At 69.8% G+C, this 55,229-nt stretch carries 56 protein-coding genes and 3 pseudogenes (2 of these 59 only partly in view); 32 read left to right on the forward strand and 27 right to left on the reverse strand.

Annotated features, from left to right (window positions below):
• From ACFTZC_RS18525 to ACFTZC_RS18570, 10 genes and pseudogenes are all read left to right on the forward strand, one after another.
• Positions 1-162: the 3' end of a TetR family transcriptional regulator gene (locus tag ACFTZC_RS18525; RefSeq protein WP_382890913.1), read on the forward strand. 435 nt of this gene lie to the left of the window's left edge; only the last 162 of its 597 coding nucleotides appear in the window; the start codon falls outside the window, past its left edge; the stop codon is at positions 160-162.
• A 102-nt stretch (positions 163-264) separates the two neighbouring features.
• On the forward strand, positions 265-918 hold the full coding sequence (locus ACFTZC_RS18530; protein WP_382890915.1) for a TetR/AcrR family transcriptional regulator: 654 nt from the start codon (positions 265-267) through the stop codon (positions 916-918).
• A 648-nt stretch (positions 919-1,566) separates the two neighbouring features.
• Entirely contained in the window at positions 1,567-2,787 is a 1,221-nt protein-coding gene (locus tag ACFTZC_RS18535) for a cytochrome P450 (RefSeq protein ID WP_382890917.1), read from the forward strand.
• 62 nt (positions 2,788-2,849) lie between these two features.
• Positions 2,850-3,050 (forward strand): ferredoxin, encoded by a 201-nt coding sequence (locus ACFTZC_RS18540; protein ID WP_382890919.1) that lies wholly within the window; start codon positions 2,850-2,852, stop codon positions 3,048-3,050.
• Positions 3,047-4,264, forward strand: a complete 1,218-nt coding sequence (locus ACFTZC_RS18545; protein ID WP_382890921.1) for an NAD(P)/FAD-dependent oxidoreductase — start codon at positions 3,047-3,049, stop codon at positions 4,262-4,264. The genes ACFTZC_RS18540 and ACFTZC_RS18545 overlap by 4 nt, the downstream gene beginning before the upstream one ends.
• 118 nt (positions 4,265-4,382) lie before the next feature.
• Positions 4,383-4,577 (forward strand): ferredoxin, encoded by a 195-nt coding sequence (locus tag ACFTZC_RS18550; RefSeq protein ID WP_382890923.1) that lies wholly within the window; start codon positions 4,383-4,385, stop codon positions 4,575-4,577.
• A gap of 157 nt (positions 4,578-4,734) precedes the next feature.
• A pseudogene (locus tag ACFTZC_RS18555) lies at positions 4,735-5,831 on the forward strand (molybdopterin-dependent oxidoreductase); the annotation flags it as partial.
• Positions 5,832-5,879: 48 nt separating this feature from the next.
• Positions 5,880-6,128 carry a hypothetical protein gene (locus ACFTZC_RS18560; RefSeq protein ID WP_382890925.1) on the forward strand — a complete coding sequence of 83 codons (249 nt, stop codon included), beginning with the start codon at positions 5,880-5,882 and terminating at the stop codon, positions 6,126-6,128.
• Entirely contained in the window at positions 6,125-6,889 is a 765-nt protein-coding gene (locus ACFTZC_RS18565) for an alpha/beta fold hydrolase (RefSeq protein WP_382890927.1), read from the forward strand. Before ACFTZC_RS18560 ends, ACFTZC_RS18565 begins: the two co-directional genes overlap by 4 nt.
• Before the next feature lie 327 nt (positions 6,890-7,216).
• Entirely contained in the window at positions 7,217-7,711 is a 495-nt protein-coding gene (locus ACFTZC_RS18570; protein ID WP_382890929.1) for a hypothetical protein, read from the forward strand.
• 154 nt (positions 7,712-7,865) lie between these two features.
• Here ACFTZC_RS18570 and ACFTZC_RS18575 read toward each other — a convergent pair whose 3' ends face one another.
• Positions 7,866-9,113 carry a pyridoxal phosphate-dependent aminotransferase gene (locus tag ACFTZC_RS18575; RefSeq protein ID WP_382890931.1) on the reverse strand — a complete coding sequence of 416 codons (1,248 nt, stop codon included), beginning with the start codon at positions 9,111-9,113 and terminating at the stop codon, positions 7,866-7,868.
• A 133-nt stretch (positions 9,114-9,246) separates the two neighbouring features.
• On the opposite strand from ACFTZC_RS18575, the gene ACFTZC_RS18580 reads away from it, so the two are divergent.
• Positions 9,247-10,188, forward strand: coding sequence for a LysR family transcriptional regulator (locus tag ACFTZC_RS18580; protein ID WP_382890933.1), 942 nt, complete (start codon positions 9,247-9,249; stop codon positions 10,186-10,188).
• A 76-nt stretch (positions 10,189-10,264) separates the two neighbouring features.
• Here ACFTZC_RS18580 and ACFTZC_RS18585 read toward each other — a convergent pair whose 3' ends face one another.
• Positions 10,265-10,876 (reverse strand): TetR/AcrR family transcriptional regulator, encoded by a 612-nt coding sequence (locus ACFTZC_RS18585; RefSeq protein WP_382890935.1) that lies wholly within the window; start codon positions 10,874-10,876, stop codon positions 10,265-10,267.
• 285 nt (positions 10,877-11,161) lie between these two features.
• On the opposite strand from ACFTZC_RS18585, the gene ACFTZC_RS18590 reads away from it, so the two are divergent.
• Both ACFTZC_RS18590 and ACFTZC_RS18595 read left to right on the forward strand, forming a co-directional pair.
• Positions 11,162-11,737, forward strand: coding sequence for a hypothetical protein (locus tag ACFTZC_RS18590; RefSeq protein ID WP_382890937.1), 576 nt, complete (start codon positions 11,162-11,164; stop codon positions 11,735-11,737).
• A 168-nt stretch (positions 11,738-11,905) separates the two neighbouring features.
• The gene (locus ACFTZC_RS18595; protein ID WP_382891062.1) at positions 11,906-12,127 is read left to right on the forward strand and encodes a transposase; all 222 of its coding nucleotides are present in this window, start codon (positions 11,906-11,908) and stop codon (positions 12,125-12,127) included.
• Positions 12,128-12,134: 7 nt separating this feature from the next.
• Here the strand turns inward: ACFTZC_RS18595 and ACFTZC_RS18600 are convergent, their stop codons facing one another.
• The 3 genes from ACFTZC_RS18600 to ACFTZC_RS18610 all read right to left on the reverse strand — a co-directional run bounded on the left by ACFTZC_RS18600 (position 12,135) and on the right by ACFTZC_RS18610 (position 14,594).
• The gene (locus ACFTZC_RS18600; protein ID WP_382890939.1) at positions 12,135-12,326 is read right to left on the reverse strand and encodes a hypothetical protein; all 192 of its coding nucleotides are present in this window, start codon (positions 12,324-12,326) and stop codon (positions 12,135-12,137) included.
• A 211-nt stretch (positions 12,327-12,537) separates the two neighbouring features.
• Positions 12,538-13,239 (reverse strand): response regulator, encoded by a 702-nt coding sequence (locus ACFTZC_RS18605; RefSeq protein ID WP_382890941.1) that lies wholly within the window; start codon positions 13,237-13,239, stop codon positions 12,538-12,540.
• Positions 13,236-14,594, reverse strand: a complete 1,359-nt coding sequence (locus ACFTZC_RS18610; RefSeq protein ID WP_382890943.1) for a sensor histidine kinase — start codon at positions 14,592-14,594, stop codon at positions 13,236-13,238. Before ACFTZC_RS18610 ends, ACFTZC_RS18605 begins: the two co-directional genes overlap by 4 nt.
• Before the next feature lie 166 nt (positions 14,595-14,760).
• Between ACFTZC_RS18610 and ACFTZC_RS18615 the strand changes: the two genes are divergently transcribed.
• Both ACFTZC_RS18615 and ACFTZC_RS18620 read left to right on the forward strand, forming a co-directional pair.
• Entirely contained in the window at positions 14,761-15,468 is a 708-nt protein-coding gene (locus ACFTZC_RS18615) for an ABC transporter ATP-binding protein (protein WP_382891065.1), read from the forward strand.
• Positions 15,465-17,807, forward strand: coding sequence for an ABC transporter permease (locus tag ACFTZC_RS18620; protein WP_382890945.1), 2,343 nt, complete (start codon positions 15,465-15,467; stop codon positions 17,805-17,807). The genes ACFTZC_RS18615 and ACFTZC_RS18620 overlap by 4 nt, the downstream gene beginning before the upstream one ends.
• 320 nt (positions 17,808-18,127) lie before the next feature.
• Here ACFTZC_RS18620 and ACFTZC_RS18625 read toward each other — a convergent pair whose 3' ends face one another.
• Both ACFTZC_RS18625 and ACFTZC_RS18630 read right to left on the reverse strand, forming a co-directional pair.
• The gene (locus ACFTZC_RS18625; RefSeq protein ID WP_382890947.1) at positions 18,128-19,288 is read right to left on the reverse strand and encodes a glycoside hydrolase family 30 beta sandwich domain-containing protein; all 1,161 of its coding nucleotides are present in this window, start codon (positions 19,286-19,288) and stop codon (positions 18,128-18,130) included.
• 487 nt (positions 19,289-19,775) lie between these two features.
• The gene (locus ACFTZC_RS18630) at positions 19,776-20,483 is read right to left on the reverse strand and encodes an ArsR/SmtB family transcription factor (RefSeq protein ID WP_382890949.1); all 708 of its coding nucleotides are present in this window, start codon (positions 20,481-20,483) and stop codon (positions 19,776-19,778) included.
• Between the two features lie 65 nt (positions 20,484-20,548).
• Here ACFTZC_RS18630 and ACFTZC_RS18635 point away from each other — a divergent pair, with 65 nt between their 5' ends.
• From ACFTZC_RS18635 to ACFTZC_RS18645, 3 genes are all read left to right on the forward strand, one after another.
• Positions 20,549-21,007 carry an OsmC family protein gene (locus ACFTZC_RS18635; protein ID WP_382890951.1) on the forward strand — a complete coding sequence of 153 codons (459 nt, stop codon included), beginning with the start codon at positions 20,549-20,551 and terminating at the stop codon, positions 21,005-21,007.
• Entirely contained in the window at positions 21,004-21,231 is a 228-nt protein-coding gene (locus ACFTZC_RS18640) for a hypothetical protein (RefSeq protein ID WP_382890953.1), read from the forward strand. The genes ACFTZC_RS18635 and ACFTZC_RS18640 overlap by 4 nt, the downstream gene beginning before the upstream one ends.
• Positions 21,232-21,372: 141 nt before the next feature.
• Positions 21,373-21,810 carry a pyridoxamine 5'-phosphate oxidase family protein gene (locus ACFTZC_RS18645; RefSeq protein WP_382890955.1) on the forward strand — a complete coding sequence of 146 codons (438 nt, stop codon included), beginning with the start codon at positions 21,373-21,375 and terminating at the stop codon, positions 21,808-21,810.
• A gap of 356 nt (positions 21,811-22,166) precedes the next feature.
• Here the strand turns inward: ACFTZC_RS18645 and ACFTZC_RS18650 are convergent, their stop codons facing one another.
• From ACFTZC_RS18650 to ACFTZC_RS18685, 8 genes are read right to left on the reverse strand one after another with little or no spacing between them, the layout of a single operon-like run.
• The gene (locus ACFTZC_RS18650; RefSeq protein WP_382890957.1) at positions 22,167-22,985 is read right to left on the reverse strand and encodes an alpha/beta fold hydrolase; all 819 of its coding nucleotides are present in this window, start codon (positions 22,983-22,985) and stop codon (positions 22,167-22,169) included.
• A 17-nt stretch (positions 22,986-23,002) separates the two neighbouring features.
• Positions 23,003-24,208 (reverse strand): thiolase family protein, encoded by a 1,206-nt coding sequence (locus tag ACFTZC_RS18655; RefSeq protein WP_382890959.1) that lies wholly within the window; start codon positions 24,206-24,208, stop codon positions 23,003-23,005.
• Positions 24,205-24,849, reverse strand: coding sequence for a CoA transferase subunit B (locus ACFTZC_RS18660; RefSeq protein WP_382890961.1), 645 nt, complete (start codon positions 24,847-24,849; stop codon positions 24,205-24,207). The genes ACFTZC_RS18655 and ACFTZC_RS18660 overlap by 4 nt, the downstream gene beginning before the upstream one ends.
• Positions 24,850-24,851: 2 nt before the next feature.
• Entirely contained in the window at positions 24,852-25,631 is a 780-nt protein-coding gene (locus tag ACFTZC_RS18665) for a CoA transferase subunit A (RefSeq protein WP_382891067.1), read from the reverse strand.
• A complete protein-coding gene (locus ACFTZC_RS18670; protein WP_382890963.1) occupies positions 25,631-25,930 on the reverse strand; it encodes a muconolactone Delta-isomerase in 300 nt (99 codons plus the stop codon). The genes ACFTZC_RS18665 and ACFTZC_RS18670 overlap by 1 nt, the downstream gene beginning before the upstream one ends.
• A gap of 6 nt (positions 25,931-25,936) precedes the next feature.
• Positions 25,937-26,791 (reverse strand): catechol 1,2-dioxygenase, encoded by an 855-nt coding sequence (gene catA, locus ACFTZC_RS18675; RefSeq protein ID WP_382890965.1) that lies wholly within the window; start codon positions 26,789-26,791, stop codon positions 25,937-25,939.
• A gap of 46 nt (positions 26,792-26,837) precedes the next feature.
• On the reverse strand, positions 26,838-27,941 hold the full coding sequence (locus ACFTZC_RS18680) for a mandelate racemase/muconate lactonizing enzyme family protein (RefSeq protein ID WP_382890967.1): 1,104 nt from the start codon (positions 27,939-27,941) through the stop codon (positions 26,838-26,840).
• A complete protein-coding gene (locus ACFTZC_RS18685) occupies positions 27,938-28,870 on the reverse strand; it encodes a LysR substrate-binding domain-containing protein (RefSeq protein WP_382890969.1) in 933 nt (310 codons plus the stop codon). The genes ACFTZC_RS18680 and ACFTZC_RS18685 overlap by 4 nt, the downstream gene beginning before the upstream one ends.
• A gap of 458 nt (positions 28,871-29,328) precedes the next feature.
• On the opposite strand from ACFTZC_RS18685, the gene ACFTZC_RS18690 reads away from it, so the two are divergent.
• The gene (locus ACFTZC_RS18690; RefSeq protein WP_382890971.1) at positions 29,329-29,664 is read left to right on the forward strand and encodes a hypothetical protein; all 336 of its coding nucleotides are present in this window, start codon (positions 29,329-29,331) and stop codon (positions 29,662-29,664) included.
• 21 nt (positions 29,665-29,685) lie between these two features.
• Here the strand turns inward: ACFTZC_RS18690 and ACFTZC_RS18695 are convergent, their stop codons facing one another.
• Entirely contained in the window at positions 29,686-30,426 is a 741-nt protein-coding gene (locus ACFTZC_RS18695; RefSeq protein WP_382890973.1) for a nitroreductase, read from the reverse strand.
• A gap of 101 nt (positions 30,427-30,527) precedes the next feature.
• Here ACFTZC_RS18695 and ACFTZC_RS18700 point away from each other — a divergent pair, with 101 nt between their 5' ends.
• The gene (locus tag ACFTZC_RS18700; protein WP_382890975.1) at positions 30,528-31,121 is read left to right on the forward strand and encodes a TetR/AcrR family transcriptional regulator; all 594 of its coding nucleotides are present in this window, start codon (positions 30,528-30,530) and stop codon (positions 31,119-31,121) included.
• A gap of 178 nt (positions 31,122-31,299) precedes the next feature.
• Here the strand turns inward: ACFTZC_RS18700 and ACFTZC_RS18705 are convergent, their stop codons facing one another.
• From ACFTZC_RS18705 to ACFTZC_RS18715, 3 genes are all read right to left on the reverse strand, one after another.
• Positions 31,300-31,683: a hypothetical protein gene (locus tag ACFTZC_RS18705; RefSeq protein ID WP_382890977.1), complete on the reverse strand. Its 384-nt coding sequence runs from the start codon at positions 31,681-31,683 to the stop codon at positions 31,300-31,302.
• Positions 31,680-31,886, reverse strand: a complete 207-nt coding sequence (locus ACFTZC_RS18710) for a hypothetical protein (protein WP_382890979.1) — start codon at positions 31,884-31,886, stop codon at positions 31,680-31,682. The genes ACFTZC_RS18705 and ACFTZC_RS18710 overlap by 4 nt, the downstream gene beginning before the upstream one ends.
• 613 nt (positions 31,887-32,499) lie before the next feature.
• On the reverse strand, positions 32,500-32,883 hold the full coding sequence (locus ACFTZC_RS18715; RefSeq protein WP_382890981.1) for a nuclear transport factor 2 family protein: 384 nt from the start codon (positions 32,881-32,883) through the stop codon (positions 32,500-32,502).
• Between the two features lie 675 nt (positions 32,884-33,558).
• Here ACFTZC_RS18715 and ACFTZC_RS18720 point away from each other — a divergent pair.
• Entirely contained in the window at positions 33,559-34,161 is a 603-nt protein-coding gene (locus ACFTZC_RS18720) for a YdcF family protein (RefSeq protein ID WP_382890983.1), read from the forward strand.
• Between the two features lie 82 nt (positions 34,162-34,243).
• Entirely contained in the window at positions 34,244-34,891 is a 648-nt protein-coding gene (locus tag ACFTZC_RS18725; protein ID WP_382890985.1) for a histidine phosphatase family protein, read from the forward strand.
• Between the two features lie 12 nt (positions 34,892-34,903).
• Here ACFTZC_RS18725 and ACFTZC_RS18730 read toward each other — a convergent pair whose 3' ends face one another.
• Positions 34,904-35,269 carry a DoxX family protein gene (locus tag ACFTZC_RS18730; protein WP_382890987.1) on the reverse strand — a complete coding sequence of 122 codons (366 nt, stop codon included), beginning with the start codon at positions 35,267-35,269 and terminating at the stop codon, positions 34,904-34,906.
• 60 nt (positions 35,270-35,329) lie between these two features.
• Here ACFTZC_RS18730 and ACFTZC_RS18735 point away from each other — a divergent pair.
• Positions 35,330-35,788: pseudogene (locus ACFTZC_RS18735) on the forward strand (LysR family transcriptional regulator); the annotation flags it as partial.
• Positions 35,789-35,815: 27 nt separating this feature from the next.
• On the opposite strand, the gene ACFTZC_RS18740 reads toward ACFTZC_RS18735, so the two are convergent.
• Positions 35,816-36,949, reverse strand: a complete 1,134-nt coding sequence (locus ACFTZC_RS18740) for an IS30 family transposase (protein WP_382891068.1) — start codon at positions 36,947-36,949, stop codon at positions 35,816-35,818.
• A gap of 351 nt (positions 36,950-37,300) precedes the next feature.
• Positions 37,301-37,888 carry a TetR/AcrR family transcriptional regulator gene (locus ACFTZC_RS18745; RefSeq protein WP_382890989.1) on the reverse strand — a complete coding sequence of 196 codons (588 nt, stop codon included), beginning with the start codon at positions 37,886-37,888 and terminating at the stop codon, positions 37,301-37,303.
• Positions 37,889-37,990: 102 nt separating this feature from the next.
• Between ACFTZC_RS18745 and ACFTZC_RS18750 the strand changes: the two genes are divergently transcribed.
• Entirely contained in the window at positions 37,991-38,572 is a 582-nt protein-coding gene (locus tag ACFTZC_RS18750; protein ID WP_382890991.1) for an RBBP9/YdeN family alpha/beta hydrolase, read from the forward strand.
• Positions 38,573-38,596: 24 nt separating this feature from the next.
• Positions 38,597-39,315, forward strand: a pseudogene (locus tag ACFTZC_RS18755) (type 1 glutamine amidotransferase domain-containing protein).
• 514 nt (positions 39,316-39,829) lie between these two features.
• Here the strand turns inward: ACFTZC_RS18755 and ACFTZC_RS18760 are convergent.
• Complete coding sequence (locus ACFTZC_RS18760) at positions 39,830-41,161, reverse strand: Rid family hydrolase (RefSeq protein WP_382890993.1); 1,332 nt, start codon at positions 41,159-41,161, stop codon at positions 39,830-39,832.
• A gap of 139 nt (positions 41,162-41,300) precedes the next feature.
• Between ACFTZC_RS18760 and ACFTZC_RS18765 the strand changes: the two genes are divergently transcribed.
• The 3 genes from ACFTZC_RS18765 (at position 41,301) to ACFTZC_RS18775 (ending at position 45,418) form a co-directional block, all read left to right on the forward strand.
• Entirely contained in the window at positions 41,301-42,491 is a 1,191-nt protein-coding gene (locus ACFTZC_RS18765) for a M20 family metallopeptidase (protein ID WP_382890995.1), read from the forward strand.
• A complete protein-coding gene (locus ACFTZC_RS18770; protein ID WP_382890997.1) occupies positions 42,484-43,881 on the forward strand; it encodes an alanine racemase in 1,398 nt (465 codons plus the stop codon). Before ACFTZC_RS18765 ends, ACFTZC_RS18770 begins: the two co-directional genes overlap by 8 nt.
• A gap of 106 nt (positions 43,882-43,987) precedes the next feature.
• Entirely contained in the window at positions 43,988-45,418 is a 1,431-nt protein-coding gene (locus tag ACFTZC_RS18775; RefSeq protein ID WP_382890999.1) for an MFS transporter, read from the forward strand.
• A 142-nt stretch (positions 45,419-45,560) separates the two neighbouring features.
• Here the strand turns inward: ACFTZC_RS18775 and ACFTZC_RS18780 are convergent, their stop codons facing one another.
• A complete protein-coding gene (locus ACFTZC_RS18780; protein ID WP_382891001.1) occupies positions 45,561-45,875 on the reverse strand; it encodes a hypothetical protein in 315 nt (104 codons plus the stop codon).
• A 537-nt stretch (positions 45,876-46,412) separates the two neighbouring features.
• Here ACFTZC_RS18780 and tap point away from each other — a divergent pair.
• Both tap and tpg read left to right on the forward strand, forming a co-directional pair.
• Complete coding sequence (gene tap, locus ACFTZC_RS18785; protein WP_382891003.1) at positions 46,413-48,659, forward strand: telomere-associated protein Tap; 2,247 nt, start codon at positions 46,413-46,415, stop codon at positions 48,657-48,659.
• Between the two features lie 12 nt (positions 48,660-48,671).
• Complete coding sequence (tpg, locus tag ACFTZC_RS18790; protein WP_382891006.1) at positions 48,672-49,229, forward strand: telomere-protecting terminal protein Tpg; 558 nt, start codon at positions 48,672-48,674, stop codon at positions 49,227-49,229.
• Between the two features lie 104 nt (positions 49,230-49,333).
• On the opposite strand, the gene ACFTZC_RS18795 is transcribed toward tpg, so the two are convergent.
• Complete coding sequence (locus ACFTZC_RS18795) at positions 49,334-49,951, reverse strand: TetR/AcrR family transcriptional regulator (RefSeq protein WP_382891008.1); 618 nt, start codon at positions 49,949-49,951, stop codon at positions 49,334-49,336.
• A gap of 255 nt (positions 49,952-50,206) precedes the next feature.
• Between ACFTZC_RS18795 and ACFTZC_RS18800 the strand changes: the two genes are divergently transcribed.
• Positions 50,207-52,429 (forward strand): MMPL family transporter, encoded by a 2,223-nt coding sequence (locus ACFTZC_RS18800; RefSeq protein ID WP_382891010.1) that lies wholly within the window; start codon positions 50,207-50,209, stop codon positions 52,427-52,429.
• A gap of 341 nt (positions 52,430-52,770) precedes the next feature.
• On the opposite strand, the gene ACFTZC_RS18805 is transcribed toward ACFTZC_RS18800, so the two are convergent.
• Positions 52,771-53,676, reverse strand: a complete 906-nt coding sequence (locus tag ACFTZC_RS18805) for an oxidoreductase (protein ID WP_382891012.1) — start codon at positions 53,674-53,676, stop codon at positions 52,771-52,773.
• Positions 53,677-53,806: 130 nt separating this feature from the next.
• Between ACFTZC_RS18805 and ACFTZC_RS18810 the strand changes: the two genes are divergently transcribed.
• A complete protein-coding gene (locus tag ACFTZC_RS18810; protein ID WP_382891014.1) occupies positions 53,807-54,706 on the forward strand; it encodes a helix-turn-helix transcriptional regulator in 900 nt (299 codons plus the stop codon).
• Positions 54,707-55,117: 411 nt separating this feature from the next.
• On the opposite strand, the gene ACFTZC_RS18815 is transcribed toward ACFTZC_RS18810, so the two are convergent.
• Positions 55,118-55,229, reverse strand: partial view of a hypothetical protein gene (locus ACFTZC_RS18815; protein WP_382891016.1) — the end only. It continues 128 nt past the right edge of the window; the window shows 112 of its 240 coding nt (coding positions 129-240); its start codon lies off the right edge, out of view; the stop codon is at positions 55,118-55,120.

Consider the following 55,229-nt stretch of genomic DNA (forward strand, 5'->3'; position numbering starts at 1 on the left):
GACGCGGACGAGCCCCTCGACCCCGACGAGCTGACGGGCCGCCTGCTGCACCTCTTGACGGCCTTGACTCGCGGCCGCCTCGTCCGGTATCGGTCGGCGGAGGCCGCGTTGGGTGAACCTGAACACGCGGCCCCGAGTATCCGCCGACGGAAAACTATGTGATCACGTCGGCGGCATTTGCCCCAGCCGGCTGAGGTGAGGGCCGGCGGCAGCCTGTGGGACCGGCGTCGCGGAGCTGCGTGAGGTCCCTGTGAGGTGATGATGATGGCGGACAGAACGAGACAGGTCGAGCGGGTGGCTGCGACGCGAGAGGCGTTGCTGAGTGCGGCAGAGCGACTGTTTGCCGAAAGCGGGGTGTACGCGGTGGCCAACCGTCAGATCAGCGAGGCTGCAGGGCAGGGCAACAACGCCGCGGTCAATTACCACTTCGGTACCAAGGCCGACCTGGTCCGCGCGATCGTGCACAGCCATGCCGAGCGGATCGAGGGAATCCGGGCGCGGATGCTGGCCGACATCGGCGACTCCGTCGCTCTGCGGGACTGGGTGGCCTGCGCGGTCCGTCCGACCACCGAGCACCTGGAGGCTCTGGGCAACCCGAGTTGGTACGCGCGGTTCATTGCTCAGGTCACGGCCGACCCCGCGCTCTACGCGATTACGGCCGAGGAAGTCTCCGCCGTCGCTCCGTCGACGCGGGCGGTGCAGGAGGGCCTGATCCGGTGCCTGCCGGACCTGCCCGCGGAGGTGTACGCGGAACGCGCGGCTATGACGCGCCACCTGATCACGCAGATGTCCGTCGACAGGGAGCGCGCCCTCGTGGACAATGCCTCTACCCCTCGTGCGACCTGGCGCGAGGCCGCCACCGGCCTCATCGACGCGATCGTCGCGTTGTGGGAGGCGCCGTTCACGCCTGAGCCGTGACGTGACCGGATACCGGCCCGAACCGCCGTACGGGTGATCAGGAGTGGGGGCTTTCACGGGGACCGGTGTGCCGTGGGGGTGCGGGCGTGCCGTCCGGTGAGGAGGCGCGCGTACGATCCGGCGCGCCGGCGGTGTGGGCGGCTGCGGCGGACGGGATCCGCGCGAGTGATGGCCTGTTCGGCCACGGCTCGGGGGGACGGGCCTCCAGGGCGGAGGGGCGCTCCTCGTGATCGACTAAATCACCCGCTTGACTTTTTTAAATCGTCGGGTTTACTTGTTTGTGGAGAGGCGACGCGGCCACGTCGCAGCAGGTGGGCGTCCAGGAGCGCGGGAGATGGTGGCGGTGCCGGTCAGGACGCGGCGACCGCACCGGATCGACCGCTCGGCCGGTGTGTGCCGGCCCCTCGGTCGGAGGGGCCGTCCGGTCGCGCGGACGTATGTCGAACGTGAGGGGCCACTCGCTGAGTGGGCCCCTCCCTGCCGCCGGCCTGGATGATCTCCCTGCAAGTGACCATAAGTAACCGTCTGACCGTGAACAGCCCCCAGAGGCACTTCCGCGCAACCAGACCAACCCGGATGACGGTTGCGCCGTTCCCCCCCCGCTGCCCGAAGGCCCCGACGAAGGGCAGCGACAGAAAGGACAGCGCCATGACCAGCGCACAGAACGTGAAACCGGCAGCAATCCCCGACTTCCCGATGGCCAAGGAGGCGCGCTGCCCGTTCGACCCGGCCCCTGGCCTCTACACCCAGAGGGAAGAGGGCCCGCTGACCCGGGTCCGGCTGTGGGACGGCAGCACCCCGTGGCTGGTCACCGGCTACGCCGAGCAGCGGGCAGCGCTGGCGGACCCGCGGGTCAGCGCCGATATCAACAGCCCCGGCTACCCCCTGACGATGCCGCTGCCTTTCGGAGGCACCAGGCGCAGCTTCATCGGCATGGACGACCCGGAGCACGCCCGGTTCCGTCGGATGGTCACCGCGCCGTTTGCCGTCAAGCGGGTCGAGGCCATGCGTCCGGCCGTGCAGAAGATCGTGGACGAGCTGATCGACGACATGCTCGCAGGCCCGGCGCGGGTGGACCTGGTGGAAGCGTTCGCCCTGCCGGTGCCCTCGCTGGTGATCTCCGAACTGCTCGGTGTGCCGTATGAGGACCACGCGTTCTTCCAGGAGAACAGCAAGACGATCATTCAGCGGACCTCCACGCCCGAACAGCGGCAGGCGGCCAACATGGCGCTGACCGACTATCTGGACGACCTGGTCGGTGAGAAACTCGCCGCTCCCGGTGACGACTTGCTGTCCGGACTGACCGAGCGTGTCAAGGCGGAGGAGCTGACCCGGCAGGAGGCGGCCCGCATGGGCACACTGCTGCTGATCGCCGGGCATGAAACCACCGCCAACATGATCACCCTGGGCACGCTGGCCCTCCTGGAGAACCCCGGCCAGATGGCCGCCCTCCGCGACACCGGCGATCCCAAGCTCGTCGCCTCGGCCGTGGAGGAACTGCTGCGCTACCTGAACATCGTCCACAACGGGCGGCTTCGCGCCGTGCTGGAAGACATCGAGATCGGCGGCCAGATCATCCGCGCCGGCGAGGGCCTGATCATGCCCAACGAGATCGCCAACCGCGATCCCCACATGTTCCCCAACCCGGACGATCTGGATATTACCCGCGACGCCCGCCGCCATATGGCCTTCGGCTTCGGCGTCCATCAGTGCCTGGGCCAGCCACTGGCCCGTCTGGAACTCCAGGTCGTCTACAGCACCCTCTACCGGCGGATCCCCACCCTGAAACTGGCCACCAGCCTCGACCGGATCCGGTTCAAGTACGAGGGCCTCGTCTACGGCGTCCATGAGCTCCCCGTGACCTGGTAATCCCGCACACCACTCACGGCCTCTTCTCAATCCAGCCAATGAACCGTCTAAGGAGTTCAGCGATGAAGGTCACTGTGGAAGAAGACAAGTGCTGTGCTGCCGGCACCTGCGTAGTGATCGCACCTGAGGTGTTCGATCAGCGTGAGGACGACGGCATCGTGATCCTGCTCGACGCGCACCCCTCCGAGGATCAGCACGCCGCGGTGCGCGAATGCGTCAGCGTGTGCCCCGCGGGCGCGATTCACGTGAGCGAGGACGCATGAACACCCCCTCCAGCGTTCTCGTGGTCGGAGCCTCCGCGGCCGGACTCTCCACGGCAGAAGCCCTGCGACGCAAGGGATATCAAGGCAGTCTGACCATGCTGGGCGCCGAGCCGCACCTGCCCTACGACCGGCCGCCGCTGTCCAAGCAGGTCCTTTCCGGTGCGTGGGAGCCGGACCGGGCCCTCCTGCGCCAGCCTGCCGCGCTGTCCTCCTTGGACGCCGAGTTCGTCGTCAACGATCCGGCGGCCGGCCTTGATCCGCAGGAGCGCACCATCCGAACCGCTTCGGGTCGTGTACTACGGGCCGACACGATTGTCGTGGCGACAGGTGTCCAGCCCCGCACATTCCCCGGCCAGGACAGCCTCGCCGGGGTCCATGTCCTGCGCACTCTCGACGACGCACTGGCCCTGCGGTCCGATCTGGTGACCTCCTCACGCCTCGTGGTGGTGGGAGATGGCGTGCTCGGTACGGAAATCGCTGCCACCGCACGGAGCACAGGCCTGTCGGTCACCTTGGTCGGGCCCCAGAGGGCCCCTCTGGCGAGCCAGTTCGGTCCCGTGGTGGCGAAGCAACTCGCTGAACTGCACACCGACCGCGGAGTCGATCTGCGGCTCGGTGTCGCAGTCGACGGGCTGGCCCAACGGGACGGACGCGTCACGGGAGTACGGCTGGCCACCGGCGAAGTGCTGCCCGCCGATGTGGTCGTGGTGGCGTTCGGTTCCGTCCCCGCGACAGACTGGCTCGCGGGCAGCGGCCTCAAGGTCGACAACGGAGTGGTGTGCGACTCCCGGTGCCGTGCCGCGGACGGCATCTACGCGGTCGGAGACGTGGCCCGCTGGTACCACGACGACCTCCACACCCTGCTGCGCCTGGAAAACCGCACCAACGCCACCGAGCAGGCCGGCCATGTGGCGGCTGACATCCTCGGCGAGAGTCGGCCCTACACCCCGGTCCCCTACTTCTGGACCGACCAGTTCGACAGCAAGATCCAGGTGCATGGCGTGCTGTCGGCCGACGCCGAAGTGACCGTCGTGGACGGAGACATGACGCAGGGCCGATTCGTCGCGCTCTACCAACGGGAGGACGCCATCACCGGCGTGCTCGGCTGGAACATGCCGAAGCAGACCCGCCTGCGCCGCCAGGAGGTCCTCGACGCCTTTCGGGAACTCCGGAAAGCGGACACGCCCGGGACACTGACGGAATTGATCGCCTAGCGCTCCTCGTTCGGATCAGGCTGGGCTCGCGTGCCCGTGGTGACATCAGCCGTTGACGCGGCGGGCGCGCTCCCTGATCCGGCTCTCCCGGGCCACCCGACAACTTGCGGAGAATCCGATGAAGGTGACTGTCGATCAGGACAAGTGTGTCGCATCCGGCCAGTGCGTCGTGACCGCCGCACAGGTCTTCGACCAACGAAATGCGGACGGCATCGTGGTTCTGCTCAGCGACAACCCGCCTGCCGAGCAGGCCGACGACGTACGGCAGGCGGCAGCAGTCTGCCCTGCGTTGGCCATCACGATCGAGGAATGAGAGATCCGGGACGCACCGGCTGGTACCGGGAGGTCCGTGCTGGGCCCTGCGCATCCGTAACTCTTCGCCGCGGGACGGACGTTCGGGCGAGATCGACACCGGTGACCGGTTCGCCATTCCGTCGGCGATCCCATCGTGAAACATTGCGAAACGGGGGGACGAGGCGCTGGAAATTGCCGCGGCGGCCCATGTCCACACCCTTCAGGAACATGGTCCTGACCGGATCGCGGGGTTCTCCCCGATCCCGGCGATGTCGATGGCCTCGCGCGCGGTCGGCACGCGTTTCATGTCGCTGATCGGCGCGCCGATGCTGTCGTTCTACGACTGGTACGCGGACCTGCCGATCGCCTCGCCGCAGGTCTTCGGCGACCAGACGGACGTACCCGAGTCCCGGGACTGGTGGGACGCGGCCTATCTGATGCTGTGGGGTTCGAACGTGCCGGTGACCCGGACGCCGGACGCGCACTGGATGGCGGAGGCGCGTTGCCACGGGGCCAGCGGCAGGTGCCGTACTTCACCGACCACGTGAAGCAGTTCACCGACCTGCCGTTCCTCGTCGCTCTGGAGGAGAAGGAAGCCGGCACGTATACGCCCGGAGCCTTCGCGCGCGCCGAGGACCTGGACCTGGAGAGGGGCGCGGGGGCCCGGCCCGGCGCCGGATGCCGGTCCTCATGGATGCGGAGACCTGGGGCCCGCAGTGCCCAACGGGACGCTCGGCGACCGGTGGGACAAGGAGCGGGAGGGGCGGTGGAATCTCGATCTCGCCGGTCTGGAACCGGCGCTGACGCTCCACCGGCATCCCGAGGCCACTACAGCCGTGCTGCTGCTGCCCCGCTTCGACGAGGAAGGCGCGGTGCTGCGCCGCGAGGTTCCTGCCGTGCGGGTGGGCGGGCTCTGGTGACGACGGTCTTCGACCGCGCAGTACGGGGTGGGACGTGCACGGCCGGGCGGTGAACGGCCCGCCGCGTGATCGTGATGGGAGCGGGGACGAACCATTGGTTCCACTCCGACACGATCTACCGCTCGTTCCTCTCCCTGCTGTTGCCGACCGGCTGCCAGGGCGTCAACGGCGGCGGCCGGGCCCACTACGTGGGGCAGGAGAAGGAGCGCCCGTATGCGGGATGGCAACAGATGGCCACGGCCTCGGACTGGGCGCGCCCGTCGCGGCAGATGGCCGGCACACCGTACTGGTATCTCCACACCGATCAGTGGCGTTACGCGAAGTTCACCGCTGACGCCCTCGCCTCTCCGACCGCAGGGATCGGCCGCGAGACCGTCATGGGTTAAGGGGGAAACAGGCCCATGATCATGAACCTCCCAGCCGGAAAACTTTCCCCTGGCACCCAACACGCCCAGTTGAACCAGGTCATGAAGATCAACGAGAACGGCCTCTGCATAAGGGGGCAGGAGTTCATCCTCGCCGAGTCGGCCCGTTCGTACGAGCCTGACCGGGCGAGCGGAGCCCCAGGATGGTTCGCCGGGTTGACGGGTGAGGCAGTGGAGGTACTTTCGGGCGGGGCGGGGAGCCGCTGTGTAGGGTTTTTCGGATGACGCTCTCTCATGATGTGGCCGGAGACGGTTCTGCCCTGGTGCTCCTGCATTCCGGGGTGTGTGACCGGCAGATGTGGGATGCCCAGTGGCTGCCCTTGATCGATGCCGGCTACCGGCTGGTGCGCTGTGATTTTCGCGGATTCGGTGAGACTCCTGTGCCGGACCGACCCCACAACGACGCGGAGGATGTGCTGGCCCTCCTGAACAGTCTGGGCATGGCGCAAGCGGCACTGGTGGGGTCCTCATACGGCGGGCACGTCGCTTTGGAGTTCGCCGCGCGGTGGCCGGAACGCGTCAGCGCCCTTGCGCTGATCTGCTCAGCCCTCCCCGGGCATGAACCTTCTGCCGAACTGAACGCGCTCGGTAAGGACGAGGACGCGCTGATCGAAGCGGGCGACATCGTGGGCGCGACGGAACTGATGGTCGAAACCTGGCTCGGTCCGGAGGCCGACGAGACCGCCCGCGAAGCGGTACGCCGCATGCAACGGCACGCCTTCGAGCTGCAAATGGCCGCTGCTGAGGACTTCGAGCCGATAGAGGCTGAGATTGACCTGGCGGCGATCCAGGCTCCCTGCCTTGCCGTGTCGGGCGCGCATGACCTGGCGGACTTCCGGCAGATCGCTGCCCGGCTGCCGGATCTGCTCGCGAAAGCCGACCACGTCGAACTGCCTTGGGCAGGTCATCTGCCCAGCCTGGAGCGGCCATCGGCCGTTACCGATCTACTGATCGGATTTCTCAAGGACAGAGTCCCTGCCAGTTGATTCTGCTCGCAGGGTGTCCTGTTACGCGGCGTTGAGGGAGGGCGCGTACTCGTAGCTTCGGAATCGTCATCCGAACCCACCGAGAGACCACCCCGCACACGAAGGACGCCGCGTCGAACTCGTCGTCCCCGTACCGCAGGCCCAGGACTCTCGCCACCGCGACGGTCCGCAGGTTCATGCACACGGAGACTCATCCTCTCAACGCAGCGCGGCGGTTCCAGTTCACCGGCGGCCCTGGCCCCGTCCGTACGAGCAGTTTCGTCGGGGCGGGGGAGGTGTGTCCGGGTGCCGTGAAGGCGAAGAGGACGGCTGTGCATACTGCTGGGCATGACGTCCCCGCTCGCCGCCCGCATACATCTGTTGATCACTTTCGTTCTGGTGACGTGCGCGGCGGTCGGCGGAGCCTGCTTCGGTCTCCTCCTCGGCGGCCGGGCCGCGGCCTTGGTCACCGCGGGCGCAGCCGGCCTCGGTGCGGGGATCGGCTCGTTCCTCGCCCGCCGCCAGGTCCTGGGCTTCTTCCAGCCCGAGACCGCCCAGGCCGACGGGTACGCGGAAGGGATCGCCGACGCCGTGCTCGTGAGCATCGCGACGTACCAGGCCGCGGTCTTCCCGCTCACCCATGACGGGGTGAGCGAAGAGGAGCGGGACGCCCGCCGAGCCGTTGCCTACCGGGCTGCCGCGTACGACGGCCTGCCTCTGGCCGTACGGGTTTCGGCGGCCGAAGCCCTGGAAGCCGTCGACCAGGGCCGTGACGCCGACCGGGCCCACGCCGCGATGAAGGCACTGTCCCTTACCGTCTACGAGCACCGCGGCGGCCACTGAATCAGCACACCCGTGTGTTCACGTCCGGCAGCACCTCCTGGCACCATCGCGGTCAACATGGTCGGGACGGAGCATGTGCACTATGAGAACAGCATTTTCGACCTGATCCGGAGGCAGTCAGCGATCACTTGGCCCACCTGTGATGGTGGCGGTATCAGCCGGCGGTGAGTTCGCCCAGTGCGGCACCGAGGCGTGTCAGGGCGGGGGCGATCCAGGGCAGGCTCTGTGGTTTTTCCGCGGTCAGCGCCGTGTGGCGTTGTTGCGGGGTGGTGCCGTACAGGAGGCTGGTGGCGAGCCGGAGGGTCAGGGCGGTGTCGGGTTCGCCGAACGCGCTGCCGGGGAGGGTGGCGATGCCGTGCCGGTCGAGCAGGGCGGTGGCCAGGTCGGTGCCGCTGGTGATCCCCTGGACGCGCAGAACCTCACGCGCGGGGGCGAAGTCGGGGTAGAGGTAGAAGCCGGCCTGGGGAGGGCGGCACTGTGCTCCTGCCGTGAGCAGTCGGGTGTGCACCTCGGTGGCGATGCGGGCGTGCAGACGGCGGGCCGCGGCGATGTGCGCCGTGACCTCCGGCGGGTCGGTCAGGGCGTGGGCGGCCACGGCCTGCATGGGTGCGGCCAGGCTGGACCAGATCTCGCTGGCGACCCCGGTCAGTTCCTGCTGCAGGTGCTGTCCCCAGCGGCCCGCCGGGGTGCGGGCGAAGCCGATCCGCCACCCGCCCAGGGCCAGGGACTTGCTCAGCCCGGTGGTGACGACGGTGCGCTCGGCCAGGTGGTGCGCCGGGCTGCGGGCGGTGCCGCGGTGGCTCAGTTCGGCGTAGATCTCGTCGCTGATGACCGCGAGGCCGTGTCGGTCGGCGATCGCGCAGACCGCCTCGACCTGCTCGGCGGGGGCGACGGTGCCGGTCGGGTTGTCCGGGACGGTGAGGACCAGTACGCCCGGCCGGGCCCCGTTCGCAGCGGCTTGCCGCAGGGCCTGTTCCAGCAGCTCGGGGTCGGGAATGCCGCCGGCCTCGGCCGGGATGGGTACGGAGATGACGCGACGGCCGAGCAGGGCGGCCTGGGCCGCGTAGGAGACCCACGAGGGGCAGGGCAGCACCACGTCACCGCCGATCGCGGCCAGCAGGGCGAAGAGCAGAGGCTTGCTGCCCGGGGCGAAGAGGATCTGGCCCGGTTCGGTGGACAGCCCGCGTCCGGTGAACCAGCCCGCGGCGGCGGCCCGGGCCTGTGGTGAGCCGGCAACCGGGCCGTACCCGTTGCGCAGGTGGGCGTCGGCGAGTACCTCGGCCAGGCCCGGGGCGACCGGCAACCCGGCCTCCCCGAATCCCAGATGGAGCACGTCATGCCCGGCTTCAAGGCGGGCGTGAACGGCCTCGTCGATGGCGAGCGTGGCGGAGTGGGTCGTCATGGGGAACCGTCCTGTTCGGTACCGGGCTCCGGTGTCGTGGTGCGGCGGCGTTCTGCCGGGCACACGCCCAGCGTGCCCGAGGCGTAGCATCAGCAACAGCGCGCAAACGTGTGGGAGGCTTTAAGGAGAGCTGATGCTGGACCTGCGGCGGCTGGAAATTCTGCACCGCTTCGCTGCCCGGGGCACCATCACTGCCACGGCCGCCGACCTGGGGTATTCGCCGTCGGCGATCTCCCAGCAACTGGCCGCTCTGGAACGGGAGGCCGGTGTCGCGTTGATCGAGCGCACCGCCCGGCGTGCGAGCCTGACCGACGCGGGACGCGAACTGGCCGAGCACGCCGCACGCATCCTCGCTGCCGCGGAAACCGCTCACAGCCGCATGCGCGCCCGCATCGGCACCGTCAGCGGCCGGGTGACCGTCAGCTGTATCCACGCTTTGGCCCCCGCTCTCGCTCCCCACCTGGCCGCGCTGCAACGCGCGCACCCCGAGTTGAACGTCGTCGCTCACGAGACCGGCTCGACCACCGCCGCCGCAGCCGTTCTGGACCGCCGCTACGACCTCGCCGTCATCGACGACTGGTCCGCGCACCCACCGGTCGAGGGCACCGGTCTGTCCGTCCACCGTCTACGCCGCGAGGACATCGTCCTGGCCATCCCCGCGGACCACCCACCGGCCGAGCAGCCCGGCCCGGCCACCGCCGCACGGCTGCGGCAGATCGTCCACCACCAGACCTGGCTGTGCGCCCCCGTCGGGCAACTCTCCCGAGCCGCGGGCGACCGGTATCTGACCGGTATCAACGCCACACCCCCACGGCGCTGGGAATTCGAAGGACTCCACATCCTGGCCGCACTCGTCGCCACCGGTGCCGGCGTGGCCCTCCTGCCCGCCGGCCTCGCCCAGGAGCAAGCGGGCGTCACCGGGCTACAACTGGCTCCCCGCATGCAGCGCACCATCCTGGCGCTCACCCGTACCACCACCCAGGAAGACCCCGCCATCACCGCCTGCCTCCACGCCGCCCAGCAGGCCCTCGGCAGCCGGCACCGAGCGGGAACGAACTCGCGCGGCGCAGTATGAGGTTCTGAACGCCGCCGGTGCACGCGGCGCCGCCGGCAGCAGTTCCTCGCGGGGTACCGGCCCGGCCGGCCCCCGGTCACCGTTCCGCGGAAGCGGCCGACGGGGCAGCGGCGTGCGCTCGCAGGATTCCTTCGATGCCGTACAGGAAGGTCTCCGAGACCAGGTCAGGGTCGTCGAGGCAGCCGGCGGACATGGCACCGTCCCGGAGCATGACGAGGTGTCGGCCTTCCGTGTCGGCCGGTGCCGCGCCGGCCTGCGCCAGCAACTCCGTGACGGTGTCCAGGAACCACTGCCGGTGGGCCAGTACGGTGCGGTGGACCGGGTGGGCCGGGTCGGGGTATTCGGCCACCGCGTTGAGAAAGGCGCAGCCGCGGAATCCCGGGGACCGGATGCCCTCGACGATGGAGCGGCCGACTGCCCGGATCCGGTCGGCCGCCGGGCCGCCGCTCGCCAGGGCGGCCGTGACCTGGTCGCGGATGCCCTGGTCGGCCTGGCCGAGATAGGCGAGGACGAGGTCTTCCTTGCCCGAGAAGTGCCGGTACATGGTGGCCCGGGTGACCTGGGCCTCCGCGATGATCCGGTCGATGCCGACGGCGTGGATGCCCTCCGCGTAGAAGATTCGGGTCGCGGTGGCGAGCAGTCGCGCTCGCGCGGCGGACGTGCTGCCGCCTTCTGTGCTCCGACTCATGGTGGTCAGCCTATCAATCCGACGAGGGAGAACGTTCGGTCTTGACAGCGGGGGAGCCGGTCCTCTTATGTATGGGAAGACAGAACGTTCTACCTCGTCGATCGGGGGTGCTCGTGCGGCTCCCCGCCGCGTGAGCCCTGCCCGGGTACGGCGCCGATCACTGCGGCCGGCTCCGTGACACCGCGCCAGGCCGGCGCGGGGCACCCGCACGGTCGAGGAGGCGGACGCAAGCACCCGATGCCTGAGCCGGTTCACCTTCCTTCGCGCCCTCCGAAAGGCACTTCCATGGACACCCTTGTCGGCGCCACCCCCACCAGCACCTCCGCGGCCCTGCGCAGGCTGTACTTCCTGCGCTTCGCGTTCGCCACCGTGTGGGCGGCCCTGCTGTTCGCCACCGCCGCTACCCTCGGCCCGACGAGTGTGGCGCTGCTGGTGCTCTATCCCCTGTTCGACGTGGGGTGCGCGGTCGTCGACATCCGGTCGGCCCGGGCGGACGACGGCCCGGTCCGCGGCCTGTACGCGAACATCGCGCTCAGTGCCCTCGCCGGCGTCGGCCTGGCCGTCGCCGCCACCTCCGGTATTCCGGCCGTCCTGCGCGTCTGGGGGGCCTGGGCCGTCACGGCGGGCCTCGTTCAACTCGTCGTCGGCGCCGGCCGCCGCCGGCTGGGCGGCCAGTGGGCGATGATCGCCAGCGGCGCCATCTCCACCGTCGCCGGCGCCTCGTTCATCGTGCAGGCGGGCACGGGCGACGCCTCCCTGCGCAGCCTTGCCGGCTATGCCTTCCTCGGCGGGGTCTTCTTCCTCGTCTCAGCCCTTCGCCTGAAGCATGCAGGCAAGGGACTCCGGGCGCCCTCGGTGTGACGGAAGCCGGGCGGAGGGAGGCGGAGTGGAGTGGGCAGCCCCCGGCGGGGATGAGGCGACCGCGGAAGCCGCACTCAGCGGTTCTCGGAGTTCGCCGGTACCTGCGGCAAGACGTAACCGGCGATCGTCCGGCTCCGGGAGAAGGCGTGGGAGGAGTTCACCCCGTTCCTGCGGTTCCATACGGAGATCCACCGGATCGTCTGCACGGCCAACGCGATCGAGTCCGTCAACGGGAGGATCCGGCGGGCAGTCAAGGCACGCGGCCACTTTCCGAACGAGACCGCGGCCTTGAAGTATGTCCACATGGACATCAGGAGGCTGCCCAGCCTCGTGGCGGGCAGGGGGACGGTCCGCAGCCAGGTCCGCCCTGGCCGCGTCGCGCGCGTGTGAGTGCCGGTCAGGTGAGCGCGCGCACTACCAGCCGCACCGCCGCCATGACGCCTCGTCCGATCCACCCGAGCAGTCCTGTCTCCACCGCGAACTCGGCGGCGTCCACGGCCGTCTCGGCCCGGTCCGACCCGTGGCGGCACCGGGGGCAGGACCGAGGCCAACGACGCTTCCGCGCACCGCACTTCTTGCATATCGCCATGGCTTCATTCTCACCCTCTCGCCACACCACCCGGACCACGTGGGACACGCGACCACCCGGGCGGCGACCCCGGTGCGGGACGACGACGAGAGGTCGCGGTGAGTGGGCCGGGCGCAGCTTCTCCTCCGGTGTCCTGGGGGAGACCGGGCTCGGGCCGCCCACCGCTGAACCGGGTGTGTCCGCCCCTCGTACGGACCGGGTCGGCCTCGGTCTACGTCTGCCCGGTGGACTGCTCGGCGGCCTCGCCGGCGCCGACGCTGACCAGGCCTGTCTCGTAGGCGACGATGACGGCCTGGACCCGGTCACGGAGTCCGAGCTTGGCGAGGATGCGGGCGACGTGCGTCTTGACGGTCGCCTCGGCCAGGTGAAGCCGGGTGGCGAGTTCGGCGTTGCTCAGTCCTCGGGCCAGCAGGCCGAGGACCTCCAGTTCGCGTGGCGTGAGCGAGGCGAGGTCGCGGTGGCGGGCGGCGGTGTCGCCGCCGCGTTCGGTGAACCGCTCTACGAGGCGGCGGGTGATGGCGGGCGCGAGGAGTGCGTCGCCGGTACGGACCGCGCGGACGGCCGCGGTCAGTTGCTCAGGAGTGACGTCCTTGAGGAGGAAGCCGCTGGCGCCGGCGGACAGCGCCGCATAGACGTACCGGTCGAGGTCGAAGGTGGTCAGGATGACGACGCGGGGTTGGTCGGCGGGGGTTCCGGTGAGGATGCGGCGGGTGGCCTCCAGGCCGTCCATCTCGGGCATCCGGACATCCATCAGGACCACGTCGGGCCGGGTGCGGCGGACCGCCTCGACCGCCTCGGTCCCGTTGGTCGCCTCGGCGACGACGTCGATGCCGTCGGCGCCGAGGATCATCCGGAATCCGGTGCGGACCAGGGTCTGGTCGTCGGCGAGGAGCACCCGTAGCGGCTCGGTCACGGTGTCTCCAAGGGGATGAGGGCCTCCACACGGTAGCCGCCGGTCAGGCGTCGGCCGCTGTTCAGGGTTCCGTCGTGGACGGCGAGACGCTCGCGCAGACCGATCAGGCCCCGGCCGCTTCCAGGGGGCCCGCCCGGGTGTCCACCGGTGTCGGTGACTTCCACCCGGAGCCGTTCCGGAGCGTATTCGACGGTCACGGCGGCGGTGGCGCCGGACGCGTGCTTCACGGTGTTGGTCAGGGCTTCCTGGACCACGCGGTAGGCCGCGAGTTCGAGGCCGGGTGGGAGGGGACGGGGCGGGCCGGTCACGGTCAGGTCGACGGGCAGCCCGGTGTCCCGCACGCGTCCGACCAGCGTTTCCAGCTGTTCCAGGCCGGGTTGCGGGGCCGGCACCGCCGCCGTGTCGGCCAGGTCCGCACTTCCGTCCGTTCCCTCGCCCTCGTCGGCCATGGTGAGCAGTCCCATGACGTGGCGCAGCTCGGTCATGGCCGCCCGCCCGGCCGCCTCGACGGCGAGCAGCGCCTCGCCGGCCTCCTCGGGGGAGGTTTTCATGATCTTGCGGGCGGCGCCCGCTTGGATGATCATCACACTGACGTTGTGGGTGACGACGTCGTGCAGTTCGCGGGCGATCCTGGCCCGCTCGTGCTCGACCGCCCGGCGCAGCGCCTCGGCCTGTTCGCGTTCCAGTGCGGAGAGCCGGGTGCGGCCCTCGTCGGTCCGGAGTTTCCAGGTACGCAGGCCGACGGCGGCCACGGCCATCGGGACCAGGATCAGCAGGGCGATGTATTCGTTGGGCACGATCGGGGTGACCGAGTTCCCCGCGGTGCCGACCAGGACGACCGACACCGGCAGCGCCGCCAAGGTCGCCACCCGGTACGGGCTGTACACGGCGGCGCTGTAGACGGCGATCACGAACGCGTAGAAGGTCAGTCGCAGGACGCTCTGCGGTGTCGCCAGCGTCGCGGCCGTCACGACGCACAGCATGGCGAGCGGGTAGCGGCGGCGCAGCGCCAGGGCACTCGAAGCGATGACCGCGAGGGTCACCATGAAGGCCAGGCCGCCGGGGCCGGCCGGGCGCGGCATGACATGTTCCACGCCGGGTGCGATCTCACGTACCACGACGACATCGGCGTTGTCGACGCCGTAGTAGACGGTGGTGATTCCGAGCACCAGTGCCACCAGCGCGTCGAACTGCCAGGCGCGCCGGGTCGGCCGTAGCGGTGGACCGCTCGGAAGCCTGGCGTCGCGCACCGTCCGGCAGGCGGCTTCCCGCAGCCGCTCCAGCGTCGTACGTACATCCGTCACCGGTTCATTGTCGCCGCCGCGCGGCCCCGCGGAGTCCGTCCCGGTGGTCATTCCCGCCGCACCGGATACCTCACCCGACTACATCGCAGGGATGACGTTTCCGGGGCTCAGCCCAGCGCGGTATCGCAAGGGGTCCGGGCGGGCGACGCGGGCGGGCCGGGCCCGCTCCTAGCGTTCACGCAGCCAACCGCCCATATCCCAGGAGCCTTTCATGACCATGACCACGCCCGTGATCGAACTGTGCGAGGTGAGCCGCCGGTACGACGACGGCCCGCCCGCTCTGCACGAGGCGTCGCTGACCGTCCGGCCCGGCGAGGCCGTCGCGATCCTCGGCCCTTCCGGCAGCGGCAAGTCCACGCTGCTCAATCTGATCGCGGGCCTGGACCGGCCCGATACGGGGACCGTCACCGTGGACGGGGTGCGGGTGGACCAACTGGGCGAAGCCGGATCGGCGCTCTACCGGCGGTCGAGGATCGGCATGGTCTTCCAGTTCTTCAACCTGCTCGACGACCTGACCGTCAGCGACAACGTCGTCCTGCCCGCGCGCCTCGCGGGCGTGACACGTGGCGCGGCGGCACGGCGGGCGGCGGAACTCCTCGAACTGCTGGGCATCGACCGGCACGCCCACGCCTACCCGGGGCGACTGTCCGGCGGCGAGCGGCAACGCGTCGCGGTGGCCCGGGCGTTGATGAACCGGCCGGCGCTGCTCCTGGCCGACGAGCCGACCGGGGCCCTGGACACGGCCGCCGGACAGGACGTCAGCAGGCTGCTCACCGCTCTCAACGCCGAGGGCCAGACCCTCGTCGTGGTCACCCACGACCTGGCTCTGGCGCGGTCCTGCACGGACCGTACGGTCCGGATCGCCGACGGCCGGATCACCGAGGACGTCCGGTCGCGGGCGGTCACCCCGGAGGCCCTCCGATGAGCGCGCTCGGCACGGTGATGCTCTCGGGGGCGGGACGACGCCGGGTGCAGACGCTGGTGATCGGGCTCGCCACCATGATGGCGGTGGCCGCCTCCGTCCTCGGCGGATCGCTGCTCGTGGTGTCGGGCGCGCCCTTCGGCGACGCCTTCGCCGGGCAGCACGGCGCGCATCTGTCCGTGCAGTTCGACGCGGGCAGGGTGAGTGCCGGGCAGCTGTCGAGGTCCGGGGACGCGGCAGGGGTGAGCGCCGCGGCCGGGCCGTTCCGTACGGCGACGGTCACCCCCCGGTCGGACGCGGCGGGCCCCGGGTGGCCGGTGACCGTGGTGGGCCGGGGCGATCCCGGCCGGGACGTGGACGAGGTGGCACTGCTCGACGGACGGTGGCCCGCGCGCTCCGGCGAGATCGTGCTGTCCGCCGACTCCTCGCTCTTCCCTACCATGGGTATGAGGATCACCTTCTCCGACCTGCCCGGCGGTCCGGCACTGACGGTTGTCGGTGTGGCCCGCTCGGTCACGCGGACCGCTGACGCCTGGGTGGTTCCGTCCCAGATGCCGGCGCTCACCGCGCCCGGCAGCGGCGGCTACCAGATGCTCTACCGCTTCACCGACGCGGGCACCGCCGCGCAGATCACCGCGGGCGGCACGGCCGTACGGGAATCCCTGCCACCGGGCGCGGCCGTCGGCGAACAGTCATGGCTCACCGTCAAGAAGAGCGCCGAGCGCGACACCGCGCTGTACGTCCCGTTCCTCATCGCGTTCGGCGTCCTGGGCCTGGTCATGTCGGTGCTCATCGTCGGCAACGTCGTCGCGTCGGCCGTGGGTACGGGAACGCGGCGCATCGGCATCCTCAAAGCCGTCGGTTTCACCCCGGCCCAGGTCGTGCGGGCCCACGTGGGCCAGGCGTTGATCCCTGCCGCCGCCGGCACGGTCCTCGGTGTCCTCGCCGGCCACCTGCTCGCCGTCCCCGTACTGGCCGAGACCGAGGAGGTCTACGACACCGCGCCCCTGGCCATCGCCCCCTGGGTCGACCTGACGGTGATCGCCGGGGTGCTCGGCGTGGTGGCGGCGACCGCGTGGGCGAGTGCCTGGCGGGCCGGGCGGCTGCGTACGGTCGACGCGCTCGCCGTCGGGCGTACCGCCGCGGCGGGGCGCGGCCGACGGGCGGCCCGGCTGGCCGGACGGCTGCCGTTGCCGCAGCCGGTCGCCCTGGGCCTGGCCCGGCCCTTCGCGCGGCCCGCCCGCGCGCTGGCCATGGGCACGGCGATCCTGTTCGGCGCCATCGCCGTCACGCTCACCGTGGGGATGGGCGCCTCGCTCGGCCAGGTGGTGAAGGCCAGGGCCCACAACGCCGCCGATGTCGTCGTGCCCGCGCCCCCGCCGGACTTCGGGCGCCCCGGCCCCGAGAAGCATCCCAGGGCCGATCCCGCCGCGGTCGCCGCGGCCGTCGAGGCCACCGCCGGAACCGGAAAGCACTACAGCGCCGCGAGGGTACGGGCGAGCGTGTTCGGCCTGACCGGCACCGTCGACGTGGTCGCCTTCACCGGTGACGCCTCCTGGGGCGGCTACACGATGGTCTCGGGCCGCTGGATCGACAGGTCCGGCGAGGCCGTGGTCCCCACCCCCTTCCTTGCCGCAACCGGCACCCGCATCGGCGACACCGTCACCCTGACCGGCCTGGCCGGGCCGGTCCCGGTCCGGATCGTCGGAGAGGTCCTCGACCCGCGCTACGACGGCATGCAGGTCTTCACCGACGCCGCGAACCTCACGGCCGCCCATCCCGATCCGACGGAGACGAGCCATCACATCGCGGTCGCGTCGGGCACCGACGTGACCGGGTACGTCGACACCCTGAACCGGAGTCTTGCGCCACTGGGCGCCACCGCCCGGGCCGGCGGGCTCGACGCCGGCAGCGGCGTGGTCGCCACGCTCAACGCGCTGTCCGCGATCCTCACACTCGTGCTCGTCGCCGTCGCCGCGCTCGGCGTGCTCAACGGCGTGCTGCTCGACACCCGCGAGCGCGTCCGGGAGATCGGTGTCCACAAGGCGCTCGGCATGACCCCCCGGCAGACCGTCGTGATGGTCCTCACCTCGGTACTCATGACCGGACTGGCCGCGGGCGCCCTGGGCGTGCCGCTCGGTGTGGCCCTGCACGGCTGGGTCATTCCCGCGATGGGCGAGAGTGTGGGGCTCCGCTTCCCCGGTTCCGTCATCGACGTCTACCACGGAGCCGAACTCTTCCCGCTCGTACTCGGCGGCCTGCTCATCGCCACCCTGGGCGCGCTCCTGCCCGCCGGCTGGGCAGCGAGGGCCCGAACCGCCACGGCCCTGCGCACCGAATAGGAGGCCACGCCCCCGGCTCGTGTCACCGGTGCCCGACGCGAGGGGCGGCGGGGGCGGTGGGCCGGTTCCCTCCGACCGGCGCGGGGCGCGGGAGTTCCGGATCTCCCGGCTCCGCGACGGGGCGCCGGCTCCCGCTCAGGACGGGGACCGGCCCGGCACCGGAGCCCGGGCGACCGGCGTTCCGGGCGTGCCACCGGGCGCCGCGCCGAGCAGCACCGGAACGACAGCCGCCGGATCCGGCGGCCGCGCTTCCAGTCGGTCACCGACCTGCTTCGATGAGCCCTTTGATCAGGACGGATGAGGAAACCACGACGGGAGTGCTAAGCGGTCACGAAGGTGGTCACGCTTCGAGCGGGAAGCCGGCCTGTGAAGGAACCGTTGGACATGCTGATCCTGCCCTGAGGGGCGAGGTTGCTGGTTGCGTCCGTCAGCCAGGACGACACGCCGGACGAGCTGTTGTTCCGCAGGGTGAACGGCTGACTCAGCGGTGACGTGCCCTTGTTGATGGCGACGATGACGATCTGGGAGCCGCCGCCCTTGAACACCGAGGTGTAGACGTTCGACTGCGGATTCGAGGTCGCCTCGATCCGTACATGTCCGGGGCGGACGAACTTCGAGAAGTGGGCCATGTTGGCGCCACGTTTGCTGATGCGACCGTCCTCCCGCATGGGGCCGTAGCCTCGGCGGATGTACCACCACACGTATGCCTGGAACTCGGCGTCCACCAGGGCGCGGTGAATGTGTTCTCCCACGTCGAGCGCCTGGGGCCAGAGGTCGGCCGAGTCGCTGCTGTTGGGATGGTAGACCTCGGTCATCCAGAGTTCCTTGCCTCCACCTTGTTGCTTGAAGAGGGGGTAGGGGAAGTTCTGGTACTGCGTGCCGTAGAGGTGGGCCCCGAGGATGTCCAGGTTGGCGAGTGCTTGGGGGTTGTTGAGGATCGGGTCCGAGAAGCTCTTCACGTACTGGAAGGACTCCGGGGCGATCACTCTGGTGCTGATCGAGCCTGCGTTCTCGCGCAGGAAGCGGATCATCTCGGCAGGAGTCCACCATGTCCAGTCGTGCGCATAGTCGGGCTCGTTCTGCACCGAGATGGCATAAAGGTTCACGCCGTTGTTCCTCATGAACCCGACGAAGTCGTTCAGGTGCTGCGCGTAGGCGCCGTACATGTCGTACCGGAGCCGCCTCGCGTCGGTCTGACTGCCGCGGACGAAGGTCTCGACCAGCTGGGCAGGGGGATTCCACGGCGACGCGATGACGGTCGCACCGAGCTCGGCGGCCCGCCGCGCCGTCGCCACCTCGCGGCTCCAGTTCGCCCGGTCCTCGTGGACGGGAATCCTCAGCACGGAGAAGCCCAACTGCCCCTCGCCGTTGCCGAATGCCGTGTCCCTCTGGGCCGGCGTCAGGTCGCTGATCCAGACCGTGTGGTTCATTCCGCCGAAGCCGCGAATCGTCTGCCGCACGGCCGCCGGGTCGACGACCACATCGGCGGCCGCCGCGGAAGGCACCCCGGAGGCCGCCGCGGCCGACGTCGCGGTCACAAGAGCCGGCAGGGCTCCCAACGTGGCCAGAACAGACCGCCGACTCGGAGACCCCGGCCCACGGGGCGTGGATTCATCTCGGCGTAACGTCATTCCTCCTCCTTCTGAACGTCGTCGTTGATCTGCGTGCCCCGGCAATGACACGAGGAAAGGGAAATGTCGAGTGGGAGCGCTCCCATGGTTGGGTATGCGAAAAGATCCCTCTTCATCGCTGGCTCCTGAGCAAATGATTCCGGGGAGTTCTGCCGGTGGTCATGGCGGTGAGAGGAACGTAGGAGTAGCCCTTTGCGCCGTCAAGCCCCCGCGTGGCCCTTGTCGCCTGACAGCACACGCTCGGCTTTCGGGCGGGGAGGCCGTCGCAGATCACGCGAACCGCCGGTCCGGGCTCGGTCCGGCGGTCGGGAATCGGTGAGCGCGCGGTGGCGCCCGCTCACCGTGCCGGTCCGACCTGGTCGGCCAGGTCGATTCCCCAGGCCTCTCGCACGAGATCGCGACCGCTCTCGGTTACGTTCAGGCCCCGCCCGGAGCGGTGCCGTACCACCCACCCGGCCTCAAGGAACCGTCTGCCGACTGCGGCACCCAGGGACCCGGCCAAGTGCGCCCGTCGTTCCGTCCAGTCCAGGCACGCCCGGGTGGTGGCGCGGCGGGCCTGGATCGCGCCATCAACGTCCACCCCGACCCCACGCAACCCGTCGGCGCCGGCGTCGGTGAGGGGGAGCGACTCACGGTCGGCGAGCCATCCCTGGCGTGTCCAGGCATCCGTCAGCGCGATGCCGAGCCGCCCGGCGATGTGGTCGTAGCAGAACCGCGCTGCGGCCAAGTGCCGCATCTGACGACTCCGTCGATACCCCGAGACGGGCGTCGGCACGGAAAGGACGCCGAGCGCTTCCAGGGCCGCGGCGACCTGCGGGTCGGCGAGCGAGTAGAAGCGGTACCGCCCGCGCACCTCGCGCGTCACCAGGCCGGCATCGACGAGCACCGCCAGATGCTCGGACGCGGTCGAGGCGCTCACCCCGGCCCCCTGGGCCAGCTCACCGGCCGGCCGTCCGGTGCCGTCCATGAGCAGGTTGAGGAATGCCGAGCGCGCGGGTGCGGAAAGCGCTTTGCCCACGGTAGTGAAGTCCCGGTCTCTACTCATGGAAGGGACGATACGACGACGACGCTTCGGCGAATGCCGAAGTTTCCCGGACCTACGGTTCGATCATGAGCACACACGCCTACCACGCCAGCCTGCACTGGGACGGCTCCACCGCCGCCGGGGTCCGCGCCTACTCGCGCGACCACACCGTCGTCGCCGCGCCCGCCACCACGCAGGTCGACCTGAGCGCGGACGCCGCCTTCCGCGGCAACCCTGACCGAATCAACCCCGAACAACTCGTGGTCATGGCCGCCTCGTCCTGCCAGATGCTGTCCTTCCTCGGCGCCGCCGCCCGCGCCGGAGTGGATGTCCTTGCCTACGACGACGAGGCCACCAGCCACCTCGACCTCACGGCCAAGCCGACTCGCTTGGCCACGATCCGCCTGCGCGTGACCGTCAAGATTGCCACCGGGACCGACGAGACCAAGGTCCAAGAGCTCGCCGTGCGGGCCCACCACGAGTGCTACGTAGCCAACAGCCTGTCAGTTCCCGTCGAGGTCACCACCACCGTGGTGACCTCGTGAGCGCCCGCCCGCAAGACCTTGAGGTCCACTTGCCGAACGGGCCCGGCGCGCTGGCCGACCTCGGCCAGGCGCTCGGCAGCTCCGGGGTGAGCCTGGCAGGCGGTGGCGTGTTCACCCACGACGGGCAGGCCGTCGCGCACTACCTTGTCGACGACGGCCCGCTGCCCTGGCCGCTGTCACCGCCGCGGGGCTCGGCCACGCCGTCGTGCGCGACATCGCCATGACCCAGCTGGATCAGGAGACACCCGGACAACTCGGCGTGCTTGCCCGCATGCTCGGCGGCGCCGGTGCCGATGTCCTGGTCCAGTACACCTAGGCCGAAGGTCGGGGTGTTCGGCGGTGCTCGGAAGAACGAGCATGGAGATGTGACGCCTCCTCCCTTTGACATTGATGTCTTCCTCAGCCAGCCGCTCACCGCGCACATCGCTACCGAGGGACCGAGCGTGCGGCCTGTGTGGTTTCTGTGGGAGGAGGGCGCCTTCTGGGTTCTGACCGGGCCGTGGACCAAGCTGTTTCATCGGGTGAGCACGGATCCGCAGATCGGTCTTGTGGTGGACGTATGTGACATCGCTACGGGGCTTGTCCGCCAGGTCATTGCCCGTGGCCGCGCCGAACTCGTTCCCTTCGACGTCCCGCGTGGTCGCCGCAAGTTGGTCCGTTATCTGGGCACGGATGAGTCCCGCTGGGATTCACGCTTCGTCCGCTACCTGCATGACGATCCTGATCAGCGCGGCACGGTGTGGCTGCGGCTGACCCCCTCGTCCCTGACAGCCCACGATCTGAGCTATGCGGCCGCTCGCTGAGCATCGTTCACGGTTCGGATGAGGATGGTGCGGGTCCTGTTCCGGTGCCACTCGTGGTGTGGGCCCCGACTGTCTGCTCCCGGCCGTACGATCACGGCGCGTGCCGTCGGGCTGCCCGTCGTGACCGTACCCGGGCACCGGGAAGACAGCGGGTTGCCGCTCGGATTGCAACTCGTCGGCCACCCGGAGCGTCCGGAGGCACTGTTCGCACTCTGCCACGCGATCGAAGTGGCCGCGCGCACGGCAGGAGGAATCGTATGAAGGCTCCTGCCGGTCCCACGGGGGCACTTCGTGGCGGGTGCGGTCGGCGGGGGAGCGGGGATGACACCGTACTGTCCCCACGCAGCGTAAGGGGATCAGCCGGGCGGGTGGATCCGGATGCGGTTCTCCCCCTCAGCCGCGGGCACGTGTGCGATGAGCGCCTCTTGCAGGTCCCTGGGCCGCTCGACCGCGAGGTGCCCGCAGGCGATGGTCTTGAGTACGGTGTCCGGAATGCCCTCGGCCAGTTCTTGAGCATGCTCAAGGGGGGTGGCCGCGTCGATGGTGCCGCCGACGACGAGGGTGGGGGCGCTGATGACCGGGAGCTGGGGGCGCAGGTCGTAGCCGGCGAGTGCGTCACAGCACGCCGCGTACCCCACCGGATCGGTGTCGGCCAGGTTGCCGAGCAGCCTGCGGCCGAAGGGGGTGTCGGCGAAGCCGGCCGAGCCGAACCAGCGGCTCGGGCTGGTCTCCAACAGCGCGGCGGTCCCCTTGTCCCGTACCATCTCGGCCCTCTGGTACCAGGGCTCCGCGGCGCCGAAGTGCGCGGAGGAGCAGACCAGGGCCAGGGAGGCGACCCGGCCCGGATGACTGATCGCCAGCTGGGCTCCGAGGGCTCCGCCCAGGGAGATGCCCGCGTAGTGGAACCGGTCCCAGCCGTGTTGGTCGGCGAGGGCCAGGACCAACGACGCGAGATCCCCGATCGTCGTGCGTCCGGGCTCAGGGGCGGGCAGGATGTCGGACGTGGAACCGCCATGCCCGGGCAGGTCGAAGCGGAGCACCCGGAAGCGGCGTACCAGGAAAGACATCTGAGGTTCCCAGACCGCTCCGGAGGTACCGAGGGACGGGCCGAGGATCAGGGGCGGCGCGTCCACCGGTCCGACGACACGGTGATGCAACAGTGGGGAAGTGGGCACAACGGCTCCTGAAGCGTCTACTGGCGTTCGAGAACGAGGGCGAGGCCCTGACCGACGCCGATGCAGAGGGTGGCGACGCCGGTTCCGCCGCCCGTGTGGGCGAGCTGGTGGGCGACCGTGCCGGCGAGGCGGGCACCGGAGGCGCCCAGTGGGTGGCCGAGGGCGATGGCCCCGCCCCGCGGGTTGAGGATCCGCGGGTCGAACTCGGGCCACTCGGCGACACAGCCGAGCACCTGGGCGGCGAAGGCCTCGTTCAGCTCCAGGACCGACAGGTCGCCGAATCCCTTGCCGGCCTTGGCGAGGGCCCGGTTGACCGCCTCCACGGGGGCGAGCCCGAAGTACTGCGGGTCAAGGGCGGAGACACCGGTGGCGGAGATCCGGGCGAGGGGTTCACGGCCGGTCGCCTTCAGCCCCTTCTCGTCGGTCAGCAGCAAGGCGGCGGCTCCGTCGCTGAGCGGGGACGCGTTGCCCGCGGTGACGGTGCCGGTCTCCCCGCGGAACGACGGCTTGAGTCGTGACATCGCCTCCGGAGACGCGTCGGGCCGTACGGATTCGTCAGAGCAGAAGACCTTCGGGCCGCCCCGGCGCTGTGGGATGCTCACCGGCACGAGCTCGGCGTCGAACAGGCCGGCCTGCTGGGCACGTGCGGCCTTCTGGTGGCTGTGCAGGGCGAACTCGTCCTGCCGCTCCCGGCTGATCCTGTGCTTCTCGGCGATCAGCTCGGCCGACTCACCCAGCGGGACGGTCCACCGCGGCTCCATCCTCGGGTTGACCATGCGCCAGCCCAGCGTGGTGGAGTACAGCTCGGCGTGCCCGGCCGGGAACGGCTTGTCGGACTTGGGCAGGACGTACGGCGCCCGGGTCATCGACTCGACACCACCGGCCACGGTGATGGAGGCGTCGCCGACCGCGATGGCGCGGGCCGCCTGGATGACGGCCTCCAGCCCGGAGGCGCACAGCCGGTTGACGGTCACACCCGGCACACCGGTGGGCAGGCCGGCCAGCAGCGCGGCCATGCGGCCGACGTTGCGGTTCTCCTCGCCGGCGCCGTTGGCGTTGCCGACGTACACGTCCTCGATCCGGGACGGGTCCAGGTCGGGCGTACGGCCGACGAGTTCACGGATGGCGTGCGCGGCCAGGTCGTCCGGGCGGACCGACGCGAGGGCCCCGTTGTAGCGGCCGATCGGGGTGCGGACCGCGTCGACGAGGTAGACGGTGTTCACAGCAGCCCCTCCGCGACGGTGAGTTCGGCGTCGGTCGTGGCGATGATCTCGTCGACGCTCACGCCGGGCGCGGTCTCGGTCAGTGCCAGACCGTCGCGTGTCACGTCCAGCACGCCCAGATCAGTGATGACCCGGTTCACACACGCCTTGCCAGTGAGCGGCAGCGCGCACTCGGTGAGGATCTTCGGGGAGCCGTCCTTGGCGGTGTGGGTCATCACGACGATGACCGTGCGGGCGCCGTGGACCAGGTCCATCGCCCCGCCGATGCCGGTGATCAGCTTGCCGGGGATGGCCCAGTTGGCCAGGTCACCGGTCTGCGACACCTGCATCGCGCCGAGCACGGCGACGTCGATATGACCGCCCCGGATCATGGCGAAGGACAGCGCCGAGTCGAAGAAGGAGGCCCCCGCCAGGACCGTGACGGTCTCCTTGCCGGCGTTGATCAGGTCCGGGTCGACCTGGTCCTCGTTCGGGTAGGGGCCCGTGCCCAGGATGCCGTTCTCCGACTCCAGGATCACCTCCACGCCGTCCGGCAGGTAGTTCGGGATCAGCGTCGGAAGGCCGATGCCGAGATTGACGTACTGCCCGTCCTGAAGCTCGCGTGCGGCCCGCGCGGCCATCTCTTCCCGCGTCCACGCCACGACTAGCTCACCCTCCGCCGGGTCCCGGGCGCGGAAACCGTGCGCCGTTCGATCTGCTTGTCCGCGGCTTGTTCGGGGGTGAGCGCCACGACCCGCTGCACGAAGATCCCCGGCAGATGCACCGCGTCCGGACCGATCTCGCCGGGCTCGACGAGTTCCTCCACCTCGGCGATCGTCACCCGGCCGGCCATCGCGGCCGGCGGGTTGAAGTTCCGGGAGGATCTGTTGAACACCAGATTTCCGTGCCGGTCGCCTTTCATGGCCCGCACCAGCGCGAAGTCCGTGCGGATCCCGCGCTCCAGCACGTACTCGGTGCCGTCGAACTCCCGCACCTCCTTCGGCGGGGATGCCAGCGCGACCCCACCGGAGCCGTCGTAGCGCCAGGGCAGCCCGCCCTCGGCGACCTGGGTACCCACCCCGGCCGGCGTGTAGAACGCGGGGATGCCCGCCCCGCCGGCTCGCAGCCGCTCGGCCAGTGTGCCCTGCGGGATCAACTCGACCTCCAGTTCGCCGGCCAGATACTGCCGGGCGAACTCCTTGTTCGCGCCTATGTAGGAGCCGGTCACCCGCGCGATCCGTCCGGCCGACAGCAGCACGGCCAGCCCCGACTCCATCGCCCCGCAGTTGTTCGAGACGACCGACAGACCGGACACACCGCGCTCGAAGAGAGCCTGGATCAGCGCGGTCGGCACACCGCTCAACCCGAAACCACCCACCGCGAGCGACGCGCCGTCACCCGCGTCGGCCACCGCCTCCAGCGCCGTGGGGACCACCTTGTCCATCACGCCACACTTTCCGTTGCAGCGGCCAGATCGGACGGGTGCTGGGCCAGCGGCGTGATGTCGATCGTCAGGTACGGGAACAGTGGAAGATTCCACAGGATGCGATGAAGTGCTTCATTGTCGGCAACGTCGAAAACACTGACGTTGGCGTACTGCCCGGCACACCGCCAGATGTGCACCCATTCCCCCGACTTCTGCAATTCCCGGCAGTACCTCTTCTCCCGCGCCACCAGGTCGGCGCGGACCCCGGGGTCGAGGTCAGGCGGTATCTCCACGTCCATGCGTACGAAGAACAGCACCGCGCATCACGCCTTGTCGAGGGCGAGGTCGTAACGGACCTCTCGGCCACTGCCGTCCACCACCGGGGCGGGATCGAGGACGAGTTCGGGCTTCACCGCGGAGGCGATGTCGTCGGCGACGTACCTGCCGCCCTTGAAGTACAGCTGGGTGGTGATGAGTTGGTGACCGGGCGCCGACACCTTGAGGTGCAGGTGGGCCGGCCGCCACGCGTGCCACCCTGCCGCGGAGATGAGGGTGCCGCAGGCGCCGTCCGTCGGTATCTGATACGGCGCCGGCTCGATGGTGCGGATCCGGAAGCGGCCGGTCCCGTCGACGGTGACCGTGCCCCTGAGGTTCCACTCGGGCAGGCCGGGCGCGAACTGCGAGTAATAGCCGTCGCTGTCCGCGTGCCAGATCTCCACCTTCGCGTCGGTCAGCGGCGTACCGTCCACACTTGTCACCTGCCCCTGGAACAGAAGCGGTGTGCCCTGCTCGCCCTGGCGCATGGGCAGGGTCGCATCGGCGGGCAGGGCCGGCGAGCCGGGGACGTAGTACGGCCCTTCGATCGTTCCCTTGCTGCCCTTACGCTGCTCGTTGGCCACCTCCTCGACGACATGCTCCAGCCACACGTCGAGGAACAGCGGCCACTCGCCGTCCTCGCCGACCCTGATCAGCCACGACTTGAGCGCGTCGTACTCGGCGTAGCTCACCTGGTGGCGGCGGATGATGTCGTGGGCGGCCGCGAGGAGTTCGGAGACGAGGGTATCGACGCGCTCGGTGCCGACCTCGGCAGTCCCCGCGTGCTGCTTGCTGCGGAACCGCTCGGTGGCTGCCGCCCCTGAGGCTGCGGCGGTGGCCTGTTCGGTGGTGATCTCGGTCATGATGATCCCGTCCCTTGGATGTGTTCCTGAGTGGGGCGACACGGTGTCAGCGGTCCTGGCGGTATCGCGTCAGCTTGTCGGGGTCGATGTGGATGCCGAGGCCGGCACCCTCGCGGATGCGCAGTGTGCCGGCCTCGATGGTCAGCGGCTCGGCGAGAAGGTCGTCGGCCATGTCGAGGAAGTTGGACAGTTCGCCCGCGTACCGCGCCGTGGTGCGGTGGGCCGCGCCGAAGGCGACCGAGCACAAAGTGCCGAGCTGTCCGTCGATCTGATTACCCATCACCACCTCGACACCCAGCCCTTCGCACTCGTGCAGCACCCGCTGGGATCCGGTGAAGCCGGTGCGCGCGGTTTTGATGCTGATGGCGGTGGCGGATCCACCCAGGAGTTCACGCGTCACTTCGGCGGCCCTGGTCGCGCTCTCATCGGCGATGAAGGGCACCGCGGTCTGCGCCACCAGCCAACGCCGGCCCAGCACATCGTCGGCCGGGCAGAGTTCCTCGGCGAAGGTCAGGCCGACGTCCGCCAACTCCCTCAGGGCCCGGGCGGACTCCGAGGCCGTCCAGCCCCGGTTGCCGTCGATGTAGAGCTCGGCGTCCGGGCCGAGGGCATCGCGCAGGGCTCGGCAGGCTTCGACATCCTGCGTGTAGGGGCGGCGCCCCACCTTCACCTTGAACGTGGTGATCCCGTAGGTGTCCCGGACGCGCTCCGCCTCGGCGACCATCGCCTCGGCCGACGCGAACCCGACCATGTGACTCACTCGCATGCGGTCGGCGTAACCACCCAGCAACCCGGACACCGACATCCCGGCCGCCTGGCCCAGGATGTCCCACAGCGCCATGTCGATCGCGGCCTTCGCGGTCGGGTTGCCCACGGTCCGGTCGAGCCGCTCGTGCACCGTTTCTCGTTCCAGCGCGGACAGCCCCAGGATCTGCGGCGTGAAGATCTTGCCGATCACCGCCACGATGGACTCCTGGGTCTCGCCGTACGTGTACGGGCGCGGTGGCGCCTCGGCCGTGCCGATCAGGCCGTCCGCGGTGTGGACCCGCACCAGTACGTGCTCGGCGGTGTGCACCTCCCCACTGGCGAATCTCAGTGGCTTCCGATACGGAATCGCGAAAGGAATGGTCTCCACCGCGGTGACCTTCACAGCACGTGCCCCGCTCTCTTGTCGTTCTCCGGCCCGGCGGCCGGCAGGAACACGCCGTTTCGTTCGAGTACGTCCAGCAGGCGCTTCAGCAGTGGTGAGTCGTCGTCCGCCCGCCAGGCCAGCGCCAAGGGAACGGCGAGCGCGTCCTCGATGTCCTTGTGCACGACGCCCTCGCGAGGTGCGGAGCGGATCGAGTCGGGCAGCACGGCGATACCGAGGCCGGCGGCGACGAGGGCGAGGGCCGCGGAGGTCTCGGTGACCTCGTAGGCGGGGTTCGGGTAGAAGCCGGAGGCGAGACAACTGCGGACGACGGCATCGTTGACGACGGAGCCGAGCGTCGCGTCGTACAGGATGAAGTCCTCGTGCCGCAGTTGTCCGATGTGGACGGTCTCTGCCCCCGCCAGCCAGTGCTCCTCGGGGGCAGCGACGACGAGCGGCTCCTCCGCGACAAGGCGATGAGCGATGCCCTCCTGCCTGATCGGAGGACGCAGTACACCGATGTCCAACCGACGCTCGATCAGCCCCAACTCCTGGGCAGGGGTGAGCATTTCGGTGTGCACCTCCATCATCGCGTGTGGCAGTTCGCGTTTCACCAGCCGGGCGAGTGCGGGCAGTTGACGGTACGAGGCGGAGCCCGTCAGACCCACCCGGAGCACCCCCTCCACTCCCTGCGTAAAGCGCGCGACCCTGGCGACCGCCTCGTCGACGGCCCGGAGGATGCGCTCCACGTCGGTGCGGAAGACCTCGCCCGCACCGGTCAGGGCGACCTGACGGGTGGTGCGGGTGAAGAGTTCCACCCCCAGCTCCGCCTCCAGCCGACGGATCGCCTGGGAGAGCGGCGGCTGGGCCATGTGGAGGGCTTCCGCCGCCTTTCCGAAATGCCGCGTTTCGGCGACGGCCTCGAAGTACCGAAGATGCCTGAGTTCCATGGGCCTGCCCCAATCCTTTCGGGGCCTCGAATGCACCTCAGCATAAGAAGCGGATCCGGTACCCACAAATATCTTGTTGCCCTCTATTAAGACTCCCGGGATATCAATACCCCAAGTCAAGGGCTGAGTGGCAGGGGCAGCGAGCCTTGTCGGCTCGGCGACTCAGTAGCGGCCGACCACTCGGGCCCACCGCCACCGACGCCGCCACCGACGCCGACGCCGACGCGGAAACGCTGTAGGGCATGCCGTGAGCTGCTCCTCTGGGACCCCGCCGATCCGGCAGCAACCAGCCGTCGTCACCGGTTCAGCCCCCGAACTTCGCCCCGGAGAGGGACCTCTGAAGACGGCCGACAACGCGACGGCTGGACAGCCACCGGCCGAGTCCGCATTCCCTGCTGATCACTGCGGGCCACCGCCACGACAGCCCGCAGTCCCGGCCCGTCCTCGAACGCATCGGCGTGCCTCGCACCGGCCCCGGGCGCCCGCGCGCCACGCCGGACAGGATCCGTGCCGACAAAGCCTGTGGATCCCGCGCGAACCGCTCCTACCTGCGCAGGCGCAGGATCGGGTGCACCATCCTGGAGAAGGCCGGCCAGATCGGCAACCGCGAGAAGCTTGGGTCCCGGGGCGGTCGGCCGCCGGCCTTCGACAAGGATGACTTCAAGGAACGCCACGCGGTGGAGTGCGGGATCAACCGGCTGCAACGGCACCGCGCAGTGGCCACGAGATACGGCGAACTCGCCGTCCGATACGAGGCGGCCGTGCTGGTTGCAATCCTCAACGAGTGGCTGTGACCAGCACTTTCGCGACCGGTTCTAGGCGTGGAATGTGGTGGTTGCCTCCAGAGCCGCCCGGCCGGTCGCGACCCGGTTTATCGGCGCGTTGTCGTCGGCGTAGCCGAAAGAGATCCCCACGAGCAGCTTCCCCTCGTCCACTCCAAGTTGGTCGCGGACGGTGTCGGCGTAGAAGCTGAGCAGGCCCTGCGGGCAACTGGCCACGCCGTAGGCGGTCATGGCCAGCAGCAGCGTCTGCAGGTAGGCGCCGGCGTCGGCGGCCAGTCGCGGCCCGCCGTCGCCGGTGACGAACAGGAACGCGGCATGGGGCGCCCCGTAGAAGCCCAGGCTCTCCGCGTCGTAGGCCGCGCGGGCCGGTTGGTCCTCGGGGCCGATGCTCAGCGCTCCGTACAGATCGGCGCCGAAGGCGGCCCGCCGCTCCTGGTGGACGGGGGCGTACATGTCCTCGGAGTACGGGTAGTCGGCCGTGACGCGTCGCTCGGCGTGGGCCGTTCGCAGGGCGTCGGCCAGACGGTCTCGCCGTACGCCGCCGACCACCTCGACCCGCCATGGTTGCGCGTTGGAGTTGGACGGCGCGGCGCCGGCCAGGGAGAAGATCCCGCGCAGAGTGTCCTGGGGCACCGGGTCGGGACGGAAGGCGCGGGTCGCGTGGCGCCCGCGGATCAGCTGCTCGGCGTACTCCCACGTTCGTGTCCCGCCCGCCCGTGTTCCGCCGGCGGGCGCCTCGCTCGTGCGCGTCCGGGTGAAGACCGGTCCGCTCATGGAACTCTCCTCAGGCCCATCGAGGTAAACGGGATCGTTTACCTGCAATCGCACTATAGCCAGCCACCCCTCTGAAGTAAACGAGAACGTATACTTGCGTCATGAGCACGGTGACGACGGCGTCTCGACGGCAGGGACGCGGAGGACGGGAGCGCATCCTGGCCGCCGCAGCCGGACTGTTCGCAGCCCAGGGGATCAACGCGACTGGCATGGAGCAGATCGCGGAGCGGGCGCCGGTGTCCAAGCGCACCCTTTACGCGCACTTCAGGACCAAGGACGAGCTGGTCCTCGCCCACCTCAAGGACCTCGCCTCGACGGGGGGCACACTGGAGGGCGCGCTGACACGCAAGGACATCCCCCCCAGGGAGCGAATCCTCGCACTGTTCGACCCACCCCCAGCCGGCACGGATCCGGTGCGCGGATGCCCGTTCATCGACGCCGCCGTGGAGTTCCCTGACCCGCAGAACGCGGTCCACTCCTACGCCCGCGAACGGAAACTGCTGATGGTGCGCCTGGTGGCCGACCTGGTAGCGGAACTGGGTTGCCGCGAGCCTTCCGTCCTCGCCGAGCAGCTCGTGACCCTCGCGGACGGCGCCGCCAGCCGCGCCATGGTGCTGGGCGACTCGAACTACGGCCGGTACGCGCGGACTGCGGCGGAGATCCTCCTGGACAACGCGCTGTCGACCACGATCTGACCGGCCTAGCCGGGTTGCCCGGTATGCCTAGGCCCTGATGCGAAGATCCCGTCGCTCGTCAGAGAGAAAGGCAGGCGGGAATTCACAACAGGCCTTAGGCCTCCCACACCGTCCGCTTCGAAAGATGCTGATACTGGGCACCCGGAAGTGCGACGAAAGCAGTAGCGGCTTACCGGTGTCACGCGGTGCGCCAGGACTCCAGGTGCTGCGCGACGGTACGCAGGTCGGCCTCCTGGGCGCGGACTGACCGGGCGAGCTCGTACAGGTCGTCGTCCTCGGCCTTGAGTGGCCGGCCGGAGACGTGCATGTACTGGCTGGCGCAGGACCAGCCGATGACCAGGTTGTAGTCGGCGAACGGGCGCAGCAGTAGCGCGGTGTGCAGGAACGTGGCGGCCCGAGAAGCGGTCTCCTCGTAGTACAGGACGCCGCGCTCCCGCTCGAACTGGTGCCGGTCGGCCATGAACCCCAGGGCGCCCCAGTCCGCGATGGGCACGTTGAGCGGGGCAATCGCTGACTGGATCTGCAGGACCCAGCCGACGTCGACACGGATGATCGAGCTCACCGCTGTCCCTCGGGGAAGCGGGCCTGCACGCCGGGCAGGACGCGGGTGGCTTCGGCGACCGCCCCCTCCACGAACGCCAGCCGGTCGGCTTCCTCCACCGTCACGTCATGCACATGCTGCTTCAGGCTCCGGCCCGCCAGGGTCGCCCGGGCACGCAGCCGCGCCATCTCGTCTTCGCTGAATTCCACATTGAGTGCAGGCATAGCACTACGGTACCGGCACAGGTGCCTGCGACGGTACCTCCATGTTGATCTGATGGGCCAGGCTGTGCAGGAGCGGCCCCGACCCAGTGGTGCTCGCGGCCCTGGACCGCCCCGGGCCGGTTTCTGGGCGGCCCTGCTGAACCTGCCCGGTGCGATCGTGCGCGTTGCTGACCGGCCACCCCGACCTGCTCGGCGACCCCACGGACGCCTGCCGCGAGCTTGGCCACCGGCCCGGGGCTGCACTGCGGCGGCCTGCGGCCCGCTCACGACGCTCGCCCTCTACGCACCGCAGCCCCCCCGGCCCCGGCGACACTGCGCCGGACCCGGCCGCCCGTGCCACCGCGGACGCCGTGACCGTATGGGTGGTGGCAGTCCTGGACGCCGGCCTGCCGCCCGACGCCCTACTCCTAGCCGCGCACCTGCTCACCCGCCCCCGCACACGTCTCTCCCGAGGATCGCGCTGTTCGCCGCCGCTCGGCCCGGCCCTGTCCGCCGGCCGCTCCGGAGTGGAGGGCAGTGTCAGGAAACTCGTCCGCGGGCACCCGCGCCGTTGATCAGCCCGCCGTGAGCACGGCGCGCTTGACGACGCGGGTCCGGCAGGCCGCTTCGGCGGTCAGGCTCCCGTCGGCGCGGGCTGCGGAGCCGGGACCGGAGCCAGGTAGAACCGTGACCGGGAGATCAGTCCGTCCCGGGCCCACATGATGGCGGGCCCGCCCAGCACAGTGGTCGCGCCGTCCGGTCCGGTACCCACATACTCGAACTCCGCCCAGAATTCCGGGCCCGCGGTGGCACGGCGCAGCACCCGGCCCTGTATGTCGGGGAGGCGGCTGAAGATCGCGGTCCAGTTGGCGAGCACCTGCTCGTTGCCGGTGAACCCCTCCGAGGGGCGGTGCGGCACCTCGGCTCGGTAGTCCGTGGTGAAGCAGTCCGCGACCTTCTGAGGGTCATGTGAGTTGATCGCCTCTACGAGGCGCTCGACCGGATCCTGTGTACTCATCGTGCTCATCTCCATGTTGTCCAGCGTCGAGTTGGGTTCCCTCGACGTCTTCCGGTCGTCGGGCACCCGTACGACGCGGGGTTACGAGACCGGAGATCAGATCGCGGCGGCTGGAGCCCGTCCGAAGCGGGGGCCTTGAAAAGCCTGTGTGCGATCTCGGACTACGATCGCCTCCGGGTGATTCCACTCGCGTCGGTAGTTGTTGCCTACTCGGCAGGCCGAGGAAGCCGGACGACCCTGGGCGGCGGTGCTGACCGCCACCGCCGAATTGATCAGGAGATCCCGTACCCTGCCAGTCCTGTTCGGCCGCGGCCGGCTCGACCTGGACTCGGACACCTCCCTCCCGCAGTTCGTCCACGCGGTGACGGGCAGCGATCTTCTGCCGTTCCCGCAATCCGACAATTGGCGACATCCGCGACCTTCCCGAGAACGGGCTGACACGCCGCCACGCCCACGGAAACGCCGGACTCGTGCCTGACCAGCGGAAACGCGGCAATCACGTTCGGAAAGGCAACAGCTTCCAAGGCGCGCTACACGGATTACGTCTGCCCTCGGCAGGATGTGTTTCCCGCACCTTGCGGCTCCGAAGGGCCTAAGAACTCCTCGCAGAATGCGCCGTTCGTAGCGTGGCTGGTACCTGCGCTGCCCGATAGCGAGCTGTCCTAGAGTCGCCGCATGCGACTGGTGATTACAGGAGTGGCGATAGCTGGGGCGGCAGCCCTGGTTTGGGGCGAGTGGTTGAACTGGCGCTGGTCTCGCGCTCTCGTGGGGAACAGCGGTGGAGCTGCCGAGGCTGTGGTCGTGCTGGGATACCGGAACCCCCAAGCGACGGCAAACTTCATCAACCGCTGGCGAGTCCGTGCTGGAATTCGCTCGATCACCGCTGACAGTGCGCGTGGCACTCGCGTGATCTTCAGCGGTGGTGCGACCAGCAGCGGCGCTGCGGAGGCCCAGTTGATGGCTGACTACGCGAAGTCGGTGCTGGAGTTCGGCGGCACCGTGCTCCTCGAAGACCAGAGCAGAACGACATGGGAGAACATCACGAACGTGATCCCACTGCTTGAAGACGTCGATCGAATCAAGATCGCCTCCCAATCAGCACATGCGCTCAAGGCCCGTGCGTATTTGCGGCGGCAGCGCCCTGATCTTGCCGAGAAGCTCGTGCGCGCGGATGACTACCGCACTGGCGAGTGGATGATCGCCAAACCGCTGCTGGCTCTGTACGGACTTTGGATGCTCCGTGGTCTCAAAGCTGACGAACGGAAGGCGTCTCTGTAGACAGCTGATGGTTCCGAACCCGCTCCTCCATAGTTGCTGCCTGCAACCAGGCAGGATGCCACCTACAGGAGGGCACGCGCTCATGCGCACTCTTTACGTCGTCACCCATCCGGAGGCGACGCACCATGTCGAGGGAACCGTCGGTGGATGGCATGACTCGCAACTGACGTCCGCCGGCGTGCGTGCCGCGTTCTCCATCGCCCAGGCGCTGCGGGCCCAGATCCCGGACAGCACCGAGGTGGAGCTGCTCTCCTCGGATCTGCAGCGCACCCTGCGGACGGCGGACGAGGTGACCGAACTGTTCGGAGTGGAGCCGGTCCTGGACCGCAGGCTGCGGGAGAAGTCCTACGGCGAAGCGGAGGGGAGGCCGCAGGAGTGGCTCGACCAGCGTTTCGTCCAACCGCCGGCTGTCGAAGAACGGATGGACCACGACGAGGGCGTGCAGGGCGCGGAAACCAAGGCGGCCTGGGCGCAGCGCATCTACGCAGCCATGCACGAAATCCTGCGGAACCCTTGCGAACACCAGATCATCGTGACGTACGGCGGCTCCCTGACGTGCGTCGTGGCGCCCTGGATCAGGATGCCGATCGAGTCAGTCGGCTATGCCGGCTTCCGGGCGCCCTCCGGCAGCATCACCATGCTGCGCGAAGCGGACACTGCTCAACTTTCGCTGCGAGAGGTCATTTGTGACCTGTCGCAACGAAGGGTGAGTGTTCTCATCGAACATTGAGTGGTGCCGCCGTCAGGAGGACAGGGTCAAGGCCAGCGAGGCGACGGCGGTGGCGAAGTAGAAACCGGGAAACGCGAGGTTGTAGAGCACGCGGGCGCGCAGATGGAAGGCGAGCGCGCCCAGGTAGAGCAGGACGAGACCGCAGGCCGCCGCGGCGCCGAGGGGGCGCAGCGCGGCGTCGAAGAGGCCGAGGAGGAGGCCTGCCGCACCAGCCAGTTTGAGGGCGGCCAGCCCAGGCAGCCAGGATCGGGGGACACCCACCTCCGCCGCGTTCGCCAGCACGAAGCGCGCCCCGGCGAGGTCGGCGGCGGCGCTACCGACGTTGACGGCGGCGGTGAGCAGGGTGACGACGAGGAGTGCGAGCTGGGTACCGGTCATGCCTTCAGGGTCCGCGGGCGCTTCGGCACCGTCCAATACCTGCTTCTATAACCTGGCGGCATGGATGTGGACACGCGCCTGCTTCGGTACTTCGCCGCAGTGGCGGAGGAGGGCAGCCTGATCGGGGCGGCGCAGAGGCTGTTCGTCTCGCAGCCCGCGCTGACCAAGCAGATCCGGCGCCTGGAGGACGATCTCGGGGTACGGCTCTTCGCACGTTCACGGTCGGGGATGGCGCTGACCGAGGCTGGTCGTGAGCTCGCCTCGCGGGTGCCCGCACTGCTGGACGGCTGGGACGAGGCGGTGCAGGCAACCGGCCGGGCGGCGCGGGTGCTGCGCCTGGGCTTCCTGGACGCGGGCGCGGTGGGTGCCGTCCCCGAGGTTATCGCCGAGTTCCGTCAGGCGCAGCCGGAGTGGCGGGTGGAACTGCGGCAGTTCGACTGGTCGGAACCGAGCGTCGGCCTGGCCCGGGGTGAGGTGGATGCGGCAGTGGTGCGTTTGCCGTTTCCGGGGCAGGAGGCGGATTCCAGTAACGGTCGCAACACCTGGTCACTCAACTGTTGCGATGAGCCTACTGAAGTGGAGGGCTGGAGTCTGCCAACCGAGGGTCTTGCGGGGGCGGTCGTTCAGTTCGATGGCGACGGCGGTCAGGTCGGCGGCGGAGTGGATCGACAGGTCGGTGCCCTTCGGGAAGTACTCGCGAAGCAGGCCGTTCGTGTTCTCGTTCGTCGGCCGCTGCCAGGGGCTGCCGGGATCACAAAAGAAGACGGGGATGCTGGTCACGCGGGTGAACTCGTCGTGACGGCCCATCTCACTGCCTTGATCCCAGGTCAGCGTGCGGGCCAGGCTGGGCGGAAGGCCCTGGAAGGTACGCACGAGCGCGTCCCGGACGTGTTCGGCACTACGGCCGTCAGGAAGGTGGACGAGCTTGACGTAACGGGTGGTGCGGTCGACCAGCGTGCCGATCGCGGACCGGTTGTCCTTGCCCACAATCAAGTCTCCCTCCCAGTGACCAGGGATCATCCGGCCGTCAGCCTCGGGTGGCCGTTGGCTGATGGTCAGGCCGGCGGCCCGGAACCGGGTCAGGCGCTGATCGGGACGACGGCGCTTGCGCCGGTGTCGGCGGCGGGTGCGCAATTTGCCGAGAGAGCGGTCCAGGCCGCCGCGGTGGGGCAGGTAGATCGCCTGGTAGATGGTCTCGGTGGACAGGTGCCGCTCCGGCTGGTCGGGGAAGACGGTCGGCAGCACGCGGCTGATCTGCTCAGGGCTCCACCGGCGGCTCAGGTGCAGCTGGACGAACTCCTTCAGCTCCGGATCCCGCTTGAGCTTGCCCTCCTTGGACCTCGCTCGCCGGGTGACGGCCCTGCGTTGTGCCTGGAAGGGCTGGTAGGCACCGGTGGTGGGGTTGCTGTTGCGGTGCAGTTCGCGGCTGATCGTGGAGGCGTTCCGGCCCAGCCGGCGGGCTATCGAGCGCAGAGAGTGGCCCGCGCAGAGCAGGTCGGCTAGCTGTATGCGTTCGTCCTCGGACAGGAACCGGTCGGAGACCTCGCCCGGCTTCTTGTCGGAGATCGGCGCGTAGACGTAGTCCTGGCCGGTCTGGTTCTTCACCGTCCGTCCGTAAGTCCACCGGTTGCCCGTTTTGCGGTTGACACCGACCTCTCGACATGCGGCCGAGTTGCTCATCCCTTGCGCCATGAGACGAAGGTAACGATCACGCTTGTCGGCCTGGGGCTCGCCTCCGGGCCCTCTAACTCCTCGACGGTTCCTCGTCATTGCAACACCTTCGGGGTCTTGCGTTGCGACGAGATCTAGAACTCACCTCGGCAGTGGGGCCAAAACTGCCCGGCGAAAACAGGGGTGTCCTCCCAGGGTTGTGCAGCCGGCCCCAGGGGGACCGGTAATGCGCAGTCCGCCCGCGATTGTCTCGACAGTCGCCGGTGCCGGATCCGTAACCGCCTGTGGTGCAGCAGCCGCGAAGGCCGTCTGCCGTCCTTCGGTCGTGAGGCGAACAGGCGCCGCGGCGTCGTGGACCGCTCATGGGGCTTTTTGTGCGGTGAGGCCGCGCAGGAGCTGGTCGATGTGGCCGGCGGCGGTCTCGGGGTCCAGGGGGAGATGGTCGACGAGCAGCCGGTACCAGAACACGCCGAAGATCTGGTCCACGGCGAGATCCAGGTCTGCGCCGGGCCGGATCTCGCCTCGCTCCCGGGCACGCAGCAGGATGCGCAGGACCACCTCCCTCCGCGACTTCACCCAGGCCCGGAAGGGGCCCTCGAACGCCGGGTCCAGCTGCGCCTCCGCCATCAGCCCTCGCAGGGCGCGCCTGCGCGGAGGATGACGGACCCCCGTGTGGAGGTGCTGCGCGAACTCGGTCAGATCGGTGGCCAGGGAGCCGGTGTCCGGCTCGGGCACAATGCGGGCGACGAGGGCGGTGTAGGCCTCCATCACCAGGTCTGGTTTGGACCGCCACCAGCGGTAGATGGTGCTTTTTGCCACCCCCGACCGTTCGGCGACACCCTCGATGGTGATCGCCTGGTAACCACACTCCTCCAGCAGTTCCGTCGCGGCGGTCAGCACTGCCTTGTGCGCCTCCGCGTTACGGATGCGCCCACCCGTGCGTGCCATGAGGCCCCGTCCTCCCTTGCGCCCTGACGCCCGTGCCGGGGCTGTCGGTCGAATGCTACAGTCATTCGAAACGAAACGTAGCGTTCTGATTTGGAGAGAGAATTGAGCACCATCGTCGTCTCGCACGCCTACAACACGGACGAGCGCAGCGTGTGGTACCCCTACCTGCGCGACCAACTCCAGTTACGCGGCCACACGGTCGAGGTCCCGAACCTCCCTGGCGCTCACGCTCCGGGGCTGGAGCAGTGGCAAACCGCCTTCGCCGAACGGGCGCTCAGCGCTCCCGCCGAGGAGACCGTGCTGGTCGGCCACAGCATCGGCGCCGTCAACATTCTGCGTTTCCTCGAAAGGTACGACCCCGACCGCGGCGGCGCCTTCGCCGGCGCCGTCCTGGTAGCGGCCCCCGCGCACGAAGTCGGCTACGAAGTGCTCGCAGAGTTCTTCGCCAAGCCCTTCGACTGGGGTGCCATCCGCCGTACCGCACAGCGTTTCCACGTCCTGGCCGCCGCCGATGACCCCGTGCTGATACCCGACCCGTTCGGGCACGTCGCCGCACTCGTCACCAACCTGCGCGCCACCGCCACGATCACCCCCACCGGTGGCCACTTCGGCGCCACCCCCGACGACCGCATCGACCTGCCCGAGGCCGTCCGCCTCGTCCTGGACACCCTCGGAACACGCTGAGCTGAACAGTCGGGACAACTCATCATGAAGAAGACGATCCTGTTCGTGATCACCGCTGCCGACCACTGGACCCTCAAGGACGGCACCCGCCAGCCGCCGGCTTCTGGGCCGAGGAGGCGATCGGCCCCTATGAGGAGTTCAAGGCGGCCGGCTAGGAGATCGCAGTGGCCACCCCGGGCGGTGTGCCGCCGACCGCCGACGCGGTGAGCCTGACCCCCGAGTACTGCGGCGGGGAAGAGGGCGTGGCGAGAATGCGCGTCGCGCTCGCCCCGGCGAGCGAACTGGCCAACCCTGTGCGTATCGAGGACGCCGCTCCCGAGGAGTACGACGCCGTGTTCTACCCCGGTGGCTGGGGTCCGATGGAGGACCTGTCCGCCGACGCGGCCTCAGCAGGGCTGCTTGCCGACGCCCTGGCCGCCGGCAAGATCCTCGCTCTGGTCTGCCACGGTCCGGCCGCACTGCTGGCCACCGTCGATGCTGCGGGCAGATCGCCGTTCACCGGATACCGGCTCACCGCCCTGAGCAACGCCGAGGAGGCCACCGGAGGGCTGGCCGACAAGGCCCGGTGGCTGCTGCAGGACCGCCTGGTCGGCGACCTCGGCGCGGACTACCGCGAAGGTCCCGAGTACCAGCCGCACACCGAGACCGACCGCAACCTCTACACCGGTCAGAACCCGGCCTCCGCCGTCCCGCTCGCCCGCGAGGTCCTCAAGCCACTCAGCCGGACTCCGTCTTCGAACTGATCCCACCCGGGGCGGGATGACGCGAGTGTGACCGCCGCTTCGCAGGAAGCGGCGGTCCTTCCGCACACTCCGCCGGATCGAGGAGTCCGGCGGGAGACGCCCGGTTTCCGTGGAACCGGTGATCGCGGGTCCGGACCGTGCATCAGGGCGCCCACACGTTGAAGGGAGAGACCGAGGACGTTGTTGGAAGCCGTTGGAGTGGGACGATCGGTTGCGGTCCTGTCCGTCATGCCGTCTTTTAGGAGACGAGGAGTTCCGCGGGGGCGAAGTCGGCTCACGAGGCCGGGAGTTGCAGCCGGGTGTTCATGTCGGAGGCGGGTGAACGCTGGGCCGTCGCGCAGGGTGCTGTCGGCGGCCTGTGCACCGTAACGGACCGCGACCCGTCCGACGGGGCGTCCGCGGACTTGATCGGCGAGCTGTCAGCGAGCGGTCCCGGACTCGCTGGGCCGCGCACGAATCGAGTACTGCCGCGGTGGGGTTCAGATTTTCGACCTCCTGCTGTGGGTGATCGGTCTCAGCGAAGGAGCGCCGTCATGTCGATCTCCAGCAGGACGTTCGCGAGGTCGGCACCGACTGTGGTGCGGGCCGGGTACGGCGGGGTGAGGTGATGTTCATAGACGGAGTTGAAGTCGTCGAAGTCCCGGTCGAGGTACTGGAGGTGCACGGTGGCACGCACCACGTCGGAGAAGTCCAGTCCGTGCGCGTTGAGCACCGAGGCGAGGTTGCGCATCGTCTGCTCGGTCTGCTCCCTGATGGTCGTGCCTGCGACGCGTCCGGTGACAGGGTTGTGCGGTCCCAGGCCCGATGTGTGCAGAAAGCCGCCCGCTACGATGGCCTGCGAGTAGGCGCCGACCGGCTGGGGCGCGGCTGGGGTGCTGATGGCTTGACGTGGGTCCACGTGGGTGGCCTCCTTCGGTGAACGGTGCGGGGTCGGCGTAACTGGACTCGTACGGCCCGGGCGGCCGGAGCCTTCGTGAGCGGCGGCACCGCCGGGATGTCCGGCCGTGCCGCGGTCCCCGAGGCGGGCGTTCCTGCTGGTCCTGGCGCCGAGTGCGCGTGAGACGTCGTGGGCGGCATCGCGTACGAGGGCACCCAGCGACGAGGCCGACGCGCTCCGTGCGCCGCCGGCCACCGGGCCCAGGAGACCGATGGCGGCAACCGGTGCGCGGTCATGGTCGGATACCGTGGCGTCCACGCTGAGCACACCCGGCCCGGCTGTCCGGTCGTCGACGGCGAAACCGTGGCGCCGGGCCGAAGCGACCGCCGCGCGCAGTTCCTCGGCGGCCGTCTCGCTCGCTGATCCGCTCGTCGCCGCCTGCCGCGCGGCCTTTTCGGCCTGTGCCAGTTCGGTGTCGTCGAGCCCGGCCAGCAGTGTCCATCCGGCCGTGCCTGTGTGCAAAGGGCTGCGCGTGCCCAGTCTGAGGCGTACGGGCATGGGGCCGCTCCCTTCCACGGTGTCGACCAGGACGGTCTCGCCGGTTTCGCGGATGCTCAGCCGGGCGGTGTGGCCGGTCTGTTCGGCCAGGCTCACCAGGGTGTTCCGTGCGACTTCCCGCAGGTCCAGCCGGTCCAGGTAGGCACCTCCGAGATAGGCGGCGTGTGAGCCGAGCCGGTAGCGGGCGCGCTCGGTGTCACGCAGTACCAGCCCGTTGTCGGTGAGCGGGGCCAACAGGCGCAGCAGAGTGCTCTTGTGGAGCCCCAGCCCGCGCGCGATGTCGCTGAGAGAGGCGCCCGCCGGATCGGGATGGTCGGCGATGAAGTCCAGCACGGTCAGTGCGCGCCGCAAGGACGAGGAGCGGTTGCGTGCCGCCGTGCTCCGGTCCTCGTTCCCCCCTGTGTCCGTCACTCTGCCCGGCTCCCTTCTCCCTCGCGGATTCTCCGACGTCGGTTGCTTCAGATGCAACGACCTCTTGACCGTCCTGATCCTGCCTTCTACCTTCACCCCTATGCAACATGCTGATTTGCAATGCAGTACCAACGAAGCCTTGTTGTCCGAACTCATCGCCATTCCGAGTGTCAACCCGCGTGAGGAGGCCGTCGCGGCGGAGACCCGGCTGGCGCAGTTCGTCGCGGAGTACTGCCGTCGCCTGGGCATGACGGCCCGCCTGGACGAGGTGACCGACGGCCGCTGCAACGTCGTCGCCACCATGCCGGGGCGCCGCACCGACGAGTGGATTCTTCTGGAGACGCATCTCGATACGGTCGAGACCGAGGGGATGACCCTCGACCCCTTCACCGCGCACATCCGCGACGGCCGGCTGTACGGGCGCGGCGCCTGCGACGCGAAGGGACCCCTGGCCGCCTTCCTGTCGGCGCTCGCCCGGATCGCCGCCTCCGGGCACCCGGCCGAGCGCACGGTCGTCCTCGCGGGCGCCATCGACGAGGAGCACCGCTACCAGGGCGTGACGCATCTGCTCGGCACGGGAGCGGAGACGAACCCCACGGGCGACGGCGGGGAAGGCTTCGCCGCCCGCTGCGTCGGCGCCGTCGTCGGCGAACCGACCGGCCTCGCACTCGTGGTGGCGCACAAGGGAGTCATGCGCTGCCGCATCGTCGCCCAGGGCCCCGGCGGGCACAGCTCCCTGCCGGAGGGGCGGATCAATCCCGTCGAAACGATCGCCGAGGTGGTCCGCTACCTGCGCGACGAGGTCGCCACCCGGCTGACCGCGCGACGGCAGCCGCTGGTCGGCCCACCCACTCTTGTCGTCACACAGATATCCGGCGGCTCAGGTCCCAATGTGCTGCCCGAACGCTGCGAGATCACCATCGACCGGCGCACCGTGGGCGGCGAGGAGCCCACCCAGGTGTGGCGGGAGCTGAAGGACGAGCTGGAGAACCGCTTCCCCGGCCGGGTGGAGGTGGCACCGCCGCACGTTGTCGACTACGCGCTCCCCGCGCAGGACGAGGGAGCCGGAGCCGCCTTCAGCGCGGAGGTCGGCCGCGCCTTGGCCGCCCACGGACTCGATCCGGCGGGCATCGGCGTGGGACACGGAACCGACGCCAGCAAGATCTGCCGTACCGGAGTACCCTCCGTCGTCTTCGGCCCCGGAACCATGGCCGAAGCCCACACACCCGGCGAGTTCATCGAGCTCGGCCAGCTGGCCACCGCCACCGATGTACTGGTCACCCTGCTCACCACCGGCTCCGGCAGCGCCCCGCGAGGCGACGGTGACTGATACTCCCCACGCAGGCGCCCACGCCGGCCCGCACGGTCAAGAGCTCGCCGAAGGCCCGGTCGGCTGGCGGTTCAAGGCACTCCCGCCACAAGCGGCGCCCTACCGCGGCGCGCAGATCCCCGCCCAGGGCTACCGCCTCTTCGAGGACGGTTTCGAGTGGCCCGTCATGGTGCTCAAGGAATACGCGCTGGACGCCAACCTCGAAGCATTGGCGGCCTTCTGCGACGAACACGGTGCGCTCTTCGCCCCGCACGGCAAGACGGCCCTCTCACCCGGGCTGTACGCGCGCCAGGAGGCCCTCGGTGCGTGGGCCGTCACCGTCGCCACGCCCCACCAGGCCCGCGTGTTCCGCGCCGGAGGAGCGCGGCGTATCCATTACGCCAACCCACTGGTGAACACCGGATTCGCCCGTTGGGTACAGCGCGAGATGGCAGCCGATCCGCGGTTCGGATTCACGGCGTACGTCGACGGCATCGAGGGCGTCCGTTTGCTCGGCGCCGCCCTGGACCCGCACTTGCCACCGCTTCCCGTACTCGTGGAGCTCGGGCACGCGGGCGGCCGTACCGGCTGCCGCACCCCTGAACAGGCGCTGGCCGTCGCACAGGCGGCCGCCGCCGAGACCGCTCTCGCGGTGGTCGGCGTCGCCGCCTACGAGGGCAGTGTCAGCCACGCGCGCACCCCGGACGCCCTCGCCGAGGTCACCGGATTCCTGCGCACCGTTCGTGACACCATGTCCCGTATCGCCCACGCGGGCCTGCTGGACGCCCGTCCCGGTACGGGCGAGTGGCTGGTGAGCTGCGGCGGAAGCATCTACTACGACATCGTCGCCCGTGAACTCGCGAGCGACTGGGAAGTGGACGGCACGGCGCCGGACCAGCACCAGGACCCGGGCCGGAAGGCTCCGGACGGACGGCGCCCCGTACGGCTGCTGCTGCGCAGCGGCGCCTACGCCTCCCACGACGACGGCCTCTACGACCGGCTGGCCCGCCAGGCTCCCGGCACACCCCGGCTGACCCCCGCCATCGAAGTGTGGACCCAGGTGATCTCCACCCCCGAGGACGGTCTCGCCCTGCTGGACGCGGGCCGCCGCGACCTGCCCTTCGACGAGGGACTCCCCGTACCGCTGGTCCACCTGCCACGGCGCGCCGGGGCCCAGGACGCCTGGACGCGGGACGCCGCGCGTGGTGCCGAGTCCCTCGGCGACTGGACGATCGACGCGCTCAACGATCAGCACGCCTTTCTCCGCTTCCCCGCGGGCAGCGGCCCCCGCGTCGGTGATCTGCTCGCGCTCGGCATCTCACACCCGTGTACCGCGCACGACAAGTGGCAGCTCGTGCCCGTCGTCGACGAGGACTACCGCGTCGTGGACACCGCCCGCTGCTTCTTCTGACCGGCTCCTCTTCCTTCTCCGCCTCCATTCCTCCCTTTTCTTCCGTCCGCTTGGTCCCACATGACGCCTGCCGCTCCGGTGTCACCCGTCCTCGGAAGGATCACCCGTGTCCGTCTCCACCTCTCCCACGCTGCCAGGGGGCTCCGCCGCGAGCCGCGGCGGCGACCGGCCGCCCAGGCTGCGTACCCGCTGGGCCGTGCTCGCCGCCGACTTCATGGTGCTCGGTCTCAACTACGCCGACCGGGCCGCCATCGGTGTCGCCGCGCCGTACATCATCAAGGAGTTCGGCTTCTCCGAGACCGCGTTCGGCTGGATCCTCAGCATCTTCGCGATCTCGTACGCGCCCTTCGGGCTGGTCGGCGGCTGGGCGGCCGACCGTTTCGGCCCGCGCAAGGTCATGGGCTGGGCGGCTCTCGCCTGGTCCGTCTTCACCGCCGCGACGGCGGCGGGCGCGGGATTCGTCAGCTTCCTGATCATCCGGATCCTCTTCGGCGCCGCCGAAGGCCCCCAGGCAACCGTCACCGCCAAGCTGATGAACACCTGGTTCCCGCGGCGGGAGCTCGGAACGGCGATCGGTATCGCCAACGCCGCCACACCGCTCGGCGGAGCCGTGGGAACCCCCATCGTGGTCGCCGTCATCCAGGCGACGAACGGAAACTGGCGTGCGCCGTTCATCATCTTCGGTGTCATCGGTGTGCTCTTCGCCGTCGGCTGGTTCGCCGTCGTACGGGACACACCCGAGCAGCATCCCTGGATGAAGCCCGCGGAACTGCGCGAGATCAACGGCCTGGAGAGCGGAACAGCGGCAACCACGGACAAAGACGCCGGGGCAGAGGAGGGCGCCGCAACGGACAAGGCCGGAACCATAGGACACACCGGAAACAAGGAGAGTGAGAAGTCATCGGCTCTGCCGGGCATGTGGCACTACGTCGCCCGGCCCGTCATCTGGGCCACGGCGCTCGCCTACTTCGGCTACGCCTGGATCCTCAACGTCTTTCTGACCTGGTTTCCCACGTATCTGGTCGCCGAGCGCGGCATCGATCTGGCACACCTGGCCGTCGCCGGTTCCCTCCCTTGGATCGGCGGCTGTATCGGCATGATCGCGGGCGGTGTCGCCACGGACCGGCTGGTACGCCGCATCGGCGCCGCAGCCACCGTTCGCCGCTGGACGATCGTGATCTGCCTGATCCTCACGGCGGCACTCTTCGGGTGCATCCCGCTCGTCGGGAGCGCCGTCGAGGCGGTGGCGCTCATGGCGGTCATCATCTTCCTGCTCTACTTCACCGGTGCGCAGTACTGGACCGTGATTGCCGAGGAGGTGCCCGGCCCCCGCTATGGTTCCGTCGCCGGAGTCGTGCAGTTCATCGCCGGGTGCGCCGGGTTCCTCGCACCGCTCATCACCGGAGCCGTGGTCGAACACGCCCGCTCGTGGACGACGGCGTTCACCATCGCCGCGGTCATCGCCGCCGCCGGGGCGCTGCTGCTGGCCTTCGCCGGACGAGGCAAGGCGGCACTTGACCCGGCGCGGTCCGGGTGATTGCCACTGCCGAGCGATGAACGCCGCACAGTGCCGTTGCTGCCTCCTGGGGCGCCATGCGGCGCACCCCATCGTGCGCCGCATGGCCAACAGGTTCTCCGTGAAGGCGATGTCCGTGATCATGGTGTCGGTTGATGTGACCTCACCGGGATTTTTGTGGATCGGCCGGTCGGCCCGCTACGGCATCGTTGCAGCCTGTCATCCACTGCCGGGATGGTTCCCATCCGCCTGGTGTTTCGTACTCCGCGCACACAGTTGATTCATCCTGGCCGGCTTCGTAGCCCTCCTCGTACTGCTGCTGGTATCTGCCCTTGCACCCGGATACGAGCAGCAACTGGAGGACCAGAAGGGCAACCACGTAGTGCTTCACATGCTTGGTGGAACCCAGCCGACCGTACTGGGTGACCGCACCGGGTTCTTCCTTGACATGAAGTATCGGGAGGGCTCCGTCGTACATGCGGCCCACCCTTCCAGAACGCCCCGCCACCGGGGCGAGTTCGCTGAAAGGAAGCGACCGGCAAGGCGACCGGCAACGACCGGATGCAGGTAGAGGGGACACTGAAGCGGACAGCCGGCCGGACTGGATACCTCTGACCGCCGACTGTGTGGTCCCGCTCGGACCACACACGCCCTGAGAAAGGCCCTGCGAACAGCGATGGGACGCCGCAACTTCCTCACGATCTCGGGTGTTGCCCTGTCCGCGCCGGCTGAGCGGCGACAGCACACCGCGTCCCTCCTGGATGCCAACCTGTCCACGGTGACCGAACTCCTCGAACACGGCTGCTGCACCCACGCCCTCGGAGTGCGCCTCCACACCCTGACGGCCTCTCTGGGCCGGACCGCGGCGCCTGCTACGGCATCGGAACAGGAATCACCGGCGTCCTGGCCTTCTGGGTACAGAAATGCAAAAGAACGCATTTTGAGCGCAAAACGTACGCTGTTCGTACGCGCTTCGTGCGATCCATTGGGTAGGGTGTGAAGCAGGAGGTGTTCCATGTCCGAGTTGTTCGACGCGGTCGACGCACTGGTCGCGTCCCGTTCCCCGCTGCCGCCGCCGGTGGAGCGCAAGAGGCTGCGTGCCGCGCACGGACTGACGATCGACGAGGTGGCAGGCGCGCTGAAGGTGCGGCGGGCCACGGTCTCGGGCTGGGAGGCAGGGAAGACCGAGCCCCGCCCGCCGGAGCGGGACGCCTACGCGCGGCTGCTGACGCAGCTCGCGGAGCTCTACCCCGCCCCGGACGGTGCGGCCGTACTCGTCCAGGACGCTGCGGTGCCGGCCACGTTCACCGGCGCGTCCGCCCCGGTGGAAACACCGACTTCGCCCACAGGCCCGGCGCCCGAGGCTCCGGTCATGAGTGCATCCGAGAACACCCGGCCCCCTGCCGCTGCGCCCGTCGCTGCTGTTGCTCCGGTGGCCGCGCCGCGTCCGGCGCGCACCACCAGGCCGACGGCGTCACGCCGTCCCGGTGCACGCAAGGCGGCCTCGGCCGGCACCCTGGCGGGCGGCACCGACCCGCGGTTCGAGAACGGGCCGCTGGCGGTCGTCGATGTCGACGCCGATGGCAAGGTGGTGGCGTACTGCACCGGTGGCCTGGTCCTGGATGTGCCTGCCAAGAGCATCCCGGCCCTGGTGGACTGGACGCTCAGGGAGGCGAAGCTCGGTCAGCCGAAGCTGTCCGGGCCGGGCAAGGACGCCGACCCGCTGCTCGTGCTCACCGAGGCCGCGCTGGAGCGCTACGGTCTGCCGACCGTTCTCACGGAGGAGGAGCGGCTCGCCGGGCGGATTCCGGAAGGCCACAAGGTCATCAAGCAGCTGGTCCGCGCGGAGTGGAAGCTGACCAAGCGCGGCTTCGGGCCGTGGGCGCGGATCTACCGTCCGGCCACCGGTTCGGAGCGTGCCTGCGTGCAGCTGTGCATCCCGTCGTGGAACGCGCTCGACACCCGGCACTGGGACAGGGCTGGACAGCTCCCGCCGGCCGAACTCGCCCGCGTTCTGGGCATGTACGCGTCCCGGGTGATGACGCCGCGCGGATCGACCGCCGTGACCGGCCTGGAGCTGATGACCACCCTGCACCCGGCGACCCGCGCCTCCGAGCCGGACGCCGACGGCAAGCGGCACTCCGAGCACAACCCCGGCAGCCTGGGCAAGGACCCGGTCGAACCGGCGCCGTGCGAGGCCCCCGACGGCCACCCCGTCCTCGCCGACCTGCCCCGCTTCCACGTGCGCGGCCCGGCGGAGAAGCTGTTCGAGGAGGCCTACGACTGGGCGCGGCCGATGACTGATGCCGAGTGCACCCTGCGCCACCTGGTCGGCATTGACGTCAACATGGCCTTTGCGGCCGGTGCCAACGGTCTGCCCGTCGGCCTGGGCGCGCCCACGCATGTCAAGGCCCCGGTGTTCGACCCGAAGCTGCCCGGCTCCTGGCTGGTCGACCTCTCCCACGTCGATCTGTCGAAGGTGAAGGTCGGCAAGGAGTGGGTGGATCTGGACGGCAGCCTGCTGCCCAGCCCGTTCACACCGAAGGGTGACCGGCCCGAGGGGCCGGCCTGGTACGCGACGCCGACCGTGGCGTACGCGGTGGAGCTCGGCTACGAGGTGCGCCCGCTGGAGGCGTGGGTGCGACGGGATAACGGCCGCTATCTGGACGGCTGGTACCAGCGGCTGCGCGACGCCTACCTCGCCACGATGGCCGACCTCGGCGTCGCCGCCGACCTGACCCCGGCCGACTTCCTTGCCGCCATGGACGGCTACAAGGGCCGCGATCCGGAGTTGGCGATCGTCGTCTCAGCGATCAAGGCGACGGTGAAGGGCGGCCTGGGCAAGCTGCGCGAGCGCCCTCGCGGCGAGGGCTGGCGGCCGGGTGAGCCGTGGCGGGCCCTGTCCCGCCCGACGTGGCGGCCGGACATCCGCGCGGCGGTCATCTCCCGCACCCGGATCAACCTGCACCGCAAGATCGTCAAGCACGCGGCGTTCACCGGGCGGTACCCGGTCGCGATCCTGTCCGACTGCGTCGTCTACGCCGCCAACGGCGAGAGCCCGCTGGACTTCCTGCCGTACCGGGAGGGCAAGCCGCTGCCCGGCGGCTTCAAGCTCGGCATCAACCCCGGCCTGGTCAAGCACGAGGGCACCCAGTCCGTGCTGTGGGGCGAGGAGGTCCGCGAGCGGTTCAACGCCCCGGAACTCAACCTCGCCCGGTACATCAAGGACGGCACCGTCACCGACGTCGACAACGGAGAGTAGGAGAAGGCGACGATGAGCCTGTTCGGGGACGGCCTGGACGCCGCCGTGCAGAAGGCGTTCACCCGCCCGGCACCCAAGAACGCCGGTCCGCAGATGCGGTACCTGGTCAAGCAACTCGGTGGCACGAAGGCGGTCGCCCAGATGCTGCGTGTCTCCCAGCGCACCGTCGAGCGGTACGTGAAGGACCAGATCAAAAAGCCCCGGCCGGACCTCGCCGCCCGCCTGGAGCGCGAGGTGAAGAAGCGCTGGCAGCCGCAGATCCGGGCGAAGGCCAAGGCCAAAGCGGCCACCACGGGCGGCATCGTCATCGACACCCGCGCCCGCATGGGCTACACCGCGCCCATCGGGTCCACGGACCAGGACCGCATCCGGCACCTGACCGTCGCCCTGCCCCCGCACTACGCCGCCCGCCTCTTCGACGCCCAACAGGCCGGCGCCGACGACCGTGAGCTCAAGGAGATCGCGGCCGAAGCGCTCAAGGAGGTCTACTTCCAGGACGGCGGCCGTCGCGCCGGTAGCCTGGAAGAGGTCCGCTTCACCGACATCGAACACCTCGAGTTCGACCTGTAGCAGCCGCACCCCGAACTGTCCGCGAGCCCCGAACCACTGGTGGTCCGGGGCCCGCTCGCGTCTCCGCGGGACCGTTGCGCGGTGGTCCACCGTTCCCGAACAGGTCAGGCCCGGAGAGCCGCGAGCGCCAGCGTTGCGTACCGGCGCCACACGTCGTGGTCATGGACGTCCAGTTCGAGTAGTACGTGGGCCACTCCGCCGATCAGCACCAGCAGGTCCATGGTCGTGATGTCGTCCCGGATCTCGCCCCGGTCGCGCGCCGCGTCGAGCCATCTGACGATCGTCGCAGCTGTCTCGTCGTCGAACGGCGGCGCCGACCCCTCGGCGGGCGGCGTCAGGCTGACAGCTGCAGGACTGGTCGCGGCGTGCCACATCGGGGCCTGCGCCATCACGTCGACCAGCAGCCGGTCACTGGCCAGGCGCTCGACGATGCGGTGTATCGCGGCTTCCAACGCCGCCTGAGGTTCGCGAACGTGCGCGTCCGTGTCCGCGACGACATCGCGCAGCCACTGGACGCGGGTGCCGGTGAGCGCCTCGACCAGGGCGGCCTTGGTCGGATAGCTGCGGTACACCGTCGCCTTCCCGACCCCCGCATGTGCGGCGACCTGCGGAATCGTGGCGTCCAAGCCGTGTTCGGTGAAGACCTCGACCGCCGCCGCCAGCACTTTGTCGTGATTGCGCCGCGCGTCCGCCCGTCGCTCGCGCCAACCTTCCTCGGTCACGCGGTACCGCCGATGCCCTCGTCGTGAATGTCAACGCCGTCACCCTATCCGCTCCGCGCCGACGGCTGTGAAGCCGGTTACCAGGCCGGCCGGTGGGTCGGATGTCTGTGACCGTGCACCATCCGAATAAGTGGACCCCGGAGTCCTGATAGCTTGAAACGTATCCGGACCTCTGGGTCCACTTCGATGAGGGGATGCACGATGGCATGGCGGCTGTTCCGGCTCGGCCGGTGGTCTTTCCAACACCGAAAGTTCGTGACTCTCGGCTGGTTCCTGGCGTTGTGCGCGATTCTGCTGGGTTCACTGCTGATGTCGGGCAAGACGAACGACAACTTCGAGCTGTCCGGGATCGAGTCGATGGACGCGTTCGAGCTGATCGAGAAGCGCACTCCGGGCGCCTCGGCGGACGGTGCCACGGCGCGGATCGTGTTCGAGGTGCCGGCGGGGGAGTCGCTCACCGACGCGCCCCACAAGCGCACGGTCGGCACGGCGCTCGCCTGGCTCGACGGCGCCGACGTGCAGACGGTCGCCGACCCGTACACGGCCGGGACGCTCTCCGTGGACGGCCGCGTCGGGTACGCGACTGTGACGTTCACCGAGTCCCCGGCGGATCTCTCCGAAGGGGACAGGGCCCGCCTTGAGGATGTCCGGACGGCGGCGGAGGGCCGGGGCCAGGACGTCCTGATCGGCGGCGACGCCCTGGCTCCTGAGGCACACTCACCCGTGGCCGAACTTGTCGGCATCGGCGTGGCGTTCCTCGTTCTGGCGCTCACGCTGGGATCGCTCCTGGCGGCTGGGATGCCGCTGCTCACCGCGCTGGTCGGGGTGGGCATCGGTATGATCGCCATCTCGGCTCTCACGATGTTCGTCGAGCTGTCCTCGCTCACCGGGTCGCTGGGCACGATGCTGGGACTGGCCGTCGGTATCGACTACGCGCTGTTCATCATGACCCGCTATCAGACCGAGGTCCGAGCGGGCCGCCCGCGGGACGAGGCGGCGGGGGTCGCGGTCGGTACGGCGGGCTCGGCCGTGGTCTTCGCCGGCCTGACGGTCATCGTCGCCCTGGTAGGGCTCTCCCTGTCCGGAATCGGGTTCCTCACGCAGATGGGCCTCGGAGGGGCGTTCACCGTCGCACTGTCGGTGTTCATCGCGCTGACGCTGCTGCCCGCGCTTCTCGGGTTTGCCGGTGCCCGCGTCGCCTCTTACCGGGCGCCCGCCGGCGCGCATCCCCACCCCGTGAGGAAGCGCGCGACCGCGCGCCTCTGGGCGGAGGCTGTCGTACGGCTGAAGTGGCCGGCCACACTGGTCGGCACAGCGGCTGCGGCCGTGGTCTCGATTCCGGCCCTCTCGATGCAGCTCTCGCTCCCGGACGACTCCACCAGACCTACCGGCAGTGACGCCCGCGTCGCCTACGACCTCATCTCCGACCACTTCGGTCCCGGCGCGAACGGGCCACTCGTTGTCGTTGTCGACACCCGGGGAACCACGAGCGCGACGGCCGCCCAGGCTGCTGTCGCGCTGGCCACCGAGCGGATCGACTCGCTTGCCGCCGGGAGCGGGTCCGGCGTCGCCGGGGTGATTCCCGCGGTGAGCGACGACACGCCGGAGTCACAGCAAGCGCTCGCACGGCAGCTTGAGATGTCGGGCATCGCGACGTTGACCGTGATTCCGACGACGGGCCCCGCTCAGCAGGGGACGAAGGAGCTCGTCGCGGACCTCCGTGACGCCCTGGGCGACCTGGAGGCGGCCAGTGGGGCCCGTGCCCTGGTGACGGGACAGACCGCGGTCGGCATCGACATCTCCACCGAACTCCGGAACGTCTTCCCGGTCTATCTGACCGTGGTCGTCGGCCTCGCCGTCCTGCTGCTCATCGCGGTCTTCCGGTCGATCTGGGTGCCGGTCAAGGCCGCCCTCGGGTTCCTGCTCTCGGTCGGAGTGTCACTGGGGGCCACGGTGGCGGTGTTCCAGTGGGGCTGGTTCAACGAGCTGGTAGGGATCGACGGCAGTACGCCGGTGCTCTTCATCCTGCCGATCCTGCTGACCGGCATCCTGTTCGGACTGGCAATGGACTACGAGGTCTTTCTCGTCACACGGATGCGGGAGGCTCACGTGCGGGGCACGCCGGCCGTGCGCGCCGTCGTCGACGGCTTCGCGCACAGTGGCCGCGTCGTCGCGGCGGCAGCGGTGATCATGGTGGGTGTCTTCGCCGGGTTCGTCCTCACCGACGACATCATCCTCAAGACGATCGGATTCGCTCTCGCCATCGGTGTCCTCGCGGACGCGTTCCTGGTCCGCATGCTCATCGTGCCTGCCGTGATGGCGATCGTCGGCGAGCGTATCTGGTGGATGCCGAAGGCGATGAGCCGGGCCGTGCCCAGCTTCGACATCGAGGGGGAGCAGCTCGCCCGCCGTCTCGAAGAGCAGGCCGCCTCCGGCTCCGCCCGTCCCGGCGTGCAGGTGCCGGCCAACGCGGGCTGAGAGGCAGCGTCCGTATCGGTACCGGACCCGGGGCCGCGCGGGACGACGGATCAGATGATCGCGCCGTGAGTGTGCCCCGCGGGGTCCGGGCCTTCGGCCCGCGCGGTTCCTGGACGAGGGGCTACGGCTCCGTCCGCCTCCGGCCCGCGGGCGTGTCCGGCCGATCAGCGCGGGCTCGGAAACACGGCCCTTGGCCCTCCCCACCTCCGCCGCCGTTGCAACGGAGCGGTGGCGAAGCCCACTTCATGGGCGATCCGCTCCACCGGCAGGTCGCCGAAATCCAGCAGGCGCCCGCGCCCGCCGCAGCGGCGTCGGGGTGCAGGGGACTGCCCGGCGTCGGGTCAGAGGTACCGGACGCCGGTCAGTTCCTCGGCCGCTGTCCAGAGCTTCTTGCCCACGGTGGGGTCGGCGGCCTCCCGGCTGAGCTGGGCCTCGGTGACCCGGCCTCGCGTTTCCCTCAGCCCGGCCGGGCCGAAGAACTCGCCTCCGCGCAGTCCGGGCTCGGTTGCGGCCCGCAACTGCGGAAGTGTGCCCCGCTCCACCGGCTGGGTGGCGAGCAGGCCGAGCCGGGCGATCAGCCGTCCGGCCCGGCCGCGGTGTTCCCAGGCCCGCGGGGCGAGGTTGGTGCGGGTGAGTCCGGGGTGCGCCAGTGTGCTGACGACCGGCGATCCGGCGGCGCGCAGGCGGCGGTCCAACTCGACACCGAAGACGGTGGTGGCGAGTTTGGAGCGGCCGTAGGCGGGGGCCGCCCGGTAGGAGCGCTCGTACATCAGATCGTCGAAGTCGAGGTGCGCGTTCTTGTGGGTGATCGAGCTGAGGCTGACCACCCGGGGAGCGGGCGCCGCGGCGAGCGCGCCGAGCAGCAGACCGGTCAGGGCGAAGTGGCCGAGCATGTTGGTGCCGAGGTGCAGCTCGAAGCCGTCCGCGGAGGTGCGGCGTGGGCCGAGCAGCACCACACCGGCGTTGTTGACCAGCAGGTCGATCACCGGACGGTCGGCGGTGAGCCGCGTGGCGAAGGAGCGGACCGAGTCGAGGGAGGCCAGGTCCAGCTCGCGCACCTCGACCTCACCGCCGATCCGGCGGGCCGCCTCCTCGCCGGAGGTGGTGTCGCGGACTGCCAGCACGACGTGGGCACCGTGCCGGGCCAGTTCGGTCGCGGTGACGAGGCCCAGGCCCGAGTTCGCGCCGGTCACGACCGCGGTCCTGCCGCGCTGGACGGGGATGCGGTCGGCGGTCCATCCGGTCATTCGATGCTCCTGAGGGTCGACGGTGGTGTGCCGACGACGCTAGGAGTTCCGTGGGCCGGGTCGGTCGTTCGCGGTTGCCTAGGTCCGTGGGACCTACCTTGGGTGCCGGGCGCGCTGACACACTGGCGGGATGACACATCCGTACGCGCGTGAGCTGGGGGACTTCCTGCGGGCCCGGCGTGCCAGACTGCGTCCGCACGACGTCGGCCTTGAGCCGGGCGGCCGCCGCAAGGTCACCGGGCTGCGGCGCGAGGAACTGGCGCTGCTGGCCGGGCTGAGCACCGACTACTACCAGCGGATGGAGCAGGGCCGGGAGGTGCGACCCTCCGACCACGTGCTGGACGCGCTCGCCGACGCGCTCGGCCTCGACGACGGAGAACGCCGACACCTGTTCGCTCTGGCCCGGGCTGCCCGCCGCCCCTTGCCCGCCCGGGTGGACCACGGTCCGGAACGGGTGCCGGAGAACACCTTGCGATTGCTGCGGGCGCTGGACACTCCGGCGGTCGTCCTGGGACAACACCTCGACCTGCTCGCATGGAATCCGATGGCGGAGACGCTCCTCGGCAGCCCGGCCGATTTCCCGTCCGACCGGCTGAACATGCTGCTGCTGATGTTCGACGACACGCTGACGGGCGAGCGGAACTGTCCCGGCTGGGAGCGGCAGGCCCTGGACTACATCGGCATGATGCGTTCCGCCGTCGCCGCCGACCCCACGCACCCGCGCGCCACCGCGGTCGTCGGTGAACTGAGTATCCGCAGCGCCGAGTTCAGGAGACTCTGGGCCCGTCATGACGTCTGTGCGTCGGTCAGTGGCACGAAGACTTTCTGGGTCCCGGAGGTCGGCGACATCGCCCTGGACTGGGACACCTATCCGCTGCCCGGCGGGCCCGGCCCGGTCATGCTGGTCTACACCGTCGAGCCGGGCAGTGCCGACGCCGACCGGCTCCAGCTCCTGGCGTCGTCGCGCGCGCCGCGTCCGTCACGCGGCGACGGCAGCGCTGCGTCGCGCGTGGTGTCGCGACGCCGCTGACCGTGCTGAGCGGAGGCTCGACGACGGCGCTGAGGGAGACCGGACACCGCGCCGTCCGGGAAGCTCACCGCGACGATGGAGCCCGCCGTCGGGTCCCGGCCGCGCGTACGCGGGCGCCGGGGGCATGGGCAATGGAGCGGACGACGGACAGGCCGAGGCCGTATCCCGTGGCGCCGACACGGCCCTGCCCGAGGCGCTCGAACGCCTCGAAAAGCTCGTCGGGCCAGGCGGGCGCGGGTGCCGGGCGCAGTGACGCCGGCAGAGAGCGCCGGCCCTTCTCCACCGTGCGCAGATGCTCCCAGCCGACCTCACCTCCGGGTGGGCGGGCACGACCGCGTCGACGGACGCCGTGATGGAGAGCGCGACGTCGACGGCTCCGGCCCGGCTGGTGCCGAAGCGGACCTCGATCGACTACGGGGAGCGGCCCCAGCCGAGCCGGACCATGTGGCCGAAGTCGGCACGGCGCACTCTCAGACGTGCGGCGGCCTGCTCGGGTCCGAGCGGGGTGTCGACGGCGACCAGG

The organism is Streptomyces sp. NPDC056987 (assembly GCF_042673865.1).
GTDB lineage: Bacteria > Actinomycetota > Actinomycetes > Streptomycetales > Streptomycetaceae > Streptomyces.

Coding starts and splice junctions, on each gene's coding strand:
- ACFTZC_RS18580 (WP_382890933.1), top strand. CDS start 9,247: ATGCTGGACCTGCGGCGGCTGGAAATTCTGCACCGCTTCGCTGCCCGG.
- ACFTZC_RS18745 (WP_382890989.1), bottom strand. CDS start 37,888: ATGGCACGCACGGGTGGGCGCATCCGTAACGCGGAGGCGCACAAGGCA.
- ACFTZC_RS18685 (WP_382890969.1), bottom strand. CDS start 28,870: ATGGAACTCAGGCATCTTCGGTACTTCGAGGCCGTCGCCGAAACGCGG.
- ACFTZC_RS18810 (WP_382891014.1), top strand. CDS start 53,807: ATGACACATCCGTACGCGCGTGAGCTGGGGGACTTCCTGCGGGCCCGG.
- ACFTZC_RS18610 (WP_382890943.1), bottom strand. CDS start 14,594: ATGACCACCGGGACGGACTCCGCGGGGCCGCGCGGCGGCGACAATGAA.
- ACFTZC_RS18635 (WP_382890951.1), top strand. CDS start 20,549: ATGAGCACACACGCCTACCACGCCAGCCTGCACTGGGACGGCTCCACC.
- ACFTZC_RS18530 (WP_382890915.1), top strand. CDS start 265: ATGGCGGACAGAACGAGACAGGTCGAGCGGGTGGCTGCGACGCGAGAG.
- ACFTZC_RS18560 (WP_382890925.1), top strand. CDS start 5,880: ATGATCATGAACCTCCCAGCCGGAAAACTTTCCCCTGGCACCCAACAC.
- ACFTZC_RS18620 (WP_382890945.1), top strand. CDS start 15,465: ATGAGCGCGCTCGGCACGGTGATGCTCTCGGGGGCGGGACGACGCCGG.
- ACFTZC_RS18720 (WP_382890983.1), top strand. CDS start 33,559: ATGCGACTGGTGATTACAGGAGTGGCGATAGCTGGGGCGGCAGCCCTG.
- ACFTZC_RS18805 (WP_382891012.1), bottom strand. CDS start 53,676: ATGACCGGATGGACCGCCGACCGCATCCCCGTCCAGCGCGGCAGGACC.
- ACFTZC_RS18550 (WP_382890923.1), top strand. CDS start 4,383: ATGAAGGTGACTGTCGATCAGGACAAGTGTGTCGCATCCGGCCAGTGC.
- ACFTZC_RS18600 (WP_382890939.1), bottom strand. CDS start 12,326: ATGGCGATATGCAAGAAGTGCGGTGCGCGGAAGCGTCGTTGGCCTCGG.
- tpg (WP_382891006.1), top strand. CDS start 48,672: ATGAGCCTGTTCGGGGACGGCCTGGACGCCGCCGTGCAGAAGGCGTTC.
- ACFTZC_RS18710 (WP_382890979.1), bottom strand. CDS start 31,886: ATGCCTGCACTCAATGTGGAATTCAGCGAAGACGAGATGGCGCGGCTG.
- catA (WP_382890965.1), bottom strand. CDS start 26,791: ATGACCGAGATCACCACCGAACAGGCCACCGCCGCAGCCTCAGGGGCG.
- ACFTZC_RS18575 (WP_382890931.1), bottom strand. CDS start 9,113: ATGACGACCCACTCCGCCACGCTCGCCATCGACGAGGCCGTTCACGCC.
- tap (WP_382891003.1), top strand. CDS start 46,413: ATGTCCGAGTTGTTCGACGCGGTCGACGCACTGGTCGCGTCCCGTTCC.
- ACFTZC_RS18695 (WP_382890973.1), bottom strand. CDS start 30,426: ATGAGCGGACCGGTCTTCACCCGGACGCGCACGAGCGAGGCGCCCGCC.
- ACFTZC_RS18545 (WP_382890921.1), top strand. CDS start 3,047: ATGAACACCCCCTCCAGCGTTCTCGTGGTCGGAGCCTCCGCGGCCGGA.
- ACFTZC_RS18585 (WP_382890935.1), bottom strand. CDS start 10,876: ATGAGTCGGAGCACAGAAGGCGGCAGCACGTCCGCCGCGCGAGCGCGA.
- ACFTZC_RS18565 (WP_382890927.1), top strand. CDS start 6,125: ATGACGCTCTCTCATGATGTGGCCGGAGACGGTTCTGCCCTGGTGCTC.
- ACFTZC_RS18725 (WP_382890985.1), top strand. CDS start 34,244: ATGCGCACTCTTTACGTCGTCACCCATCCGGAGGCGACGCACCATGTC.
- ACFTZC_RS18535 (WP_382890917.1), top strand. CDS start 1,567: ATGACCAGCGCACAGAACGTGAAACCGGCAGCAATCCCCGACTTCCCG.
- ACFTZC_RS18730 (WP_382890987.1), bottom strand. CDS start 35,269: ATGACCGGTACCCAGCTCGCACTCCTCGTCGTCACCCTGCTCACCGCC.
- ACFTZC_RS18590 (WP_382890937.1), top strand. CDS start 11,162: ATGGACACCCTTGTCGGCGCCACCCCCACCAGCACCTCCGCGGCCCTG.
- ACFTZC_RS18700 (WP_382890975.1), top strand. CDS start 30,528: ATGAGCACGGTGACGACGGCGTCTCGACGGCAGGGACGCGGAGGACGG.
- ACFTZC_RS18615 (WP_382891065.1), top strand. CDS start 14,761: ATGACCACGCCCGTGATCGAACTGTGCGAGGTGAGCCGCCGGTACGAC.
- ACFTZC_RS18630 (WP_382890949.1), bottom strand. CDS start 20,483: ATGAGTAGAGACCGGGACTTCACTACCGTGGGCAAAGCGCTTTCCGCA.
- ACFTZC_RS18570 (WP_382890929.1), top strand. CDS start 7,217: ATGACGTCCCCGCTCGCCGCCCGCATACATCTGTTGATCACTTTCGTT.
- ACFTZC_RS18715 (WP_382890981.1), bottom strand. CDS start 32,883: ATGAGTACACAGGATCCGGTCGAGCGCCTCGTAGAGGCGATCAACTCA.
- ACFTZC_RS18665 (WP_382891067.1), bottom strand. CDS start 25,631: ATGGACAAGGTGGTCCCCACGGCGCTGGAGGCGGTGGCCGACGCGGGT.
- ACFTZC_RS18740 (WP_382891068.1), bottom strand. CDS start 36,949: ATGAGCAACTCGGCCGCATGTCGAGAGGTCGGTGTCAACCGCAAAACG.
- ACFTZC_RS18780 (WP_382891001.1), bottom strand. CDS start 45,875: ATGTACGACGGAGCCCTCCCGATACTTCATGTCAAGGAAGAACCCGGT.
- ACFTZC_RS18540 (WP_382890919.1), top strand. CDS start 2,850: ATGAAGGTCACTGTGGAAGAAGACAAGTGCTGTGCTGCCGGCACCTGC.